Annotated in this window: 58 protein-coding genes and 3 tRNA genes (2 of these 61 only partly in view); 23 read left to right on the top strand and 38 right to left on the bottom strand. The window is 56.2% G+C overall.

Going from position 1 to position 56547, the window contains the following annotated elements:
• Positions 1-622, bottom strand: partial view of a DUF445 domain-containing protein gene (locus P349_RS13480; protein ID WP_032649940.1) — the 5' portion only. 647 nt of this gene lie to the left of the window's left edge; the window shows 622 of its 1269 coding nt (coding positions 1-622); it begins with the start codon at positions 620-622; its stop codon lies beyond the left edge, outside the window.
• A 242-nt stretch (positions 623-864) separates the two neighbouring features.
• On the opposite strand from P349_RS13480, the gene P349_RS13485 reads away from it, so the two are divergent.
• From P349_RS13485 to P349_RS13495, 3 genes are read left to right on the top strand one after another with little or no spacing between them, the layout of a single operon-like run.
• Positions 865-1227: a tlde1 domain-containing protein gene (locus P349_RS13485; RefSeq protein ID WP_021240619.1), complete on the top strand. Its 363-nt coding sequence runs from the start codon at positions 865-867 to the stop codon at positions 1225-1227.
• A complete protein-coding gene (locus P349_RS13490; protein ID WP_032649938.1) occupies positions 1227-1739 on the top strand; it encodes a hypothetical protein in 513 nt (170 codons plus the stop codon). Before P349_RS13485 ends, P349_RS13490 begins: the two co-directional genes overlap by 1 nt.
• The gene (locus P349_RS13495) at positions 1740-2231 is read left to right on the top strand and encodes an Hcp family type VI secretion system effector (protein WP_032649937.1); all 492 of its coding nucleotides are present in this window, start codon (positions 1740-1742) and stop codon (positions 2229-2231) included.
• 21 nt (positions 2232-2252) lie between these two features.
• Here P349_RS13495 and P349_RS13500 read toward each other — a convergent pair whose 3' ends face one another.
• Together P349_RS13500 and P349_RS13505 are read right to left on the bottom strand one after the other, a co-directional pair.
• Entirely contained in the window at positions 2253-2879 is a 627-nt protein-coding gene (locus tag P349_RS13500) for a LysE family translocator (protein WP_032649934.1), read from the bottom strand.
• Positions 2880-2926: 47 nt separating this feature from the next.
• Positions 2927-3670, bottom strand: coding sequence for a helix-turn-helix domain-containing protein (locus tag P349_RS13505; protein ID WP_032649933.1), 744 nt, complete (start codon positions 3668-3670; stop codon positions 2927-2929).
• A 151-nt stretch (positions 3671-3821) separates the two neighbouring features.
• Between P349_RS13505 and P349_RS13510 the strand changes: the two genes are divergently transcribed.
• Complete coding sequence (locus tag P349_RS13510; RefSeq protein ID WP_032649932.1) at positions 3822-5192, top strand: NAD-dependent succinate-semialdehyde dehydrogenase; 1371 nt, start codon at positions 3822-3824, stop codon at positions 5190-5192.
• Between the two features lie 175 nt (positions 5193-5367).
• On the opposite strand, the gene P349_RS13515 is transcribed toward P349_RS13510, so the two are convergent.
• A complete protein-coding gene (locus tag P349_RS13515) occupies positions 5368-5913 on the bottom strand; it encodes a YfaZ family outer membrane protein (RefSeq protein WP_024908300.1) in 546 nt (181 codons plus the stop codon).
• Positions 5914-6324: 411 nt separating this feature from the next.
• Between P349_RS13515 and P349_RS13520 the strand changes: the two genes are divergently transcribed.
• Positions 6325-7683: an esterase-like activity of phytase family protein gene (locus P349_RS13520; protein ID WP_032649930.1), complete on the top strand. Its 1359-nt coding sequence runs from the start codon at positions 6325-6327 to the stop codon at positions 7681-7683.
• A gap of 484 nt (positions 7684-8167) precedes the next feature.
• Here P349_RS13520 and yjiA read toward each other — a convergent pair whose 3' ends face one another.
• From yjiA to hpaG, 14 genes are all read right to left on the bottom strand, one after another.
• On the bottom strand, positions 8168-9121 hold the full coding sequence (yjiA, locus tag P349_RS13525; protein WP_032649929.1) for a GTPase: 954 nt from the start codon (positions 9119-9121) through the stop codon (positions 8168-8170).
• Between the two features lie 10 nt (positions 9122-9131).
• Positions 9132-9335: a YbdD/YjiX family protein gene (locus tag P349_RS13530; RefSeq protein WP_003856610.1), complete on the bottom strand. Its 204-nt coding sequence runs from the start codon at positions 9333-9335 to the stop codon at positions 9132-9134.
• Positions 9336-9400: 65 nt separating this feature from the next.
• Positions 9401-11554 carry a carbon starvation CstA family protein gene (locus P349_RS13535; protein WP_032649928.1) on the bottom strand — a complete coding sequence of 718 codons (2154 nt, stop codon included), beginning with the start codon at positions 11552-11554 and terminating at the stop codon, positions 9401-9403.
• Between the two features lie 191 nt (positions 11555-11745).
• Positions 11746-12663: a helix-turn-helix transcriptional regulator gene (locus tag P349_RS13540; RefSeq protein WP_032649927.1), complete on the bottom strand. Its 918-nt coding sequence runs from the start codon at positions 12661-12663 to the stop codon at positions 11746-11748.
• Between the two features lie 179 nt (positions 12664-12842).
• Positions 12843-13355 (bottom strand): 4-hydroxyphenylacetate 3-monooxygenase reductase subunit, encoded by a 513-nt coding sequence (locus P349_RS13545; RefSeq protein ID WP_032649926.1) that lies wholly within the window; start codon positions 13353-13355, stop codon positions 12843-12845.
• 17 nt (positions 13356-13372) lie between these two features.
• Positions 13373-14935 carry a 4-hydroxyphenylacetate 3-monooxygenase, oxygenase component gene (gene hpaB / locus P349_RS13550; RefSeq protein ID WP_008501307.1) on the bottom strand — a complete coding sequence of 521 codons (1563 nt, stop codon included), beginning with the start codon at positions 14933-14935 and terminating at the stop codon, positions 13373-13375.
• 196 nt (positions 14936-15131) lie between these two features.
• Positions 15132-16022: a 4-hydroxyphenylacetate catabolism regulatory protein HpaA gene (gene hpaA, locus P349_RS13555; protein WP_024908293.1), complete on the bottom strand. Its 891-nt coding sequence runs from the start codon at positions 16020-16022 to the stop codon at positions 15132-15134.
• Positions 15994-17346: a 4-hydroxyphenylacetate permease gene (gene hpaX / locus P349_RS13560; RefSeq protein ID WP_032649924.1), complete on the bottom strand. Its 1353-nt coding sequence runs from the start codon at positions 17344-17346 to the stop codon at positions 15994-15996. Before hpaX ends, hpaA begins: the two co-directional genes overlap by 29 nt.
• 21 nt (positions 17347-17367) lie before the next feature.
• Complete coding sequence (hpaI, locus tag P349_RS13565; protein WP_032649923.1) at positions 17368-18165, bottom strand: 4-hydroxy-2-oxoheptanedioate aldolase; 798 nt, start codon at positions 18163-18165, stop codon at positions 17368-17370.
• A 9-nt stretch (positions 18166-18174) separates the two neighbouring features.
• The gene (hpaH, locus tag P349_RS13570) at positions 18175-18978 is read right to left on the bottom strand and encodes a 2-oxo-hept-4-ene-1,7-dioate hydratase (protein ID WP_023305397.1); all 804 of its coding nucleotides are present in this window, start codon (positions 18976-18978) and stop codon (positions 18175-18177) included.
• A gap of 100 nt (positions 18979-19078) precedes the next feature.
• A complete protein-coding gene (locus tag P349_RS13575) occupies positions 19079-19459 on the bottom strand; it encodes a 5-carboxymethyl-2-hydroxymuconate Delta-isomerase (RefSeq protein WP_024908289.1) in 381 nt (126 codons plus the stop codon).
• Positions 19460-19468: 9 nt separating this feature from the next.
• Positions 19469-20320, bottom strand: coding sequence for a 3,4-dihydroxyphenylacetate 2,3-dioxygenase (hpaD, locus tag P349_RS13580; protein WP_032649922.1), 852 nt, complete (start codon positions 20318-20320; stop codon positions 19469-19471).
• A 2-nt stretch (positions 20321-20322) separates the two neighbouring features.
• The gene (gene hpaE, locus P349_RS13585) at positions 20323-21789 is read right to left on the bottom strand and encodes a 5-carboxymethyl-2-hydroxymuconate semialdehyde dehydrogenase (protein WP_032649920.1); all 1467 of its coding nucleotides are present in this window, start codon (positions 21787-21789) and stop codon (positions 20323-20325) included.
• The gene (gene hpaG, locus P349_RS13590; protein WP_032649918.1) at positions 21786-23063 is read right to left on the bottom strand and encodes a 4-hydroxyphenylacetate degradation bifunctional isomerase/decarboxylase; all 1278 of its coding nucleotides are present in this window, start codon (positions 23061-23063) and stop codon (positions 21786-21788) included. Before hpaG ends, hpaE begins: the two co-directional genes overlap by 4 nt.
• Positions 23064-23333: 270 nt before the next feature.
• Between hpaG and hpaR the strand changes: the two genes are divergently transcribed.
• Positions 23334-23774 (top strand): homoprotocatechuate degradation operon regulator HpaR, encoded by a 441-nt coding sequence (gene hpaR / locus P349_RS13595; RefSeq protein WP_023334396.1) that lies wholly within the window; start codon positions 23334-23336, stop codon positions 23772-23774.
• 83 nt (positions 23775-23857) lie between these two features.
• Positions 23858-25522 carry a methyl-accepting chemotaxis protein gene (tsr, locus tag P349_RS13600; protein ID WP_024908285.1) on the top strand — a complete coding sequence of 555 codons (1665 nt, stop codon included), beginning with the start codon at positions 23858-23860 and terminating at the stop codon, positions 25520-25522.
• A 138-nt stretch (positions 25523-25660) separates the two neighbouring features.
• Here the strand turns inward: tsr and P349_RS13605 are convergent, their stop codons facing one another.
• The 10 genes from P349_RS13605 to P349_RS13650 all read right to left on the bottom strand — a co-directional run bounded on the left by P349_RS13605 (position 25661) and on the right by P349_RS13650 (position 33675).
• Positions 25661-26176, bottom strand: a complete 516-nt coding sequence (locus P349_RS13605; protein ID WP_032649916.1) for a GNAT family N-acetyltransferase — start codon at positions 26174-26176, stop codon at positions 25661-25663.
• Positions 26176-28467, bottom strand: a complete 2292-nt coding sequence (gene opgB / locus P349_RS13610) for a phosphatidylglycerol--membrane-oligosaccharide glycerophosphotransferase (RefSeq protein WP_032650079.1) — start codon at positions 28465-28467, stop codon at positions 26176-26178. The genes P349_RS13605 and opgB overlap by 1 nt, the downstream gene beginning before the upstream one ends.
• A 270-nt stretch (positions 28468-28737) precedes the next feature.
• Positions 28738-29220, bottom strand: a complete 483-nt coding sequence (locus P349_RS13615) for a DUF2501 domain-containing protein (RefSeq protein WP_081758204.1) — start codon at positions 29218-29220, stop codon at positions 28738-28740.
• A gap of 83 nt (positions 29221-29303) precedes the next feature.
• A complete protein-coding gene (dnaC, locus tag P349_RS13620) occupies positions 29304-30041 on the bottom strand; it encodes a DNA replication protein DnaC (protein ID WP_032643964.1) in 738 nt (245 codons plus the stop codon).
• On the bottom strand, positions 30038-30583 hold the full coding sequence (gene dnaT / locus P349_RS13625) for a primosomal protein DnaT (protein ID WP_032649912.1): 546 nt from the start codon (positions 30581-30583) through the stop codon (positions 30038-30040). Before dnaT ends, dnaC begins: the two co-directional genes overlap by 4 nt.
• A gap of 136 nt (positions 30584-30719) precedes the next feature.
• Positions 30720-31148 carry an organic hydroperoxide resistance protein gene (locus P349_RS13630; RefSeq protein ID WP_006174091.1) on the bottom strand — a complete coding sequence of 143 codons (429 nt, stop codon included), beginning with the start codon at positions 31146-31148 and terminating at the stop codon, positions 30720-30722.
• An 83-nt stretch (positions 31149-31231) separates the two neighbouring features.
• Positions 31232-31684, bottom strand: coding sequence for a MarR family winged helix-turn-helix transcriptional regulator (locus P349_RS13635; protein WP_032650077.1), 453 nt, complete (start codon positions 31682-31684; stop codon positions 31232-31234).
• A gap of 41 nt (positions 31685-31725) precedes the next feature.
• On the bottom strand, positions 31726-32367 hold the full coding sequence (locus P349_RS13640) for a TetR family transcriptional regulator (protein ID WP_032649910.1): 642 nt from the start codon (positions 32365-32367) through the stop codon (positions 31726-31728).
• A 67-nt stretch (positions 32368-32434) separates the two neighbouring features.
• Complete coding sequence (locus P349_RS13645; protein WP_032649909.1) at positions 32435-32908, bottom strand: threonine/serine exporter; 474 nt, start codon at positions 32906-32908, stop codon at positions 32435-32437.
• Positions 32899-33675, bottom strand: a complete 777-nt coding sequence (locus tag P349_RS13650) for a threonine/serine ThrE exporter family protein (protein ID WP_032649907.1) — start codon at positions 33673-33675, stop codon at positions 32899-32901. Before P349_RS13650 ends, P349_RS13645 begins: the two co-directional genes overlap by 10 nt.
• Positions 33676-34086: 411 nt before the next feature.
• Here P349_RS13650 and P349_RS13655 point away from each other — a divergent pair, with 411 nt between their 5' ends.
• The gene (locus tag P349_RS13655; protein ID WP_024908277.1) at positions 34087-34824 is read left to right on the top strand and encodes a helix-turn-helix transcriptional regulator; all 738 of its coding nucleotides are present in this window, start codon (positions 34087-34089) and stop codon (positions 34822-34824) included.
• Positions 34821-35456: a DNA-binding transcriptional activator BglJ gene (bglJ, locus tag P349_RS13660; protein ID WP_032649905.1), complete on the top strand. Its 636-nt coding sequence runs from the start codon at positions 34821-34823 to the stop codon at positions 35454-35456. The genes P349_RS13655 and bglJ overlap by 4 nt, the downstream gene beginning before the upstream one ends.
• Before the next feature lie 38 nt (positions 35457-35494).
• Here the strand turns inward: bglJ and P349_RS13665 are convergent, their stop codons facing one another.
• Entirely contained in the window at positions 35495-35953 is a 459-nt protein-coding gene (locus P349_RS13665) for a YbaK/EbsC family protein (RefSeq protein ID WP_008502085.1), read from the bottom strand.
• A 328-nt stretch (positions 35954-36281) separates the two neighbouring features.
• On the opposite strand from P349_RS13665, the gene P349_RS13670 reads away from it, so the two are divergent.
• Positions 36282-37628 carry a PTS sugar transporter subunit IIC gene (locus P349_RS13670; protein ID WP_024908275.1) on the top strand — a complete coding sequence of 449 codons (1347 nt, stop codon included), beginning with the start codon at positions 36282-36284 and terminating at the stop codon, positions 37626-37628.
• 539 nt (positions 37629-38167) lie between these two features.
• Here the strand turns inward: P349_RS13670 and fhuF are convergent.
• Positions 38168-38956 carry a siderophore-iron reductase FhuF gene (fhuF, locus tag P349_RS13675; protein WP_032649903.1) on the bottom strand — a complete coding sequence of 263 codons (789 nt, stop codon included), beginning with the start codon at positions 38954-38956 and terminating at the stop codon, positions 38168-38170.
• A 95-nt stretch (positions 38957-39051) separates the two neighbouring features.
• On the bottom strand, positions 39052-40116 hold the full coding sequence (locus P349_RS13680; protein WP_032649902.1) for a GGDEF domain-containing protein: 1065 nt from the start codon (positions 40114-40116) through the stop codon (positions 39052-39054).
• 215 nt (positions 40117-40331) lie between these two features.
• Between P349_RS13680 and P349_RS13685 the strand changes: the two genes are divergently transcribed.
• On the top strand, positions 40332-40601 hold the full coding sequence (locus tag P349_RS13685) for a DUF1435 domain-containing protein (protein WP_032649899.1): 270 nt from the start codon (positions 40332-40334) through the stop codon (positions 40599-40601).
• Between the two features lie 38 nt (positions 40602-40639).
• Here the strand turns inward: P349_RS13685 and P349_RS13690 are convergent.
• From P349_RS13690 to rsmC, 4 genes are all read right to left on the bottom strand, one after another.
• A tRNA-Leu gene (locus P349_RS13690) sits at positions 40640-40725 on the bottom strand.
• A gap of 47 nt (positions 40726-40772) precedes the next feature.
• A tRNA-Leu gene (locus tag P349_RS13695) sits at positions 40773-40859 on the bottom strand.
• A 28-nt stretch (positions 40860-40887) separates the two neighbouring features.
• Positions 40888-40974 (bottom strand) — tRNA-Leu (locus P349_RS13700).
• Between the two features lie 171 nt (positions 40975-41145).
• Positions 41146-42174, bottom strand: coding sequence for a 16S rRNA (guanine(1207)-N(2))-methyltransferase RsmC (gene rsmC / locus P349_RS13705; protein WP_024908271.1), 1029 nt, complete (start codon positions 42172-42174; stop codon positions 41146-41148).
• Positions 42175-42276: 102 nt separating this feature from the next.
• Between rsmC and P349_RS13710 the strand changes: the two genes are divergently transcribed.
• From P349_RS13710 to P349_RS13745, 8 genes are all read left to right on the top strand, one after another.
• Positions 42277-42690 (top strand): DNA polymerase III subunit psi, encoded by a 414-nt coding sequence (locus tag P349_RS13710; protein WP_032649897.1) that lies wholly within the window; start codon positions 42277-42279, stop codon positions 42688-42690.
• A complete protein-coding gene (rimI, locus tag P349_RS13715) occupies positions 42659-43102 on the top strand; it encodes a ribosomal protein S18-alanine N-acetyltransferase (RefSeq protein ID WP_023334424.1) in 444 nt (147 codons plus the stop codon). Before P349_RS13710 ends, rimI begins: the two co-directional genes overlap by 32 nt.
• 20 nt (positions 43103-43122) lie before the next feature.
• Complete coding sequence (yjjG, locus tag P349_RS13720) at positions 43123-43800, top strand: pyrimidine 5'-nucleotidase (protein ID WP_008502077.1); 678 nt, start codon at positions 43123-43125, stop codon at positions 43798-43800.
• A gap of 91 nt (positions 43801-43891) precedes the next feature.
• A complete protein-coding gene (prfC, locus tag P349_RS13725; RefSeq protein ID WP_024908269.1) occupies positions 43892-45481 on the top strand; it encodes a peptide chain release factor 3 in 1590 nt (529 codons plus the stop codon).
• 299 nt (positions 45482-45780) lie between these two features.
• Complete coding sequence (osmY, locus tag P349_RS13730; protein WP_008502075.1) at positions 45781-46398, top strand: molecular chaperone OsmY; 618 nt, start codon at positions 45781-45783, stop codon at positions 46396-46398.
• 127 nt (positions 46399-46525) lie between these two features.
• Entirely contained in the window at positions 46526-46687 is a 162-nt protein-coding gene (locus P349_RS13735; protein ID WP_003856556.1) for a DUF1328 domain-containing protein, read from the top strand.
• A 120-nt stretch (positions 46688-46807) separates the two neighbouring features.
• Entirely contained in the window at positions 46808-47860 is a 1053-nt protein-coding gene (locus tag P349_RS13740; RefSeq protein ID WP_024908268.1) for a patatin-like phospholipase family protein, read from the top strand.
• Complete coding sequence (locus P349_RS13745; protein ID WP_024908267.1) at positions 47857-48639, top strand: TatD family hydrolase; 783 nt, start codon at positions 47857-47859, stop codon at positions 48637-48639. The genes P349_RS13740 and P349_RS13745 overlap by 4 nt, the downstream gene beginning before the upstream one ends.
• Here the strand turns inward: P349_RS13745 and P349_RS13750 are convergent.
• Together P349_RS13750 and P349_RS13755 are read right to left on the bottom strand one after the other, a co-directional pair.
• A complete protein-coding gene (locus P349_RS13750) occupies positions 48634-49494 on the bottom strand; it encodes a YjjW family glycine radical enzyme activase (RefSeq protein ID WP_032649894.1) in 861 nt (286 codons plus the stop codon). The two genes, P349_RS13745 and P349_RS13750, sit on opposite strands and share 6 nt — an antisense overlap.
• On the bottom strand, positions 49469-51016 hold the full coding sequence (locus P349_RS13755) for a YjjI family glycine radical enzyme (RefSeq protein WP_032649892.1): 1548 nt from the start codon (positions 51014-51016) through the stop codon (positions 49469-49471). Before P349_RS13755 ends, P349_RS13750 begins: the two co-directional genes overlap by 26 nt.
• 262 nt (positions 51017-51278) lie before the next feature.
• Here P349_RS13755 and deoC point away from each other — a divergent pair, with 262 nt between their 5' ends.
• From deoC to deoD, 4 genes are all read left to right on the top strand, one after another.
• On the top strand, positions 51279-52058 hold the full coding sequence (gene deoC, locus P349_RS13760) for a deoxyribose-phosphate aldolase (protein ID WP_023303054.1): 780 nt from the start codon (positions 51279-51281) through the stop codon (positions 52056-52058).
• Positions 52059-52167: 109 nt separating this feature from the next.
• Positions 52168-53490: a thymidine phosphorylase gene (gene deoA, locus P349_RS13765; RefSeq protein WP_032649891.1), complete on the top strand. Its 1323-nt coding sequence runs from the start codon at positions 52168-52170 to the stop codon at positions 53488-53490.
• Between the two features lie 53 nt (positions 53491-53543).
• A complete protein-coding gene (gene deoB, locus P349_RS13770; RefSeq protein ID WP_024908262.1) occupies positions 53544-54767 on the top strand; it encodes a phosphopentomutase in 1224 nt (407 codons plus the stop codon).
• 89 nt (positions 54768-54856) lie between these two features.
• Positions 54857-55579 (top strand): purine-nucleoside phosphorylase, encoded by a 723-nt coding sequence (gene deoD / locus P349_RS13775; protein WP_032649888.1) that lies wholly within the window; start codon positions 54857-54859, stop codon positions 55577-55579.
• Between the two features lie 61 nt (positions 55580-55640).
• Here deoD and lplA read toward each other — a convergent pair whose 3' ends face one another.
• Positions 55641-56547 carry the 3' portion of a lipoate--protein ligase LplA gene (gene lplA / locus P349_RS13780; protein WP_032649887.1) on the bottom strand. Its footprint extends 110 nt past the window's final position, so the window shows 907 of its 1017 coding nt (coding positions 111-1017); the start codon falls outside the window, past its right edge; it ends in the stop codon at positions 55641-55643.

Genomic DNA, 56547 nt, shown 5'->3' with positions numbered 1-56547 from the left:
CGGCGATAAAGTCCCGCGTGCTTTCCCGCTGAATCAGGGTAATCAGCCGGTTGATGATGGTGTCCAGCAGCACCTGATGGCGGTTGTTTTTGGTCATGCTCTCCAGCATCACGGCGCTGGTTTCAGTGAAGTCGATCTTGTCGATGGCCTTATGCACCGCGCGTTTGAGCAGGCGCTGAATGCGCCCGTCGTCGGTGAGTTCGAGAAAACCGCTCATCACCTGCATCAGATGCAGCCCGACGCGCTGGGCGTTGTCGGGCTTGCTGAACCAGGAACCAATCATCTGCGCGGGCTCATAGCGGCGGATCAACGCCACCAGCGACTGGGTATCGAGAAACTTCTCCTGCACAAACTGGCCGAGATTGTCGCCGATCCGGTCTTTATTGCGCGGGATGATCGCCGTATGGCGGGAGATAAAGGGAATCGGCACCCGGCGGAACAGCGCGACCACCGCAAACCAGTCAGCCAGCGCACCGACCATTGCCGCCTCAGCAATGGCCTTGACGCCGCGCACCCAGAAGGTTTGCGGCAGGAACAGGGTGGTGATAAACGCCGCGGCGGCAACCAGCAGCAGCGACAGCGCCAGCAGCTTGGCGCGTTTGAGTTCAGCTATTTTTTCCATGGGTTAAGGATAGAGGCAAGTGAACCAAAAGTGCAAAACTGGTGTAAGGGGAGAGACGCATTCTCGGCCTGACACACGGCTTTTATATAAAAATTATATAAATCAAAATTATCTATTATTAATTTTTCTATATTTTTTGTGCTTATTTATTTTCGGACGTAATGTTTTGTGACCGTCGTAGTCATTTTAACGCTCCTGTTAGCCATAAGATAAAGGACTATTTATGAAAGGAGGCGGTATCGATGACATGGGAGTATAAAGTTTCGACGGGGGTATTGAGCCATAATGGTGTGTTTGTCGCTAACTGCTACAGCGGTGCGGGTGAATCGAAAGATAAGCCAGAGTGTGAAAGTCAACGAAACAGAGGCCCCATTCCCAGAGGTATTTATTTTATTGCCGGGTGGAATAATCATAAAAGTGCTGAGGCCATTATTCTTGAGCCTATAGCGGGGACCAATACCTTTGGTAGGGATCATTTTCAAATTCATGGTGATAAAAAAGGTCAGCCACCAGGCTCTGCATCAGCAGGTTGTATCATTATGAATGGTCAGGACAAGCGTCATATGATTTATGATTCGGGTGATACAATACTGGTGGTGCGATAATGAAGTATATTATTGCGCTATTCTTCTTGTGCTTACCGATGGGTTTATTTGCCAAAAACCACACTCCTGAACAGATCCTGCAGATGATAAACGGCAAAGGCGCCATGTCTGTTGTAGCGGAGCTGGATTCAAATGATACGGGTGAGTCGGAATGGTGGAATCATGTCATACCAGAGATAAGTAAAGGAACTCAGGCATGGTTAGCCGTGGCGAGTGCCCTTGAACCCGGAGTGGACGCCAGTACGGCTGAAGATTTAAAGGCGGCGCTTTCTGAAGCCATCCCACATAACCCTGAAGGTGTCTTAGCAATCTTAAAAGACGATAAACCGTTACTCACTGTTGAACAAATTTGCGCGTTTGCTAATTTCCCCGAAACGGAGGCAGAAAGTAATAAGCTTTTTGTGGATTCAATCAGGGGGATGTTCAAAATAAAAAGCCCGCAGGGTAAAAGATGTCTCGCCGTTATGATCTCTACTGTTGAACACTCTGTTCCATTCGATAAGGATATGTAAATGGCCATTCCGGGATATATGTTATTAACTGACGATGCGGGTAATAACATAAAAGGCAGCGTGAAAGTTAAAGACCGTGAAAACCAGATTGAGGTTTTAGGGCTCTATCATAACGTAAGCTATAATTCTGACCTGCATAATGGCAGAGCATTGAGCAAACGCCAGCATCGTCCCTTTCTTATTGAGAAAGAAATAGATGCCTCCAGCGTTTTTCTCTATAAAGCACTCAGCACGGGCGGTACGTTCAGGAAAGCGACTATCGACCTGTATAGAATCAATGATGCCGGTCAGGAAGAAATTTATTTCACGATAACACTGGAAGCGGTGAAGGTCGTCACGGTGTTTTCATTAATGCATGACGTGAAAGAGGCTTACCATGAAAAACAGGGGCATCTTGAGCTTGTTTTGCTTCGTTATGAAAAGATTACCTGGCATTACCGTGACGGTAACGTTATTCACACGGATGACTGGGATTATCGGTTAGGGGCATAGAAAACGGCTGATAAGATTCTTTCATATCACCCGCCACAGCACCCACCCGCCAAACCCCATCAGCACCACACCCGCCGTGCGCTCAATACACCACAGCGCACGGCTGAGCTTCTGTTGAACCGACGATAGCCCCATCAGCGACACCAGAGCCAGATCCCACACCAGCACTACCATCACCATCCAGACGCCGCAGGTCGCCTGCTGAAGCAGCGTCACATCCGGTCCCAGTAGCGCCGTCATCAGGGCCAGATAGAACAGCGCGTTCTTCGGATTAAGCAGCGCCGAGCCGAGCCCCAGCAGGATCTGCTTGCGCAGCGAAGGGCAGCGCTGACGGGTTTCATTCAGCCTCAGCGCCTGCGGTTGGCTGCGTACCAGATGCGAGCCGATCCACAGCAGGTACAGCGCGCCGCAAAGTTCTATCAGCGTAAACAGCCAGGCAAACTGGCGCAGCGCGCTCCAGCCGATAATGACCAGAACAATATAGAGCGCGTTGCCCGCGGCGATGCCTAAGCACAATCCGGCGCTGCCGCGCAGTCGGTAGCGCGCGGCGTAGCCCACCAGCAGGAAGAAGTCCGGACCCGGGCTTAACAGGGCGACAAAATGCGCCAGCGCCAGGGCAAGAAAAGCAGAAGGGAAGAACAGTTCCATAGCAACCTCGGTTAACAATCTGAGGTCAGACTACGGTGATGCAAACGCTATTTATTGTCGGATATTGATCGGCCAGTGGCGTACTGGCGCGGCGTGGCGGCGGTATAGCTGACGAAGGTCTTATGAAAATGGCTCTGGTCGGCAAATCCGCTCTGGTAGCCCACGTCGGCGATGTCGTCCCCGGCACGTAGCCGCGCTTTGGCGAACTCCACGCGGGAGATGTTGAGGAAGCTGCCCGGCGTCAGGCCGGTGTCCTGCCGGAAGGTGCGGATCAACGTCTCTTTGCGCAGCGAGAATCGTTGGGCAAGTTCGTCAAGCGAAGGCGGTGCGGCCAGGTCGGCAAGAAACGCCTGCCGCACGTGCTGACTGGTTGAGCGAAGCGCATCTGCGTTTTCCAGGCGGCGGGGCAGGGCTGAAAGCAGCGTGTCCACGGAGGCAGGCGACATCGTCTCAACAATCTCAAGGTAGCGCTTAAAGAGCGTACGGTCGCGAATCACCTGGAGCGCCAGAGGAAGATCGGTGTCGATATAGAGCATATGGTAGCTGCGCGGTTGCCCGGCGACGGGGTTGCAGCTGTGCGGCGCATAGGCCGGGATCACAATGAGGTCCCCGGGGTTAAGGATGTATTCTCTGTCATGACACACGCAGCAGGTCTGGCCTTCCACAATCGCGCCGATGGAGAGCTGCGGGTGACAATGACGTTTATACGCCTGCGTGCTCTGCCACGTGCTTCGCAGCTCAAGGCCTGAGGCGCGGTGAAAAGTCTGCCGGATATGTCGGGTATCGGTCATATGAACTCCTTCAGGACGTTTTTTATACCACGTCAGCGAACCGACTGGCAGCGCTTCATTAAGAACCTTCCGGATATACCCAACTTTACGTCCATAGCCAGTCACGTTGACTACCCTTAATACCCTAAGCGGTAAAACAAGGAGATTCGACATGGCTTATCAGACAGTAAATCCTGCCACTAACCAGCTCATCAAAGAATACCCCTCGCATACCGACGCGGATATCGAAGCGGCGCTGAAGGCGGCCGATGCGCTTTACCATTCGGACTGGGCGAAAGGCGACATCAGTCAGCGTCTGCCGGTGCTGCATAAGCTTGCCGATCTGATCGACGAGCGCGTGGAGGATCTGGCGAAAATCGCCAGCCAGGAGATGGGTAAGCTCATCGAACAGAGCCGCGGCGAGGTGAAGCTGTGCGCGCAGATCGCCCGCTATTACGCTGACAACGCTAAGCAGTTCCTGGCCCCGGTGAAGTATCAATCCGAACTCGGGGAAGCGTGGGTGGAGCATCATCCCATCGGCGTGCTGATGGCCGTTGAGCCGTGGAACTTCCCGTATTACCAGCTGATGCGCGTTCTGGCACCAAACCTGGCGGCGGGTAACCCGGTCATCGCTAAGCATGCCAGCATCGTGCCGCACTGCGCCGAGACCTTTGCCCACCTGGTCCGCGAGGCGGGCGCGCCGGAAGGGGCGTGGACCAACCTGTTTATTTCGTCCGATCAGGTGGCGAAGATTATCGCTGACGATCGCGTGCAGGGCGCCGCATTAACCGGCTCCGAGAAGGCGGGCAGCGTGGTGGCCGCGCAGGCGGCGAAGCACATCAAGAAATCCACGCTGGAGCTGGGCGGTAACGACGTGTTCGTGGTGCTGGACGATGCAGACCTTGAGAAGGCCGTGAAAATTGGCGTAAATGCGCGCCTCAACAACGCCGGGCAGGTCTGCACCGCGGCGAAGCGCTTTATCCTGCATGAAAAGATTGCGGATGCTTTCCTGAGCAAATTCACCGAAGCGTTTAAGCAGGTGAAGATTGGCGATCCGCTGGACGAAAGCACCACGCTGGGGCCGCTGTCGTCGAAAGATGCGCTTGAAACACTGACCAAACAGGTTAACGAGGCGGTGAAAAGCGGCGCCACGCTGCACTATGGCGGCAAGCCGGTGCAGCGCGACGGGAGTTTCTTCGAGCCGACGATCCTGACGAACATCTCGCGCGACAACCCGGCGTACTTCGAAGAGTTCTTCGGCCCGGTGGCGCAGATATACGTGGTGAAAAACGACGACGAGGCGGTCGCGCTGGCGAACGACTCCCACTACGGCCTGGGCGGGGCGGTATTCAGCCAGGATATCGAGCGCGCGAAGAAAATGGCGTCCCGGATCGAGACCGGGATGGTGTACATCAACTGGCTTACCGATACCGCGCCAGAGTTGCCGTTCGGCGGCGTGAAGCGCTCCGGTTACGGACGCGAGCTGTCGGATCTGGGGATCAAAGAGTTTGTGAACCAGAAGCTGGTGGTGGTGCGTAAGTAAGAGGTCATAAAAAAACCTGCCAGCCGGCAGGTTTACTATGAACAATGTCATCGCCTTTCTTGCCGGGTGGCGCTGCGCTTACCCGGCCTACAATGTGCAACAATTTTAATATATTGCCCCTTTGATTGTAGGCCCGCGCAAGCGTAGCGCCGCCGGGCGAAACGCACACCCAGGCTTAGAAGGACACTCCACCGCCTACATATGCGCCGTCAATCAGCGTATGATTCGGACGACCGTCTTTGCCATCAACGCTCACGTGGCGGTAGCCCACTTTCAGGGTCACCGGCGCGATCGGCGTCCAGCTTACGCCGCCGTTGGCTTCCACGTAGTTTTTCACGCTGTTGTTCAGCCCTTCTGGCGCCACGTAGCCTTCACCGTACACGTGGATGCTGTCGGTCAGGGCTACGTTTACGCCGCCACCGATTGGGAACGCCACGCCGTTATCGCCTTTTTTCGGGCCGATGTAGATAGCTTTCGCACCTGCGTTCAGCATCACCGGGCCCACTTCCAGGTTGTAGCCTGCGCCCACGCCGCCGGTCTGGGTACCGTCATCGGTGTTTTTAAGCCAGTTGCTTTCGGCATACAGGCCGGATGAGGATTTACCCATTTCCAGATTGAGGTTGGTAAAGTTTTTACCCTGCTCAATGCTGCCGCCCATTGCCAGAGCGGAACCCGAGAGGGCGGTCAGAGCAGAAAGAAGAAGGATATTCAGTTTTTTCATGTTTTATGCCTCGTCATTAAATTCATCTGGGGGCACCTTAACAAGCGATGTTTATGACTGCAAATGTGATGAAAGTCGCTGTTTTATGCTGATATTGTTAAGTTTTTTATAGAAGTTGTTGCAATGCTGTTTGATTGCCGGGGTGTCAACGGGTGATGTTTTGGTGTTTAGGAACCGTTTAATTTTTTGACTAAACATAAACTGAACGAAGAAGGGATAGTGATTAGAGGTGAATTAATTGAGTTTCTAATAATTTCCAAAAGTATTTCAGTTGTCACACAATACAACACAACCTTACATTTCCGGGCAATGAATATACGTTCACTCGCCCATGCCGGTTGCCTTTCCATGTCATTTTTCTGACACGTTTATTCTTTACGTTGTTGGCTTCACTAACTGGATGCTAACAATATGAAAAGAAAAATTATTCCTGTGCTTATCGGTTGTGCGCTCTCTTTCTCTGGCCTGGCGGCACAGCCTACCGCTGAGCGCTATGTCGTCAGCTTCCCTGACGGCTCGCATGTGAAATACAGCGGCGCGTTTGCCGATGCGTTCCCGAACGGGCTCCCGGTAGGGATTGGCTCTGGCCTGCTGTTTACGGGCAAGCAGGGCGACGCCCTGACGTTTGCGACCGTGACCGATCGCGGCCCCAACGCCGATGCGCCAAAAATGGGTAAAAACGAAGCCAAAATATTTGTCACGCCAGATTTCGCGCCGCTGCTGATGACCATCCGCGTTCAGAACGGCAAAGCAGAGGCAACGGATGCCCGCCCGCTGCATGACGATAAAGGCGAGATTAACGGTCTGCCGCTGCAAAGCGGCGTGATTGGCTCCACCAATGAAGTGGCGTTCAGCGATACCTTAAAGACGTTGAAGGGTGACAACCGCGGGCTGGACACGGAAGGCATCACGCCGGACGGCAAAGGCGGCTACTGGCTGTGCGACGAGTATGGCCCGTTCCTGATTAACGTCGACAGCAAAGGCAAGATCCTGGCGATCCACGGGCCGCAGGCCGCGGAAGGCGAAAAATCCATCGCGGGCGGTCTGCCAAACATCATCAAATGGCGCCAGCCCAACCGGGGCTTTGAAGGCCTGACCCGAATGCCGGACGGGCGGATTATCGCCGCCGTGCAAAGCACGCTGGACATCGACGGTCAAAGCAAAAAGCAGGCGCTGTTCACCCGTCTGGTGAGCTTCGACCCGGCGACCGGCAAAACCGCGATGTACGGTTACCCTATCGACAGCGCGGCCTATGACAAAAACAGCGACGCCAAAATCGGCGACATCGTGGCGCTCGATGACCAGCACATCCTGCTGATTGAGCAGGGAAGCGATAAAAACGACGGGATGCGTAACCTGATTTACAAGGTGGATCTCAGCAAGGCGAGCGATCTTTCCGCCTTTGACAAGCCGGGCGAGTACCCGGAGTTTGATGATGAGAAAGCCCTGGCGCAGCGCGGGATTACCCTCGCGGCAAAAACGCAGGTGGTCGATTTGCGCGCGCTGGGCTGGCAGCAGGAGAAGGCCGAAGGACTGGCGCTGATCGACAGCAAAACGCTTGCGGTGGCGAACGATAACGACTTTGGTGTGAAGGTGGCGATGCAAAAACCGGTCGAGGGCAAGAAGCTCAAGGATTATCGGGTGAATGCGGAAGGCAAGCTGACGCTGGATGATAAGCCGGTGGAAACCACGCTCAGCGTGAAGCCGCTGAAGAAGCCGGAGTCGGACAGCGAGCTGTGGATTGTGACGCTGCCGGAGGCGGTGAAATAAGTTTTCTACTTACCCTCTCCCCACAGACTGAGGAATCTCCAGTAATTTTTTTTACTGAAAGCGACGAGAGTAGTTACAAAAAAATGACGGGCTTATAGCGACGACCTGGTCCGGCTGTAAATCGCTGAGGCGTTTCCTGCAGGCCGGGGCGAGGCGCAGGGATGCGCCGAGAGGGCGGGCTTTACAGGGATGTTACCTCCGCCCGTCCCCGATAAGCCGGAAGGAATAAGCCGAAGGTACCGCGCAGCGGCGATTTACCGCCGGGAGCCTGGGTTGCCAGGGTGGTGGCGACTGAGCCACCCTGGCACGTTCACAGGTCAAGCCGTTACAGAGTAGCAAGGAACATAAAGTGAACGGAATGACCACCACAGCCGTATGTTCCCCCTCACCCCATCCCTCTCCCTCAAGGGAGAGGGGGTCGTCCGTGCAGGCAATATTTTGCGGGGATCCCTAAGCCCCACAGAGGAGAGGGGATGCATGGCGGCTATTTCTTCAGACCCGCAAACGCCGCCCGAATCTCCTCCTCCGGCAGCTGTATACCTATAAACACCATCACGCTGCGCGGTACTTCATCGCCCCACGGTCTGTCCCAGTCGGCGCTGTACAGGCGCTGAACGCCCTGGAACAGCAGGCGGTTGGGTTCGCCGTCAATCCACAGCATCCCTTTGTAGCGCAGAAGCTTGTCGGCAAACGACAGCAGCAGGTTCTCCATCACGCGCGAAACCTCGCTGATGTCCACCGGGTAGTCCAGTTCCACCACAATCGACGCCACGTCGTTTTGCTTGTCTCCCATAAAGTGGAAGCGCGGTTTCGCGGTGACGTTCTCTTCCAGCATAAAGCCGTTGGTGTTGAACAGCTGAGACAGGTCGATATCACCGTGCGTCACCGTGTAAATTGGCGCGCGGGAGTTGATGCGCGTCAGGCGCTCGCAAAGCTTAACGCTTTCGCCCGCCACGTCGGTTTTGGTCAGCAGGATGCGGTCGGCGTAGCCCACCTGAGACTGGGCGATGGTGAACTGGTTCATCTGCTCGTCGGCGTGGACCGCATCAACCAGCGCAATCACGCCGTCCAGCAGATAGCGCTGGCAGAGGATTTCGTGAGAGAAAAAGGTCTGAATAATCGGGCCGGGGTCGGCCATGCCGGTGCACTCGATCACCAGGCGGTCAAAGTCGATTTCACCGCGATCGCGGCTGTCGAGCAGGTCCAGCAGGGCGTCTTCTAATTCGTTAGAGCGGGTGCAGCAGATGCAGCCGTTGGTCAGGGTTTTGATCTGCGTGGCGCGATCGCCAATCAGCTGGTCATCTACGGAGACTTCGCCAAATTCGTTTTCGATGACGGCGATTTTAAAGCCGTGCTGTTCATTCAGGATGTGGCGCAGCAGGGTGGTTTTACCGGCGCCGAGGAAACCGGTCAGCAGGGTAACGGCAATCGGGGTCATGGTCTCTCCTTTAGCAGCAGCGGACGCCGCCTTCTCCACTTCCGCCGTAGCGCGCTTCCTGCCGCTCGCGGAAGAATTCGGTGTAGGTCATGTACGGCTTATCCGGATGGTTGGTCTTCATATGCTCAACGTAGTTGTCATAGTCCGGAATGCCAATCAGCATTTTCGCCGCCTGACCGAGGTATTTTTTTGCTTCGCCTAAGTTACCAAACATAACGGGTCCTGATAAGAAAAAGCCCGGTGGCGCGCAGCGATCCGGGCCTACAGTTACATGCTGGATTAATGGTGTGAAGAGGTCTTCACGCCGCCTTCCGGCACCGGCACGTACGGGGTTTCTTTATCCGTACGGCCTTCAGCGTTACGCACTTTCAACCAGGTTTTGATGCCGTAGAAGATAATGCTGTACACCACCACCAGGAACAGAATGCTCAGACCCGCGTTGGTGTAGTTGTTCACCACGATATGGTTCATGTTGGCAATCTGCTGGGCAGTCAGGTCTGCGCCGCCTGCGGCAATCTTCTCTTTGTACTGGTTAGCCATGAAGAAGAAGCCTTCCAGCTGCGGGTTGGCGCTGAACAGCTTCAGGCCAAGCGCCCAGGTGGTGCAGAGCAGCAGCCACAGCGCAGGAACAACCGTTACCCAGATGTATTTGGTGCGCTTCATCTTCACCAGGACCACGGTGCCGAGCACCAACGCCACGGCAGCCAGCATCTGGTTAGAGATACCGAACAGCGGCCACAGGCTCTTCACGCCGCCCAGTGGGTCGACAACGCCCTGATACAGCAGGTAGCCCCACAGGCCGACGCAGCCCGCCGTACCCAGAATGCCCGCTACCAGAGAGTCGGTTTTCTTCAGGAACGGCACGAAGTTACCGAGCAAATCCTGCAGCATGAAGCGACCCGCACGGGTACCGGCGTCCAGCGCGGTCAGGATGAACAGCGCTTCGAACAGAATACCGAAGTGGTACCAGAAGCCCATGTCCGCCCACGGCAGCACTTTGTGGAACACGTGTGCGATACCGACAGCCAGTGTAGGAGCGCCACCTGCGCGGTTCAGCACGGACGGTTCGCCGATGTCCTTCGCGGTCTGCATGATCTGCTCAGGCGAAATCACGAAGCCCCAGGAGCTGACGGTCGCCGCCGCGTGTGCGCTGGCGTCTTTCAGCTGCGCCATAATCAGCGCCGCGTTGTCACCGCCCATCTCGTGCAGGTTTGGCATGGTGATGCCGAGACCCGCCGGCGGGGTGTTCATCGCGAAGTACAGACCCGGTTCGATGATGGACGCTGCAACCAGCGCCATGATCGCCACGAAGGACTCCATCAGCATCGCGCCGTAGCCGATCAGACGCGCGTCTTTCTCGTTCGCCAGCAGCTTAGGCGTAGTACCGGAGGAGATCAGGGCGTGGAAGCCGGAGACCGCACCGCAGGCAATGGTGATGAACAGGAACGGGAACAGGGCGCCTTTCCACAGCGGGCCGGTACCGTCGATGTACTGCGTTACTGCCGGCATTTTCAGATCCGGGTTAATCACCAGAATGCCGATCGCCAGACCGACGATAACGCCGATTTTCAGGAAGGTCGCCAGGTAGTCGCGCGGGGCCAGAATCAGCCAGACCGGCAGCAGCGCGGAGATAAACGCATAGCCAATCAGCGCGAAGGTGATGGTGGTGTCCTTGAAGGTCAGCGCCGGGCCCCAGTACGGGTCGTGCGCAATCACGCCGCCGAAGTAGATGGAGGCGACCAGCAGCACGATACCGATCACCGACACCTCACCTACGCGTCCCGGTCTCAGGAAGCGCATGTAGATACCCATGAACAGCGCAATCGGCACGGTTGAGCAGACGGTGAAGACACCCCACGGGCTTTCGGCCAGCGCTTTCACCACGATCAAGGCCAGCACCGCGAGGATGATGATCATAATCAGGAAGCAGCCGAACAGGGCGATAGTCCCCGGCACGCGGCCCATCTCTTCTTTGACCATCTCACCCAGAGAGGCGCCGTTACGGCGAGAAGAGATAAACAACACCATAAAGTCCTGCACCGCACCCGCCAGCACCACGCCAGCGAGCAGCCACAGGGTACCCGGCAGGTAGCCCATCTGCGCGGCCAGCACCGGGCCCACCAGCGGGCCTGCACCGGCGATCGCGGCAAAGTGGTGACCAAACAGCACGTAGCGGTTGGTTGGCACGTAGTTCAGGCCGTCATTGTTAATGACCGCCGGAGTGGCACGCGTCGGGTCGAGCTTCATGACCTTCTGCGCGATGTACAAGCTGTAGTAGCGATAAGCAACAAGATAGACGGAAACCGACGCGACCACGATCCACAGGGCGCTTACGTGTTCGCCCCGGCGTAATGCGACAACCGCCAGACAAAAAGCGCCGAGGATCCCGAGTAAGGCCCAGGGCACGTGCTTCAGTAGTTTTTTAGTATCCATAGTAAGACCTGGTTTTTTATGTAAAGAAAAAAGGGTCAGGGTTCGTTGTGAGGAGGTATTGATTAATGCTGGAGCGATCGTGCCAGATCCGCGCGCGTGTAAAGGACGGTAAATGAATGAGTGGTTGAAAGTGACAGGTGAGCGGTCAAAGGGGGCGACGAGCGGTTCCGGCTCGCCGCCAGGGGGCGAAATTATGTGATTGAGATCACTTGATTATTCGGGTTGCGCTCCACCGCCAGATAGTGCTCCAGCGTTCCGAGCAGTTTTTCCTTCAGCCAGTTCGGCTCCAGAATCTGAATATGAGGCAGCCAGTAGAACAGCAGCGGCAGGATCTGGTTCTCGTGGGCCGCCTGGCAGCGCAGCGTGACGCCGCCCTGTTGCTCCGCCAGCAGCTCTTGTTCTGGCAGAAGATCGCGACGCAGGAAGTAATGTGAAATATTATCTTTGATGAATATTTTCACCGCGAAAGTATTTTCAGAGACCCAAGGGTCGAGGCTTTTTTCCAGCAGCGCAAGGACATTTTCTTCCGGGGTGAAGGTCGTTTTCTGAATATCAAACCAGCTAATCTGACTCAATGAGAAGGATTTCAGGCGGCTATTTTCGGTGGCTTGTAAATACCATATATTTTTTTTGTTAATGAGTTTATAGGGATTAATCAGACGGGTTTTCCCCTTATAAACAATCTGACAAACATTATGGTTTTTAATCGATCTCTCGATTTTCGTTAAATGACGTTGAATATCACGTTGTACCGTATGTTCGGCTTCATTCGCAAGAATAAGAATATGGTTTTCGTCAACGCGCGTTTCAAGATTCTGCCAGAATTCCGTATTTCTTTCAGGGAAAAAGCTATCAGCATTCAGGAAGTTAGCAAGAGTGTGATGTAAGCCTTGTCCACCGGGCGATTGTGCCGAATGGATCAGTCGATATAGCCCGTTACCGGTATGTTCAACAATGGGAGAGAGGGCATTTAAATCCCGGTAGACGGTACGCTCGGTAATTTTAAATTTCTCCATTAGCGCACTGCGGTTTACCACACCGTTTAAATGTAGCTCAAGGAGAATATCGACCAGACGTTCAGCCGAGCGGCTCCGCGTCGTTTTAGCCATAAGGTCATCCTGTATATTTAGGTATGCGCTGAATGATGCGGGTGCACTGACACAGAATGTCAGTATTCAGGCACAGAAAATTTCTCTTATGGTTATATAACGGCGTGATTTAGCGGAAACCTTAGGAGTTTTTGTAGAAAGCGGCGCTGGCCGGAAAAAAAAGGCCAGCGCGAGGGGGATTACAAGGCGGCTTCCGCCTCCAGCATAACCGGGTGGAAACGGCGCCTGAAGTAGATCAGGCCGTGTCCTTCGTCACTCAGGATGATGTTTTTAATTTCAACAAGGTAGACAAGATGCGTGCCGATGGTTTGCACCTGGCTAATCTCGCCTTCAAGGCTGGCCAGCGCGCCCTTGAGCACCGGCTGCGCCAGCGGGCCTTTTTGCCAGCAGGAGAGGGCAAAGCGCTCCTCCATCGTCATTCCGGTCATCCCGGCGAAATGGCGAGCCATGATCTCCTGCTCGTGGTTCAGCACGTTAACGCACAGCCTGCCGTTACCCTGAAATACCGGATTCATGGCGCTGTTGGCGTTGATGCACACCATCACTGATGGCGGGGTGTCGGTCACCGAGCAGACGGCGGTAGCGGTGATGCCGCAGCGTCCGGCCTCACCCTCGGTGGTGATCACATTGACCGCCGCCGACAGGCTACTCATTGCGTCGCGAAAACGCAGGCGTTGTTCATCTGAATGCATTGCAACCTCCCGCTGCGCTATTTCAGCAGCTTGTCGAGCATGTTGATATCGCTGTTGTTGTGCAGGTGCGGCACCGTCCAGCCGTGCTGGTCGTATTCGGACATGCAGCGGTCGACCATCGCCATCATCTTGTCCATGTTGCCGGAGCTCTGCGCCTGGCGCAGACACTGCAGGCGGATCTCATCCTGGCTGCCGGAGTAGTTAATTTCGTACAGCTCGTGACGACCGCCAAACTCGCTGCCGATGGCGTCCCACATCAGCTTCAAAATCTTGATGCGTTCGACGTGATCCATGCCGTTGGAGCCGCGCACATATTTCGCCAGATACTGGTCGATCTGCGGGTTGTTCAGATCCCGGGCGCTGGACGGCAGGTAGATCAGCCCGGAGGTGACGTTACGCTCGATGATGTTCTTGATCTTGGCGTAGGCCATCGGCGCCATCACGCGGTAGGTCTGCAGCGCGGCGTGATCCGGCAGATACGCACCGTTGACCCACGGGGTGGCTTCGGAACACATGGAGTCGCTCAGCGCCCAGAACATGTTGCGCCAGGCCACCACTTCGCCGAGATCCGCCTGCACGCCGCGGAACTCCAGGGTGCCGGTGCACTCCAGGGATTTCTTCAGCAGGGCGGTGATGAAGTCGAGCTTCACCGCCAGGCGCACGCAGGCCTGCAGCGGGTACATGCGGGCGAAACCGCCTTCCATCGTCCAGCGACGGCAGCGGTCGAAATCGCGGTAGATCAGCACGTTTTCCCACGGGATCAGCACATGATCCATCACCAGGATCGCGTCGTTCTCGTCGAAGCGGCTGGAGAGCGGATAGTCGTACGGGGATCCGGTTGCGCCTGCCACCATCTCGTAGGAGGCGCGGGAGATCAGCTTCACGCCCTCGGCATCCATCGGCGCGACGAACATCAGCGCGAAGTCCGGGTTTTCGCCCATCACCTGCGCGGAACCGAAGCCGATCATGTTGTAGTGGGTCAGCGCCGAGTTGGTCGCCACCACTTTCGCACCGCTGACGATAATCCCGGCGTCGGTCTCCTTCTCCAGCTTGATGTAGACGTCTTTTACCTCGTCCGCTGGCTTGTGGCGGTCGATCGGCGGGTTAACGATGGCGTGGTTGAAGTACAGGCCGGTTTCCTGAATACGGGTGTACCAGTTCCGGGCGTTCTGCTCGAACTGGCCGTAGAAGGCCGGGTTGGCGCCCAGCGCGCAGCCGAACGCGGCTTTGTAGTCCGGCGTGCGGCCCATCCAGCCGTAGCTCAGGCGCGACCACTCGGCGATGGCGTCGCGCTGCTGGCGCAGGTCGTCGGCGCTTTTCGCCACGCGGAAGAATTTATGGGTGTAGCCGCCGCTGCCGGTGTCGGTGCCCCAGCAGAGCGTGTCCTGCATGTCCGGCTTGTGCAGCGCGTCGTACATCTGCGCGATGGAGGCCGCCGCATTGCGAAACGCCGGATGGGTGGTGACGTCTTTGACGCGCTCGCCGTAGATATAAATCTCACGACCGTCCTGCAGGCTTTTTAAATACTCTTCGCCGGTTAACGGGCGTTTGGCATCAGCGCGGAACTCTTCAGGCTTCATAGGGGACCTCGTATCGGAATAGGGTTGTTAAATTTATGTTTTGTTTTTGTTGTTTAATTGAAGCCTGAGAGGGACGTAACGTGAAGGGACGATTGGGACAACGGCGGGTACTTTTCGGGCGGGATTGGGTTTTGTGATCTGTGCGGCTTTTCGGCGGGTGGCGCTGCGCTTACCCGCCCTACGAACCGTGATGCGTTCAGGAAACCGGTACTTTCTGCGCCCGATACGCGCTCGGCGAGCACCCCACTAAGCGGTTAAAAAAGCGGGCGAAATAGGCCGGATCTTTGAACCCCAACTGCCAGGCAATCTCGCTGACGGTGCTGTCGGAGAAGAGCAGCAAGCGCCTGGCCTCCCGCAGCTGGCGGTCGAAGATCAGGCGTTTTGGCGGGCGGTTGGCGAAGCGGCGACAGATATCGGTCAGGCGAGATTCGGTCAGGTGCAGCTCGCTGGCGTATTCCGGCACCGTCCAGTGCTGGTGGTAGTGGGTGTCGATCAGTTGGGTAAAGCGCTGGAACAGCTTCAGCTCGCCGCGCATGCCGCCTGAGGCGTGGTCGTCGAGCTTCGCGTTGCGCAGCAGCAGGGTAAACACCGCCTGCGCCAGCAGGACCAGGGTATGCTCGCGCCCGGGCAGCTGCTCCGTGGATTCCCGGGCAATCAGCTGCCAGTAGTGCTTCAGCGCCGCCAGCTCGTCCGGCCTGTCGGAAAGCGAAAGGCAGATCCCCGGCAGGCCGAACGCCTCCCGCGTGCCGGGGTAAAGCACCTCCAGCAGCGGCCAGATCAGATCCTCGCGCACCGTCAGCACGTGCCCGTCGCTGTCGGATTCGGTGATAAACGCGTGCGGCACCGACGGTGGCGTGAGGACGAACAGCGGGGCCTGCACCGAATAGCGGTGATCGTCGAGCTGGAGCTCAATCTGCCCGGTATCGAGAAAGTGCATCTGAAAATACTGGTCGTGACGATGCGCCTGCATGTCGCGGCCAAAAAAGGCCGCCATGCGGGCGAACGACTGGTAGTGCACATCGTCGGTGCCCAGACTTTCATCGTACTCCTTGCTGATATCAATGTTGGCGATAGGGCTCTGGCACATGAGCGTTCCTCTGTTGATCCCGCTGCGTCATCGGAATGCGCGTCAGCACCAGCGCGCCGACCACCAGCAGCCCGGCCACGAACCACAGCCCGGAGCTGAAGCTGCCGGTCGCGTCGCGCAGGATCCCAATCAGCAATGGGCTGACGGCGGATCCGACGTTGCCGATGGCGTTGATCACCGCCAGCGCCACCGCGCGGGACTGCAGGCTAATAACCCGATCCGGCGTGGTCCAGAATATCGCCATGGCGGTAAACGATCCGGTTGAGGCCATGATGATGCCAAGCAGCTGGATCAGGCTGTGATCGGTGGCCGAGGCCAGCATCCATCCCGCCGCCGCGAACAGGTACGGCAGGATGGTGTGCTTTTTTCGCTCTTTCAGCCTGTCGGAGCGGCGGCTCCACCAGATCATCCCGAGGATGGTGCAAAACTGCGGGATTGCCGCCAGCAGGCCGATGACGATATTGCTGCTCCCCGTGTTGAAGCTTTGCAGGATCTGCGGCGTCCAGATGTTGATCGCGCTCAGCGTGTTGGTCAGGCAGAAGTAGGCCAGCGTGTAGAGCAGCACCGCCGGGGTCAGCACTTCGCGCAGGGTAGAGCGTGCCGAGGCAGGCTGCGTTACGGCCAGCTCCTGCTCGCGGGCGATCATCGTTTTGAGCGCCTGTTTTTCGTCGTCATCCAGCCAGGTGGCCTGGTCCGGCGTGTCGTTGAGGTAAAACCAGGTCACCACGCCGAGCACCACCGACGGTAGCCCCTCCAGCAGGAACAGCCACTGCCAGCCCTTGAGGTTCCACAGCCCGTCCATCGCCAGAATGTAGCCGGAGAGGATCGAACCGAGCATCATGGTCACCGGCATGGCAATCATAAACAGCGCGTTGGCGCGGGCGCGGTGATACGCCGGGAACCACCAGGTGAGATAGACCAGGATCCCCGGCAGGAAACCGGCTTCGGCAATGCCTACCAGCATGCGCAGGACGTAGAGCGTTTCAGGGCTGGTGGCGAACATGGTGCAGGTGGAGGCAATACCCCACACCACCATGATCCCGGCGATCCAGCGTCGCGCGCCGATCTTCGCCAGCATGATGTTACTCGGGATGCCGCACAGCACGTAGGTGACGTAAAACAGCGTCGCGGCCAGACCAAACATGGTTGACGTGAGGCCCAGATCTTTACCCATCGTCAGCCCGGCGAAGCCGATGTTGATGCGATCGAGGAACGAGAAGACAAACAGGATAAAGAGAAAGACGATCAGACGCCGGAACAGCTTGTGAATGGCGCGATGTTCAACAGCTTTATTATCATGGGCTTGCAGGGTAGAGGTCGTCATGGTGCGCTCCAGATCTTACGTTTAGTAGACGGATTTATTGTTATTAACTGACGTAACCGGTTGTTCGATAAAACGTGCCGCCAGCGCTTCCGCGCCGCGGGCGAGCAGGGTGGTGTCGACGCCGACGGCGACAAACAGCGCGCCGAGTTCGAGGTAGCGTTTAGCCATCTGCTCGTTCGCCATCAGGATGCCGGGGGCTTTACCGGCGGCGCGTATCTGCGCGATCGCCTGCTCGATGGCGGCCTGCACCTCCGGGTGCTGCGGATTGCCGGCAAAGCCCATGTCGGCGCTCAGATCCGCCGGGCCGATAAACACGCCGTCGACGCCTTCCACGTCCAGGATCTGCGGCAGGTTTTTCAGGGCCTCGCGGGTTTCAATCTGCACCAGCACGCACATGGCGTCGTTGGCCTGCTTCAGGTAGTCCGGGATGCGGTTCCAGCGCGACGCCCGCGCCAGGGCGCTGCCGACGCCGCGAATGCCCGCAGGCGGGTAGCGGGTGGCACGTACCGCCAGCCGCGCTTCGTCGGCGTTTTGCACCATCGGCACCAGCAGGGTTTGCGCACCCACGTCCAGCAGCTGTTTGATTTGCACCGGGTCGTTCCACGACGGGCGGACCACCGGCTGGCTGGGATAAGGGGCGATAGCCTGCAGCTGGGTCAAGACAGTCTGCACGCTGTTCGGCGCGTGCTCGCCGTCGATCAGCAGCCAGTCGAAGCCAGCCCCCGCCAGCAGCTCGGCGCTGTAGCTGCTGGTCAGCCCCAGCCATAACCCAATTTGCGGACGGCCTGCTTTCAGCGCCGCTTTAAATGCGTTTTGCATCGTGCTCTCCTAGACAAAGCGGCAGCTGATGGAGCCCATGTTGCCGTAGTCGACGTGGAAGGTGTCGCCTCTGCTGGCGGGCACCGGGCGGGTAAACGAGCCGCCGAGGATAATCTGGCCAGGCTCAAGCTGCACGTCGTACGGCGCAAGCTTGTTGGCCAGCCACGCCACGCCGTTGGCCGGGTGGTTCAGGACGCCTGCGGCCACGCCGGTCTCTTCGATGACGCCGTTGCGGTAGAGCAGGGCGGAGATCCAGCGCAGGTCCAGCTCGTCGGGCTTAATCGGACGGCCGCCGAGGATCACGCCCGCGTTGGCGGCGTTATCGGAGATGGTGTCGAAGACCTTGCGCGGACGCTGGGTCTCCGGGTCGACGTTGTGGCAGCGGGCGTCGATCAGCTCCAGCGCGGGGATGACGTAATCCGTGGCGTTATAGACGTCGAAGATTGTGCAGTTCGGGCCGCGCAGCGGTTTTGCCAGAACGAACGCCAGCTCCACTTCAATGCGCGGAACGATGAAGCGATCGACGGGAATGTCGCTGCCGTCATGGAAGAACATGTCGTCCAGCAGCGCGCCGTAGTCCGGCTCGCTGATTTGCGAGCTGGCCTGCATCGCTTTGGAGGTGAGGCCGATCTTGTGGCCCTTCAGCACGCGGCCTTCGGCGATCTTCAGGCTCACCCATTCGCGCTGGACGGCGTAGGCGTCTTCAATCGTGATCTCCGGGTACTCAAGGGAGATCGCGCGGATCTGCTCCCGGGATTGTTCCGCCTGATGCAGACGGTGGGCGATCAGGGTATGGGTATGTTTGTCGAGCATGGCGATATCCTGTTGTTGCCGGGTGGCGCTGCGCTTACCCGGCCTACGTTCGGGGCCGTTGTAGGCCCGGTAAGCGAAGCGCCACCGGGCAAGCAGACGGCTACTTAAACAACGCGTGCACGTTGTTTTGTTTGTAATTGAGCGTCGGGTGCAGTTCGTCGAGCTCAAACGACAGCGCCAGATAGCGGCTCGCCATCAGTTCCGCAAAGTGCGCTTTGATCAGCCCAAATAGCATCTCCCCCACGGCCTCCCGGCTCTCCAGACTGCGCCCCGCGCCAATCTTCAGCGTCATATGGACAAAGGCGTAATCATGCTTGCCGTCGGCCATCTGCCAGGTGTCCAGCCAGTGGGCGCGGCTGCGGATACCGCCGAGCGGGAAGATGCCCGTGGCGGCGAGCGCCTCGTTCACTTTGGCGAACAGCCCCGGCAGGTCGGCCTGCTGGCGGATGTTGTCGGTACATTCAGCAATAAAGTGCGGCATGGTGGCTCCTTACGCGGGCAGGGGGAAAACGGCGTTGACCTGGCCGGTGCCGGAGCTGGCGAACAGCTCGGTGAGAAACTCCACCTTGCCGTCGTATTTGTCCCAGCCGAGCATGCCCAGCAGCATCACCGTGTCGTGCATGTTGCCCTCGCCGTAGCAGTAGTCGGCGTACTCCGGCAGCATGCTGCAGAATTCTTTGAACTGACCCTCGCGCCACAGCTTCACCACGCGCTCGTCCATCTGGCGGTCGAACTCGCGGGTATAGCTGTTCATCCCTTCTTCCGCGCGCTGGTCGTCGATAAAGCGGTGCGACAGCGAGCCGCTGGCGAGGACCGCCACGGTGCCGTCGTATTTTTCGATAGCGCTGACGATGGCTTCGCCCAGCCTGCGGCTGTCGGCGAAGTCGTGAACCGTGCAGAACGCCGAGATGGAGATCACTTTGAAGTGCTTATCCGCGTTCATGTAGCGCATCGGCACCAGCGTGCCGTACTCCAGCTTGAGGCTCGGGATGTTGTGCGCTTTGGCACGCACGCCGAGCTTCACCGCTTCGTCGGCGATAAGCTGGCCGAGTGCCGGGTTGCCGTCGTAGTCGTAGGTCATGTCGCGGATAAAGTGCGGCAGCTCGTTACTGGTGTAGACGCCTGAAAAATGGTCCGCGCAGTTGATGTGGTAGGCGCTATTCACCAGCCAGTGGGTATCGAACACGATGATGGTGTCCACGCCCAGCTCCCGGCAGCGCTTACTGATCTCTTTATGCCCGTCGATGGCCGACTGGCGGCAGCCGTGGTTTTTGCCCGGCAGCTCGGAAAGGTACATCGACGGCACGTGGGTGATTTTTGCCGCTAACGCTAATTTACCCATTTTCAGATCCCCCACTTTGGAATCGGATGGTCGCCCATGGAGATGCAGACGTTCTTCATCTCCGCGAACACCTCGAAGCTGTACTCGCCCCCCTCGCGGCCGGTGCCGGAGGCCTTCACGCCGCCAAACGGCTGGCGAAGGTCGCGCACGTTCTGGGTGTTGACGAACACCATGCCTGCTTCGATATTGCGCGCCAGGCGCAGCACCTTGCTGACGTCCTGGGTCCAGATGTACGACGCCAGGCCGTACTCCACGTCGTTGGCCAGGCGCAGCCCTTCCGCTTCGTCCTTGAACGGCAGCAGGCAGGCCACCGGCCCGAAGATCTCCTCCTGCGCCACGCGCATGCGGTTATCAACATCCGCCAGCACGGTCGGGCGCAGGAAGTTGCCGCCTTTCAGGTATGCAGGCAGGTCGGTCGGTTTGTCCGGGCCGCCCGCCAGCAGGGTTGCGCCTTCCTCGATGCCGAGGCGGATATAGCCGGAGACTTTCTCCCAGTGCTGCTGGCTAATCAGCGCGCCAATCTGGGTATTTGGATCGGTCGGGTCGCCCACGCGCAGGCGGTTGGCGCGCTCGGCAAAGCGCTTGACGAATTCCGGGTAGATGCTCTGCTGGATAAAGATGCGCGAGCCCGCGGTGCAGCGCTCGCCGTTTATGGAGAAGATGGTGAACAGGGCGGCGTCCAGCGCGCGCTCGATGTCGGCATCCTCAAAAATCAGTACCGGGGATTTGCCGCCCAGCTCCATGGAGTATTTCTTCAGCCCGGCATTTTTCATGATGTTGCGCCCGGTGGCGGTACCGCCGGTGAAGGAGACCGCGCGCACGTCGTGATGACGCACCAGCGCGTCGCCTGCCGTCGCGCCGTAGCCCTGCACCACGTTCAGCACGCCCGCCGGAATCCCCGCTTCGAGGGCCAGCTCGCCCAGACGGTCGGCGGTCAGCGGGGAGAGTTCGGACATCTTCAGCACGGCGGTATTACCTAAGGCCAGACAGGGCGCGACCTTCCAGGTGGCGGTCATAAACGGCACGTTCCACGGCGACACCAGCGCGCAGACGCCCACCGGCTGCACCAGGGTGTAGTTGAGCATCTTGTCGTCAACCGGGTAGGTCTTGCCGTTCATTTGCTGGCACACCTCGGCGAAAAATTCGAAGTTGTGCGAGGCGCGCGGGATCAGCACGTTTTTGGTCTGGTGGATCGGCAGCCCGGTATCGGCGGTTTCCATGGCGGCAATCTCGGGCACGTTCTGGTCGATCAGGTCACCCAGACGACGCATCAGGCGCGCGCGCTCCTTCATCGGCAGGTTGGCCCACTTCGGGAACGCCTCTTTGGCGGCGGCAACGGCCTGGTGAATTTCAGCTTCACCGCCGGAGGCAACTTCTGCCAGGAGCTCGCCGGAGGCCGGGTTAGTAGTGTGGAAGTAGTCGCTGCCCGCGACGTTTTTACCGTTGATCCAATGGTTTATCTTTTTCATTTTGCCGTCTCCTCACTCACAATTCGGTTCACCAGGCGTCCAACGCCTTCCACTTCCACCACCACCTCATCGCCCGGCACCACGTCGGAGAGCCCCTTCGGCGTGCCGGTGGCAATCATGTCGCCCGGCTGCAGGGTCATAAAGTCGCTCAGGTACGCGATCAGGTACGGGATGCTGAAGATCAGATCCGCCGTGGTGCCTTCCTGACGCAGCTCGCCGTTAACGAAGGTGCGCAGGGCGAGGTTGTGCGGGTCGGGAATGGCTGCTTTTGGCACGATGTTTGGGGAAATGGGGGTCAGCCCGTCGCGGCTTTTCACCCGCAGGTTCGGGCGGTAGTAGTTTTCCAGGTAGTCGCGGATGGCGTAGTCGTTGCAGACCGTGTAGCCCGCAACATAGTCCATCGCATCGGCTTCACTGACCTTACGCGCGGTTTTGCCGATGACCACCACCAGCTCCGCTTCGTAATGCATGTATTCGATATTGTTCGGACGCACCGACGTCTGGTTGTCACCGTTGAAGGTGTTCGGCGCTTTGATAAAGACCAGCGGTTCGGTGGGCGGCTTGAAGTCCAGCTCGCTGGCGTGATCGGCATAGTTCAGACCGAGGGCAAACAGCGTGGCGTGCGGCGGCGTGCGGTGTGTGTTAGCGACGTCGCGTTCATCCACCACCGGGTTTTCCAGCGGCGGAAAGCCTTCCGCCAGAATACGCACGCGATCGCCCGGGCGGATCTCAACGCGGCTGTGAGGGGTACCGAGCAGGATCGCATCGCCGGGATTGAGGGTGGCGAACTCGCTCAGGGCGCTCAGCAGTTCGGCAGAGTTACGCTGAAGATCGGCGGTGTTCCAGTGGTCCGCTTCGCGGCCGTTGATCTCGGTGATGATGGTCAGGTTATCTACGTTATCAACGGCGACAAGTTCGCCGAGCGGGCAGAATCCGTCACGACATTTGGCCTTGATGGCCGGGCGATAGAAGCTCTCTTCCGGCAGGCTCACCTCGTTGGCCAGCGCATACCCCGCGATGTGCTCCGCAGCGTCCTCCACGCGTACCTTGCTGGCGGTTTTACCGATCACCAGCGCCACCGTCGCGCCGCTGAGCACCTTTTCCCCCTGCGGGAACGGAATGGGTTCGCCCGCACGAATCACGGTGTTATGGGGTTTGATAAACCACACGGCTGTTTTCGGCGGCGTGTTGTAGGGGGCTTTTTCAAATGCCTCACGCCAGGCTTCACGCTGGCTTTGATGGTTGAGGGCGACGGCAAAAACGGTACCTTTCATTCACATACTCCTCAGGCCGGATGTCCTGTTTGGATTTCATTAATATGTTAATGATCTGGTTTTATGCTTTTGCTGCTCATTTCGCAATCAGAAGTGAAAAATTTGTGATATGAATAACAATAAATTTACATATTGAGTTTTATGTGCATTAAAATCAGTGAGTTAACAAAATCGATGGGTTTCTGTTAGACTTTTTGATGGAAAACGTGTTGTTTATAAAAACATCTTTTAGTGATTGTTTACTTGTTAATGATGTGAAGGGAAGAGGCTATGCATGATTCATTAACCATCGCGCTGCTGCAGGCGCGGGAAGCAGCGATGTCCTACTTCCGCCCGATCGTGAAGCGCCATAATCTGACCGAGCAGCAGTGGCGCATTGTGCGCGTGCTGGCTGAACATCCGTCGATGGATTTTCACGATCTGGCGTTTCGCACCTGCATCCTGCGCCCGAGCCTGACCGGTATTCTGACGCGCATGGAACGTGACGGCCTGGTGCTGCGCCTAAAGCCGGTGAACGACCAGCGCAAGCTGTACGTGTCGCTGACCAAAGAGGGGAATGCGCTGTATGAACACGCTCAGGCGCAGGTCGAAGAGGCGTATCAGCAGATTGAGGCGGAATATACGCCGGAGAAGATGAAACAGCTGACGGCGCTGCTGGAAGAGTTTATTGAACTCGGAAACCGGCATAACGCAGCGCGGGAAGAAGAGTAAAAACCCCAAATTCCAGGATGATTTTCGTAAAGTTTTCCCTTTCCAGGCCGAAAATTCTGTATCTGCCTGAGGAAAGAGAAAACATGTTAAACCGTATCAAGATTGTCACCAGCTTAATGCTGGTTTTAGCGATATTTGGCCTTTTACAACTCACATCCGGTGGTCTTTTCTTTAATGCTCTGAAGAATGACAAAGAGAATTTCACCGTCCTGCAAACCATTCGCCAGCAACAGTCCACGCTGAACGCCAGCTGGGTGGCATTGCTGCAAACCCGTAACACCCTGAACCGCGCGGGTATCCGCTACATGATGGATCAGAGCAATATCGGCAGCGGCGCGACCGTTAACGATTTGATGCAAATCGCGTCTACGTCTCTGAAACAGGCGGAAAAAAACTGGGCTGCCTACGAAGCCCTGCCGCGCGATCCGCGTCAAAGCGATGCGGATGCCATGGAGATCAAGCGTAACTATGATATTTACCACGGTGCGCTGGCGGAGCTGATCCAGCTGCTGGGCGCGGGCAAAATCAACGCCTTCTTCGACCAGCCGACCCAGAGCTATCAGGACGGTTTTGAGAAGCAGTACGTGAGCTACCTGCAGCAGAACGACAAGCTGTACCAGATGGCGGTCGAAGACAGCAACAGCTCCTTCAGCCAGGCTATCTGGGTGCTGATTAGCGTCCTGATTGCCGTGCTGGTGGTGATCGTGGCCGTCTGGCTCAACATCAAGCAGACGCTGATCTCCCCGCTGAATCGTCTGATCGACAACATTCGCCATATCGCCAGCGGCGACCTGGTGAAGCGTATTGAGGTTCAGGGCACCAACGAAATGGGTGAACTGGCCGACTCGCTGCGTCATATGCAGGGTGAGCTGGTGCGTACCGTCGGCGACGTGCGTAACGGCGCGAACGCGATCTACAGCGGCGCGAGTGAAATCGCGATGGGCAATAACGACCTCTCCTCCCGAACTGAGCAGCAGGCCGCTTCCCTGGAAGAGACCGCTGCCAGCATGGAGCAGCTGACGGCGACCGTTAAGCAGAACGCCGAGAACGCCCGTCAGGCGAGCCATCTTGCCCTGAGCGCCTCCGAAACCGCGCAGAAAGGCGGCAAAGTGGTGGATAACGTGGTGCAGACCATGCGCGATATCGCGGGCAGTTCGCAGAAAATTGCCGACATTATCAGCGTGATCGACGGCATTGCCTTCCAGACCAACATCCTGGCACTGAACGCGGCGGTAGAAGCGGCGCGTGCGGGCGAGCAGGGCCGTGGCTTTGCGGTGGTGGCCGGTGAAGTGCGTAACCTGGCCCAGCGCAGCGCCCAGGCGGCTCGTGAAATCAAGAGCCTGATTGAAGACTCCGTGGGTCGCGTGGAAGTGGGTTCAACGCTTGTAGAAAGCGCCGGTGAAACCATGGGGGAGATCGTGAACGCGGTGACCCGCGTAACGGACATCATGGGTGAAATCGCCTCTGCGTCTGACGAGCAGAGCCGCGGTATCGACCAGGTGGGTCTGGCGGTAGCTGAGATGGATCGCGTGACCCAGCAGAACGCCTCGCTGGTGGAAGAGTCTGCCGCAGCGGCAGCCGCACTGGAAGAGCAGGCGAGCCGTCTGACTCAGGCCGTGGCGGTGTTCCGCATTCAGCAGGAGCAGATGAAAGCGCGCGAATTCGCTGCGGCTAAAGCGGTTTCCACGCCGGTGATGGCGCGTAAAACCGCGACGGTCGATTCAGGCGATAACTGGGAAACGTTCTAACTCTGCGCGTTGCGCCGGGTGGCGGCTGCGCCTTACCCGGCCTACGGATCGTGGTTTTTGCCGGGTGGCGGCTACGCCTTACCCGGCCTACGATTCAGGGTTTTGTAGGCCCGGTAAGCGCAGCGCCACCGGGCGATATTACAGAGGCAGGCGCATAGCGCAGCGCGTTTCATACGCGAAACCGTGCGCTGTCTCTTCTTCCCTTTTCTGACGCAGTTCAGGCGTCAGCGTCGTCATTTTTTCAAACCCCAGCCGCGCATAGAACGGCGCGTTCCACGGTACGTCCCGGAACGTCGTCAACGTCAGCGACGCCAGCCCCAGCGTGCGGGCATGGTCAGCCGCACAGGCGATAAGCTGCCGGCCAATCCCTTTTCCCTGCCAGTTCAGATCGACCGAAAGCTCCACGATAAACAGCGACGAAGAGTGCGCTTCGGTGAGGATAAACCCCACGGGGCGGTCGTTCACCCGCGCCAGCCAGCTTAGCCCACGTTCGACATACTCAAGGTGCTGCTCAGCAGAAATGACTTCACCGTCGGCAAGCCAGGCGAGCTCCGGGACTTCACGAAAGCGCTCGCCCGCTGCGCGTTCAATGGCGAGCAGGGCGGTAACGTCGCCGGGGCGCGTGGGTCGAAGGGTGATGTTAAGGTCGACCATTAGCCTGCTCGACTCACAATTTTAATTTCGACCATGCCAATTCCGAGCTCGCGCGGTGAATGGCCAAGAATATTCCCTTCATTGGTGGACTGCGGATCCGGCGGGACGATCACCAGGGTATTGCTGCGCGAAGGATTCTCAAAATGCAGCGTATGCGTGCTCACGTCGTTCCCGAGCGTCAGCGTCTGCTCCCGATCGCCCACGCGCACCGGTACGGGCTTGTTAGCGTTAGGGCCATACGCTCTGGCGGTGATCACCAGGTCGAATTGTTCCGGCAGCGGATGGGTGTACTCAATTTTCACCTCATTGCCCAGCTGCGCGTTTGACCAGCGTCCCCAGGACTCCGGCCGCGAGATGCCGCTAAACTGCTTCACTTCTTCCGGCGCGCCGGCCACGTTAAAGATAAAGCTGTCCGCTTTGTAGCGAATATCGTTGTCGCTGATTTTCAGCATGTCGATGTTGTGCTGATAGCGCGCCGTATCAATTACCGTATCTTTAAACGCGGTTTTGCCTTTCCACTGGGCTTTATCCACGTGCTGCACGATTTGCTCCCCGCCAAGCTGACCCTGAGAGACGCACCAGTCGGTAGAGAGCGCCAGCGGCTGCGACCAGAGCTGGCCCATCTTGTAACATCTGTCGACCCAGACGAAATTATCGCGTGGCGCAAAATCGGCCAGCTGATAGCGCAGCGGCGCGGAATATTCGCTTTCCGGCAGCGGCTCAACGCGTCCCTCCGACACGCGCACCAGCAGCGGCAGACGGAAGTTGCTGCCCGAGAAGGCAATCGTGTTTTTATCCCGATCGACGGTGAAGTCCTTCATCTCTTTCGGGAAGTTCCACAGGCGGATGATGTCGGGCTTCCAGGCGAGGATTTTTTCCTTCATGTTGAGGAACACTTCCGACAGGGATTGCCCCGACAGCGTGCTGCGGCCCAGGCCAATAAAGTTGTCGCCGCCCAGGATGTCCAGCACGGTGGCGCCGTTATCCATGGAGTTGCGTTTGGTGGCAATCTCCTCCTGCTGCGGCTGGTCGCCGCGCAGGACGAAGAACAGATTGCTGCGATCCTGCTTGTTGAGCTGATCCCAGGCGCTGTTTTTCATCGCCAGATGGTCAGACGAAACGACGATGACGGTGTTTTTAAACCAGGGCGAGGCTTTGATTTTCTCGACCAGCGCGGCAATGTGCTCCTGACTGCAGGTGACGGCGCTGAAAGACTTGTTGTTTTTGCCATCAACGTTATAGCTTTTGCGTTTACAGCTGCGCGAGACGAACCCGTCAGGATGGTGAGTGTCTACCGTCAGCGCAAAGAGAGAGAAACGCTTGCCCGCGCGGGACAGTTCCTCGAATTTCTTCCAGGTTTCGTCGAGTACCGTATCGTCATAGAAGCCCCAGTCGTTGCGGTAGTTTGGGTCGGCAACCGTCGTTTTTAACTCTTCTGAGCCATACAGGTGATCAAAACCGTGGGATTTCAGGAACACATCTTTTCCGGCGAAGCGCAGGTTTGCCCCCTGCACAAAATAGTTTTCGTAACCGGAGTTTTTCAGGATATCGCCGAGGCAAATATTCTGTGGGAAGAAGGTCGACATGGAGGCTGAGGCGTTACCTTCAAAAGGCGCGAACAGCGGGATACCGCACTGGGAGGCAACCATCCCGGCAATCGTGTAATCCGTACCGGGCAACTGCATGGTGTGGCTGAAATCGAGACCTTCATTTTTCAGCGCACCCAGATCTGGCGTCAGGTCCGGGAAGGCATCGTTATCAAAGTACGTGCGCTCCAGACTTTCTCCGTAGATATAGACCAGATTGAGCGTCGGGTTGGCGATCGTTTTCGACGGCTCTTTGTAGTAAGCCGTGAAATCCGGATCGCCGTCGCGCGACTGGGATTTCACCAGTTCGGTGATCTGATGGAACGCCGGACTGGCGTCGACGGAGGCCAGCGCCAGGAATAACGCCAGCAGGCTGTAGCCATGATGGTGTGGATGATGGCGACGTCGACGCAGCACCCAGGCCAGCGCGCCAAAAATGGTGACCAGCGCGACGACAAGGCCGAGCCCCGGAAGAATGTACTTGCTGACACCCGCGCCCGTCAGGCTATTTGTCAGCGTGTAGAGCACCGCATCGTTAATGCCGTCACCGGTAAAGTAATCACTGGCGTATAAGGTAATGTTTAAAATAATAAAAATGCCGAGCACAACCAGCGTGGCGATAAACCACCAGGTGTGACGGCCGGCTTTGCAGGCGTAAACGCCGACAGAAGCCAGAAAAAGGATAAGAGACATGAATTCAGACAACAGCATATCCTCGTGACGCCAGATGCTTCGCTGGCTAACTGTTTATTTTTTGGGTCATACAATGTAATTGCGATGTCGTTAAGCTGCAATTTTAGTGTCACGAAAGTGTGCTGTTGTTAGGATTTGGTTTAGAAAATCGTTTTTATGAAGGTGTGCACATCCTGACAAACGGACGCTGAGACGGTGGCAGGTGGGAAAAACGCTCATTTAGCGCCGCGCTGCAAGACTATCGCATTAAACGCGGCGTGTTGTGGCAGAAAATGGGGTGGATCAGGAGATGAAATTAACGCCTTGTTTCAGCACCAGATCGCAGGCTTTGGTTTTCACCTGTTTGGCCAGAGAGGAGTTGCCGAGGGTGCTCAGGTTAAGCTGCTGACCGTTCTGCGCGTTAAGCAGGCCCTGAATGCCGTCCATATAGTTGGTGTCAGCTTTCTGCTCCTGGGTATCCAGACCCAGTTTACCCAGCACCTGATTTTTCACGTTTTGCGCGTCGGTCACGGAGGCCAGCTTTTGCTTCGCACAATATTCCAGAATCCCCGCCGCGTTGTTCATCGTGCCCGCGCTCAGGCTCTGGGCGCTATTGCCCAGCAGGCTGGTGAGGGAAGAGGCGGAGAGTCCGCCCTGCGTGCTGCTGCTCTCTTTGGTCAGCTCGTTTGCTGCGCTTGACAGGGACTCCTGCCAGGACGCCGCCTGCGCTGCACCGGTCACCAGCAGCGCGCCTAAAAAGGTGCTGACAATAATCTGTTTTTTCATCATGGCTCTCTCAAAAAGGTCCGTTTTGGGCCGAAGGGGTTCCAGTATATACCTGCGACCTGTCGGCGATTCCTGGAACTGTCTTAATACTCTTTGCCGGTGACGCGGCTGCGGTAACTTTCCCAGTCGAAGATGACATACAGGCTGTTACCCAGCTTCATGCGGTCCATGACGCGTTCCCCCAGCAGGCGGGTCATCTCGTCAATATTGTGGTTCGTCAGCATGCCGGTGGGGCGCTTGGACGAGGAGCGGCGATCGACAATCTGGTTGATGATCACTTTTTCATAGCGCGATTCCGTCTGAACGCCAATCTCGTCGATGACCAGCAGGTCGACATTACTCAGATCGTTAAGCAGCTGTTCTTCGCTGGTTTCGCGGTTGCTGAAGGTGTCTTTCATCGCAGACATGATATCGGCCACGGTGATGATAAGAACCGATTTACCGCGCAGAAGCAGCTCGTTGCAGATGGCGGCAGCAAGGTGGTTTTTTCCAGTGCCCGGCTTGCCGCTAAAGATGAAGCTGGCGATATTGCCGTCGAATTCATCCACGTACTGCCGTGCGGCGGCCAGCGCGTTCATCTGCCCGGTGGTCTCGATTTTATAGTTATCGAACGAGCAGTTCTGGTGCAGGGGACGGATACCGGAACGGTTAAAGGTGCGCTGCATTTTCATCGCCCGGTTTTCCCTGGCGAGCGCGGCGGCGCGGATTTCACCTTGCTCTTTTTGCCATGCCAGCAGCTCTTCACCGGTGGTGAAAGCGGGCTTCACGTTGGCAGGCATCATTTTTTGCAGACGTTTCATCAGGTCGCCGACGTTCTTCATTTCGCACCTCGGAATCCGCTGGGGATCTGTTTATCCGGTTCTGAAAACGCATTGATATCACGTTTTGGCTGGCCGTTGTTGCCGGCGCGAGTAATCTGGAGATGACGCGCGAGCTTTTGCTGCCACTGAATGTGGGTGAACACTTTCCCTTCCGCCTGCCACCAGGCGGTAAACGCGGCGAGCTCTTCCGCTGTGGCGGGTTGGGTTAACGCAATGCCCCACAGCGCGGCCTGTCGCTGGAAATCCGCATCCGGTTGCCAGCCCGCATAGAGGGCAAATTTGCCCATCGGAACGGTCATGGGAACGTTAACCGGTTCATCAAAGAACTGGCTATCCAGCGTGACATCGCTCGCCGGGCGTGACACTTGTGCTTCGATCTCAAGAAGCTGTGCCAGACGTTCCGGTGTGATTGCGTAAAACGCCGGCGCGTTGTCGGCAAAAACCGCAACCGTGCCGCCTTCGGCGTGAGTCAACACGCCGCGTGGGTCGCGCATAAAGGCATCAATGCCAGCAATGCTGGTGGTCAGAAGTCTGGAGGACATAACGCTTACTCTACTGATTACTACGGGCGTGATATGGACTTATGGTAGCACAGAGAGGGGAAAGGAAAGGAGGGGTAAAGTGCGGGCTGATGCCCTCACCCTGACCCTCTCCCATAGGGAGAGGGAACAGAAGGGATTACGCGATGATGTTCAGCGTCACGTCAATGTTGCCGCGGGTCGCGTTAGAGTACGGGCAAACAATGTGCGCCGCATCGACCAGCTTTTTGGCTTCCGCAGGATCCATACCTTCAACGTGGATGTTCAGTTTTGCTTCAATACCAAAACCGGTTGGCAGTGGGCCAATGCCGACTTCGCCTTCAATAAAGGCCTCTTTTGGCAGGGTGAATTTGTCGCGCGCTGCCACAAACTTCATCGCGCCCAGGAAACAGGCAGAGTAGCCGGCAGCAAACAGCTGCTCAGGGTTCGTCACGTCTCCCCCCATGCCGCCCATCTCTTTTGGCACACCCAGTTTGACGTCCAGTACGCCGTCGGAAGAGGTGGCTCGGCCGTCACGGCCTCCGGTGGCTTTGGCTTTGGCGGTATAAACGACTTTTTCTAAAGACATGGCAGGTTCCTCATCTTGTTTAATGTGTGCTATTAAATAGCGTGCGATATATATGGGTAAATAATCACGCGTAAAGTATAGCTTTACGCGCGGTGTAGCTGTTGTCGCAAAAGTTCGAGCTGCTGTTTGAGCGCCAGCAGGGTGTCGGTATCACACTGCGCTGCGCAACCCACCGCATGGGGGATACCCAATGCCTGCTGCTGCAGTTCACGTCCCGCTTCACTCAGGGTGACGGCGACCTGGCGTTCATCTTTACGTGAACGGTGGCGGTTGATGAGCCCGGAGCTTTCAAGCCGCTTCAACAGCGGCGTCAGGGTCGCAGAGTCCAGAAACAGCCGTTCACCGATGTCCGACACCGTCATATCATCCTGCTCCCACAGCACCAGCATCACCAGATATTGCGGGTAGGTCAGGTTCAGCGGTGCCAGCAGCTGCCGGTACAGCTTGTTAAGCGCCAGGTTTGCCGAATAGAGGGCAAAGCAGAGCTGGTTATCCAGCTTGAGCGCAGCGGTTGCGTCGTTCGTTTTCGCGTTCATGAGATGAATATAGGTAGTGTGCGATTTAATTGCAAGCAATTTTATGGGCAAGTATAGCGGAGCGCCACCTGAACGGCCATTTTGCGGTAGTGCTGGCGCTGAGCCTGCTCGTTTGCGCCTTCTTCAAACAACAGCGTAAAGGTGTAGCTGTTGGCAACGTAGTGAAAGCTGAAGCTGCTTATCAGACGATGAAGATCGCGGGCGTCTACCGTCTCACTGAAGAGCTGTTTTTCTTTGCCCCGGCGCAGGATCTCCTCCAGCAGGTCGAGCGCGCTGCGGTTGACCTGGCGGAGATAGCTCGACTGCTGCATAAAGCGGCCGCGCTGCATGTTTTCCATGCAGATAATCCGGATGTAGTCAGGGTGGTCGGCATGATAATCAAAGGTGGCTTCAACCAGATTGACCAGCGCTTCGACCGGGGGCATTCCCGTCAGGCTTAGCGCTTTTTCACTGGCGCGAATCTGGGTGTAAACATGTTCCAGAACCAGGAGATAGAGGTTCTCTTTATTCTTGAAATGGTAAACCACCATGCGTTTGGTGGTGCCCGCTTTCTCTGCGATCTGCTCCATCCGTGCACCGTTCAATCCATACTCGGCAAAAAGCGCGATGGCGCTCTGAAAGATTTTCTCTTTCAGGCTGGATTCTTCACTGTGCTCGGGGTGTTCGCTGCCAGGGTTAGCCACATCCTTTCCTTATTTTCACCAAACGGACCAGAAGGATTATCTCCACGGCAGCGAAATAACACAAATATCAAACGCGTGGGCGTTTGCGGTACAGCCACAGTCCGGGGATCGACAGCCCGATGGAGAGCGCGCCGACGATGGATGACGCCTTAAGAAAGTTGCTCAGGAGGAGGATCATCTGAGGCTCGGTATAACCGAAATGACTGATTTTCACTGCGGAAATCATCGCCGTATACGCAGATATGCCTGGGAACATCGGGATCACCGCGGCAACAGTGAACACTTTGGGATGCGCCAGATACCAGCGCGACCACTGGATGCCGATACTGCCGACCAGCATGGAAGCGATGAACGTTGACCATTCGATGTTAAAACCCGCCGTCATCATCACCATTCGCGAGCCATGGCCAATCGCACCCAGCAGCGCGCACCACGGCAGCGCGCGTTGCGGTACGTTAAATACCATCGCGAAGCCGACGGCAGGGATGGCGGCCAGAAGCATGTCCTGTGCCAGCGTCAGCAGAAAATCTATCACGCCCATCCGCGTAACCCCCAGAGAGTCATGGCCATGACCACGCCGATGCAGGTCGCCAGCGTCAGCAGGCTGGCGATAGCCCAGCGTGCCAGACCGGTATTGATATGCCCTTTAAACATGTCGGCGACGGCGTTGATCAGCGGAAAGCCCGGGACCAGCAGAAGCACGCTGGCGGCCATGGCAACGGTTGGGGTGTTGGCAAACTGCGGCAGGCGCAGAAGCAGGCCGGAAACCGTGGTGGCGACAAACGCGGTAATGCAGAAGTTAATTTGCGGGTGCAGCTGCCGGTGCGTCAGCAACTGGCGAACATACATGGCGATACTGCTGGCAAAAAAGGTGACGATCGCGCCGTCCCAGCCGCCTTTATTGAGCTTACAAAAGCAGGCGCAAGAGAGCCCTACCATTAACACGACGAGCCAGCGCGGATAACGTAATGGCTTGATCTGGTTGAACCGTTTTTCAATTTCATGAAGATCGAGAAGCTTGTGTTCAGCAAGGATCACGATGTGCTGCACTTCGGTCACGACGTGCATGTTAATACCGCGGTCATGGTTTTTGCGGGTGGAGGTCAGGCACTGACCGTCTTTGATCGTGGTCAGCACAATGGCGTTGGATGAGATCGCGCTTTCAACGCTATCCATACCCAGCGCCACTCCCAGCCGGGTGGAGAGCTCCTCAACCAGCGCGCTTTCCGCGCCGTGCTGGAGCAGAAAAAGGCCGCACTTTATACATAGCCGCGTGATAGCACGCTGCGTTGACCGATCTGCCTGCATGTATTGTCCTGAAAAAGATGGATAGGTTGCCGGTTAGCCCGTAGTGAGTACTTTTAGCACAAAGTGCAGTCCCTCTTGCTGTGGGCCAGATCAAGGTTTATGCAAACAGTTTCAGCCCGTATCACGAAAGGGGAGTTGGGTTAAATTATCAATGCGGTGAATTATAAATATAAAAATATAGAATATTTGTATTTAGTTATTCTAATTTTATATTGTCGTTATTTTAATGGCTCCGCAATTAAATTTATTTGCGCTTTATGAGATATTACCGTTGTTTTAGGCATTTCTTATACTAAGAACATATCTCATCTTCTGCTTGTATTAATCAGTTTTACACTCAGGGACGAAAATACTCATACATTGGTGCGTTTTAACGTTACTCATCAAATGAAGAATGGACACGGAGGGTCTATGTTGTCATTGCATGGTAAGTATGGCGTTGTCATTAGCCGGATGCCCGTGATGCAAAACGGGTTAGGGGGCGTGATGGCACGCCATTTCCCGGATTTTGAATTGACCTATTGTCGCTCATTGCAGGAGTTAACACTGCTCCAGCTACGCCGCGCAGATGTCATTATTGCCGATATTTCAGGTGAATATAGAAATCCTCGGGGAACCCTCGAAGAGTATTACGGTTTATTGAACCAATACCGGGACATTCACTGGATCTTTTTAGTCTCGCGGCCGCTTTACCCTATTGCGGTTGAGTTGCTTATGCGCCCGGAAAGCACGTTGCTGTCTGATATGGAGCCCATTGAAGGCGTGGTTAACGCGATTCGGGCAGGTAGCGAGCGGGCAGAGCGGATAAGCCAGACGTTATTAACCCCGGAGCCTCAAAGTACGGAGGATGAAGACGAACACGTTATCGCACTCACGCACTCCGAACGCAAGGTACTGCGTCTGTTAGGTAAAGGATGGGGGATTAACCAAATCGCCACATTGCTGAAGAAGAGCAATAAAACCATCAGTGCGCAGAAAAACAGTGCGATGCGGCGGCTATCTTTACGTAGTAATGCCGATATGTACGCCTGGATCAACAGTACGCAGGGAATGAGAGAGCTGAATTTGATGTCAGCCTATGGAGAGTTTGAGGAATGGAAAAAACCGATTCAACACGACATATCGCCATCGTCGAAAATTGCACGATGAGTGCTGTTGGGCTACAGCATTTATTTGCGATGCCCGGCCTGAATCACTATCAGCTGCATCTGTTTAGCGAATTTGACAGCTTCAAGAAAGCACTTCAGCACGTCAATTTTTTCTCGCTGATCTATTCACTTTCCGATGCACGAGAGGAGCGCCGTAACTGTCTGGCGCACCTGCGGGAGCTCGCGTTTACGCATGGTCATATCCAGCGCATTATCCTGGTCGCTGATGAGACGGAAGCACGGTTAGTTAGCCATCTTTCACCGTCACGCCTTCACGGTGTGGTCAGTAAATCGCTGACGCTTGAGCACCTGCAGCAGGAACTTATGGTGTTGTTGAGTGAAACGCTGCGCATCAATGACAATATGATGAATCACTGGTACCGGAGCCAAAACAGAATGTTAAGCCCAACGGAACGGGCAATATTGCGTTATATGTCTTGCGGCTATTCTATTCCTCAAATCGCGGCACAGCTTGAACGCAATATTAAGACCATCCGGGCGCATAAGTTTAATGCGATGGTGAAGCTGGGGGTGAGCTCTGACGTCGGGTTGCTCGATGCGGCGGATATTATTACTCACCTTCCGGCAAGAGAACCGCGAAGTTCGGCACTCAGCAAGCCGACCTTTTTATAGCCAGCCCGGTGCGCGCCAGACAGGCTCTGGCGCATCAATCAGATGCAAACGTCAACCCACTTTGCGGAAGTCAGCTCTGCCATTCTGTCAGGTGAAATACGCACGGCACTATGAATTGCGCCTGCGGCGGGCAGGACTTCGGCGTACTGCTTTAATGAGATATCGCAGTAAACCGCGAGCGGATTTTCCAGCCCGAACGGGCACACGCCGCCAACGGGATGACCGGTGATGGTCACCACTTCATCACTGCTGAGCATGCGCGCTTTCGCACCAAACGTGTCTTTCAGCTTTTTGTTATCCAGGCGCGCATCGCCTTTCGCCACCACCAGAATCACCTCATTTTTCACCTTGAGTGACAAGGTCTTGGCGATTTGTCCCGGTTCAACACGATGGGCGGCAGCAGCCAACGCAACGGTAGCGGTACTCTGGCTAAGTTCAATTACGTCTATATCCGGCGCGTTGTCGGCAAAAAACTGCTGTACAGACTGCAAACTCATTGTTTCCTCCTGACAAATATCCTGCGTAATCTGTCATAAGAATTTATGCTCTGTAAATATCTCTTAAGTAACAAATATCCCGAACGGCTGATTTCTGGATCCTCTTCACATTCGCGGAAACCGGTTACAGTAACCGGTTGCAGAGCGTGATGCGTCGATTAATACTGAGTACGTAACGTCCCCTGTATCCAATAATAAGAGCCAAATATGAAACCATTTCGTCTGAGCAGTACCACTGGTACACAAGCCAGCAAGGTTGTGAAGCTGATTTATGGAACAACGTGCGGCGCGAAAGTGCCCGTAACAAACGTCTGACAGGAGATCTGCCATGTCTGCCAACCATGCTGCGTTTAACCTGATATTCCGTTTCGTTGAAAATTACGTGAGCCCGATTGCCGGGCGGATCTCTTCCCAGCGTCATGTCATGGCTATTCGTGATGGGTTTATCTCCGCGATGCCATTTATGATTGTGGGTTCATTTTTGTTAGTGTTCGCTTACCCACCTTTTTCGCCTGATACCACGTGGGGTTTCGCCCGCGCCTGGCTGGATATGGCGAAGCAGTTTGAAGGCCAAATCCTGACGCCGTTTGATATGACGATGGGCATTATGTCCATTTATATCTGTGCGGCCATTGCCTATAACCTTGGCAAACACTATGTCAAATCGCACCAGTTAGACCCGTTCATGTGCGCCATGCTGTCGCTGATGGCGTTTCTGCTGGTCGCGGCACCGAAAACCAAAGGCACGCTTCCTGTCGACAGTCTGGGGGGAACGGGGATTTTTACCGCGATTCTGGTGGCGATCTACTGCGTTGAGATGATGCGTTTCCTCAAGGCGCATAACATCGGTATTCGCCTGCCAGACCAGGTTCCTCCGATGATCAAAAACTCTTTTGATCTGCTGATCCCGGTGCTGGTGGTGGTGTTAACGCTCTATCCTCTGAGCCTGGTCATTCAGTCTCAGTTTGGCATGCTGATCCCGCAGGCCATTATGTCGGTCTTTAAACCGCTGGTTTCCGCGGCGGATTCACTGCCTGCGATCCTGCTGGCGGTGTTGATTGGTCATCTGCTGTGGTTCGCCGGGATCCACGGCGCCGCCATCGTCTCCGGAATGCTGCAGATGTTCTGGCTGACTAACCTGGGCGCTAACCAGACCGCACTGGCCGCCAGCCAGCCTCTACCGCATATCTTCATGGAGGCGTTCTGGACGTTCTTTATCGTGATTGGCGGATCGGGCGCGACGATGGGGCTGGTGATTTGCTATCTGCGTAGCCGTTCAGCGCATTTACGCTCTATCGGGCGTTTGAGCGTGGTGCCCAGCTTCTTTAACATCAACGAACCTGTCATTTTCGGTACACCAATCGTGATGAACCCGGTGTTCTTTATTCCGTTCCTGCTGGCACCGATGGTTAACGCCGTGCTGGCGTGGGCGGCGATGACGTTTGATTTGATTGGCCGCGTCATCTCGGTCGTTCCCTGGACGGCACCGGCGCCGATAGGGGCAGCATGGGCTCTGGGCTGGGACTTCCGCGCGGCTATTCTGGTTGTGGTTCTGGCCTGCGTATCGGCGATCATCTACTTCCCGTTCTTCAAAGTGTATGAGAAGCAGCTGCTGGAGCAGGAAGCGGAAGAAGCGCAGCGTAATGCGGAAGAGGACAATCAGCAGGTGGCTTAGGTAAAAGCAAAACGGCAACGCAGGTTGCCGTTTTTAGTGTTTGTTCCCTCTCCCCGTGGGCTGAGGAATCCCCACAAAATAATGCCTGCACGGACGACCCCCTCTCCCTTGAGGGAGAGGGCTGGGGTGAGGGGGAACATACGGCTGTGGTGGTCATTCCGTTCACTTTATGTTTCTTGCTACTCTGTAAGGACATGACCGGTGAACGTGCCATGGCGGCTCAATCGCCGCCGCCCTGGCGACCCGGGCTCCCGGCGGTAAATCGCCGCTTCGCGGTACCCTCAGCTTATTCCTTCAGGCTATCGGGTCGGGCATGAGCCTGCATCCCTGCAGGCCACGCCCTCTCGGCGCATCCCTGCGCCTCGCCCCGGCCTTACGGAAACGCTTCGGCGATTTACAGCCGGACCAGGGCGTCGCTGTAAGCTATTAATTTTTTTTGAAGCAACCTTCATCGCTTCAGGTAAAAAAAATTACTGGGGATTCCTCGGTCCTGTGGGAGAGGGTCAGGGTGAGGGCATCAGGCCGGGCAATTCACTGCTCTACTTCAGCGTGCAATCCCCGCATTGCTTAACGTCCGGCAGGCGATAGCGCTGGCAGCAGGTGCGACGAACCAGAAGCCCATCACGGAGAACGACGGTTCGGAACAACGGGTTGTCACGGCCATCGGAAAGCTGTTTTGCAAAGAAACAGGACTGACGTAGGGCGTCAACGTTCTCATCACCGAGAAGCGGCTTCATTTCCGTTAAATACCAATGGATTAAATAGCCCGTATTGCTCCAGATAAGCTTCCCGTTAATCTCTCCCGTCGCTTCCAGCGCTTCCACCACCGGGATCAGGGCCTGAGTGATAAGCTGCTCCATACGTTCCTGAGCAGTCAGGCGTTCCGCGCTCTGGTCTTCATGTAGATCAATCCAGAAGCAGGCAGCACGTCCGGTTTCGTGAAACTCGACGTGGAAATTATCCGGCGAGAGTTCCAGCATGCTCTTCTGTGTTAAGAGCGCCAGCATGAGGGGAGGCACCATCAGCCCGATATACCACTGTGCCCAGAGTGAGAGCAGGGGTTTATTTTCCCGCGTAAGGGTGGGCTGATTGCGATAGATATGGTCGGAATAGGTGGCCAGCAGCGATTGCAGTTTTGCCGGTTGGCGCCACTCTGAGAGCGTCATGGCGTGGTTCGGGGGTGCTTCATCAAGCCGGATAAAGTCCAGCAGGTGGGCGCGCGTTTCTGCAATCTTGTCCCGTATGGCATCCGCAAGCGAAGCATTCCCGCTGGTGAGGGGCGCTCGCCAGAGGAGGGGTTCGACGATGTGTGCGGTATGCGTGGCCATAGTATAGATAGAAATCTAAATGATAATGATTGCCAATCCTAACTATTGCTCATACCAATGGCAAGACTTTTGTCCTGGTGACATCGCCGTGATGTTTACGCCGTCTGAATCTCTTCACTCAACAGAATGTTGTTGCGCCCCATATGCTTTGCTTCGTAGAGGGCTTTATCCGCTTTTTCCAGCGCGCCTTCCACGTCTTCATCCTCGAAAATGGCAATACCAATGCTGATGGTAACGTTTGTCGCGACGCTTTCGTTAAACAGATGCGGGATTTTCAAATCGTAGACTTTCTGACGGATCCGCTCGGCCGTCTGGCGAGCATGTTCGAGTGAGATGTTGGTCAGCAGCACCATAAATTCTTCCCCACCAAAACGCGCCACAATATCGCGAGAACGCACGGCATCGCGGATTGCCGCAGAGACGCGCTTCAGCGCCTGGTCGCCCATCATATGGCCGTAATGGTCGTTATAGGCTTTGAAGTGGTCGATATCCATCAGCAGGACAAAGTGCTCGCCGTTCTCTACCGTGGGCAAATTCTCCAGACGGCTTTGCAGACCGCGACGATTATAGAGCCCGGTAAGCGGGTCCATCATGCTGAGATCGGTAAGGGTTTCTCGTTCCTCCAGAAGGCGAGAAAGGAGCTCCTGAGCAAAACGGTCGTTGCGTCTTTGCAAAATGTTATGAATAGCAATTGCCACCACAGGAAGTGCGAAAGAATAGGTCATTCGCAGCCATATATCGTGATCGCTTAACCACAGGCAGACAATAAAGGTGGGCAATGAATGCAGCGTAAAGGCTTTGATATTACTGGCGAACGCCAGCGTGCCGATAAAAAGCACCGTTAAAAGGGCGATTAACAAATACGTCGCATGATCGTGGGTAATTAAGGCGAATTTGGAGACAATTTGCCAGGCCCACAAAATACCGAAGATCCCTGAAACGACAGGAATATTTATCTTCCGCGCGCGCTTTCTCCAGTGCCAGACGAACAGGCCGGTACTGATGGAGAATATAGCAATCAGAGGGGCGGAAAACAGTCGTACAGAATTGAGCGGGTTTGTTACCGAGAACACTGCCGATGTTGCGTTCAGAAATAAAAATAAACGTAACGATAATTGATATTTTCTGTGAACCAAAGACCGCCAGGATTGTGATGTCATAGTCGTGTATTTTTATTAAAATTTAATTAAAACAAATAAATAGATGTCGTTTCACAATTAAATATGCAAAAAGCTCAAAGAGTAATTATCAGAAAATCTTTAGACGTTGTTAACAGGTGCGCAATTTATCACCTTAGGCAATTCCTGTCATTACGGGAAAGGTAAAGGTCGATGGATTTTGATTCATTCAGCTGACAAATGATAATTCCTGTCATATGATATTGGTTATCATTATCGTTGTGAGAGGGCAGATCATGTTGAACAGGGCGCTGGGAAGTTGTTGGGGGGTATTGCTACCGGGAGCCATTCTCGGCGGTTTGACGTTTGCCGATCTCTCTCTCGATACCTGGAAAGCCATCATTGTATCAGGACTGTTAGTCACGTCAGGCATGATCTGGCATAAGCAACTACGTCACTTTGTTTTACTGCCATCCTGCGTAGCACTGGTCAGTGGAATTCTGGTGATACTGATGAGTTTGAAATAACAGGGAAAAGAAGATATTCAGAGGGGTTGTAAGATAATTGGTGCGAGGGGGGGGACTCGAACCCCCACATCCTAAGGACACTAACACCTGAAGCTAGCGCGTCTACCAATTCCGCCACCTTCGCACAGTCATCTTACTATTTACATCATTACTATGTTGATATCGCCTCGTTGGTGCGAGGGGGGGGACTCGAACCCCCACATCCGTAAGGACACTAACACCTGAAGCTAGCGCGTCTACCAATTCCGCCACCTTCGCCCAGTGCGAGCAATATCATCGTGATTTATGGTGCGAGGGGGGGGACTCGAACCCCCACATCCGTAAGGACACTAACACCTGAAGCTAGCGCGTCTACCAATTCCGCCACCTTCGCATACCATCGATACTGTAAAAGTATCGTAACCACGGAGGCGCATTCTAGATGTTTTCAGCTTTACGTCAACTGAAAAGTGCTCACCTTTTATTGATTGCTGCAAAAATGGCCGGAACTGAGACGCCTGCTTGCCGGATAGTGATTGCGCTTATCCGGCCTGCAGGATTGAGATTACTTTTTGGCCTGGCGTGTCATCACGGTACGATAGACCTTAAAGCGGCCGGTCTGCGCGATCACTTCGTGGAAGCCAAAGGTTTCGTCCAGCACTTTCGGGTACGCCAGGAAGGCGTTCGCAACGATACGCAACTCGCCGCCGCTGTTAAGGTGACGGGTTGCGCCACGGATCAGCGTTTGTGCCGCTTCAAGGCTGGTTTCCATACCGTCGTGGAACGGCGGGTTGGAGATGATCATGTCGAAGCGACCGGTGACGTCAGAGAAGACGTTGCTGGCAATCACCTCGCCTTCAATGCCGTTTGCGGCAAGCGTTGCGCGGCTGGCTTCAACCGCCGGGGCGCTCACGTCACACAGGGTTAAGCGCACCTTTGGCGAATGGCTGGCGAGCACGGTAGAGAGCACGCCCGCGCCGCAGCCCACGTCCAGCACTTTGCCTTTGGTGTGCGGCGTCAGAGTGGAGAGCAGCAGCTTGCTGCCCGTATCCAGCGCGTCACGGCTGAACACGCCCGGCAGGGTTTTGATGGTCAAGCCGTCAAGCTGGTATTCGTCCCAGTAAGCCTGCGCATCAAACGTTGTCTGTTTTTCCAGTCGTCCGTGGTACAGACCACAGCGGCGGGCGCTGTCGACTTTATTCAGCGGCGCGTAGTCTTCCAGCATCTGTTCAGCGCTACGCACGCCGCTGCGGTTCTCTCCTACCACGAAAATATCGCAGCCGACCGGAAGCAGGGAGAGCAGGTTCATCAGCTGGAACTGGGCTTCCGGTTTATTCTTCGGCCAGTAGTAAATCAGCGTATCGCAGTCGGCGATATCGCTCTGCTCCGCCACCAGGCTAAAGCGCGCGCGCTCGCCCATCTGACGGCTCAGCACCTGCCAGTGGTGGTAATATTGGGTGTGGGCACGGCTTTCAGCACAGTCGAAACGCGCGGGCAGGTCATCCTGCATATCTCCGGCAAACAGAATACGGCTTTCTTCGAAATCATCACTGTGACGCAGCAAGACTTCACTTGCCGGGGTAAATGCAGACATGAATTGTTCCTCAATAAACTCAGGCGGGGATTATAGTAGGTAGATGGCGCACTTTCGACACATTTGCTATATTTGCGCGCCTGAGAGACAGGAGTTTTCCCTATGACATCCCGACGAGACTGGCAGTTGCAGCAGCTGGGCATCACCCAGTGGGCTTTGCGTCGCCCGACGGCGTTTCAGGGCGAAATCGCTATCTCCATCCCGGCGCACGTTCGGCTGGTGATGGTGGCGGAAGAACTGCCTGCCCTGAATGAACCCCTGATCGATGATGTCCTTCGCAGCCTGAAGCTGACGGCCGACCAGGTTTTACCGCTGACGCCAGAGCGTGTCGCGATGCTGCCTCCTGATAGCCGCTGTAACAGCTGGCGTATCGGAGAGACAAACGAGATCCCCCTCCAGGGGAGCCAGATCTGCTCGCCAGCGCTGGACGAACTGAAAGCCAACCCAAAAGCGCGCAGCGCGCTATGGCAACAAATCTGCGAATATGAACACGATTTCTTCCCTCACGACGCCTGACCTGACCACAGCGTTTGCGATTGAAACACGCGCCCACGCGTTTCCGTGGAGCGAAAAAACCTTCGCCAGCAATCAGGGCGAACGGTATCTGAACTACCGCCTGGACGTTGACGGCACCATGGCCGCTTTCGCGATCACGCAGGTTGTTCTTGATGAGGCGACGCTGTTTAATATCGCGGTTGATCCCGCGTTTCAGCGCCGTGGGCTGGGAAGAGAACTGCTTGAGCACCTCATCCGTGAGCTCGAAACCCGTGACGTTTTCACCCTGTGGCTGGAGGTGCGCGCGTCGAATGTCGCCGCCATCGCGCTCTATGAAAGCTTAGGCTTTAACGAGGCGACAATCCGCCGTAACTACTACCCCACCGCAGAGGGACGTGAAGACGCCATCATAATGGCTCTGCCGATTGGATAATAAAAAATAAGGTTGTAACGATGAAATGGGACTGGATTTTCTTTGATGCCGACGAAACGCTGTTTACGTTCGATTCGTTCGGCGGCCTGCAGCGGATGTTTCTCGACTATAGCGTGACCTTCACCGCTGAAGATTTTCAGGACTATCAGGCGGTAAACAAGCCGCTGTGGGTGGATTACCAGAACGGTGCCATCACCGCGTTACAGCTTCAGCACCAGCGCTTTGACGTCTGGGCGGAACGTTTAAAGGTCAGTCCGGGGACGCTGAACGAGGCGTTTCTGAACGCGATGGCGGATATCTGCGCGCCACTGCCGGGCGCGGTTTCCCTGCTGAACGCGTTGAAAGGCAAGGTGAAACTGGGGATCATCACCAACGGTTTTACCGCCCTGCAGCAGATCCGCCTCGAGCGCACCGGCCTGCGCGATCATTTCGACGCGCTGGTGATCTCGGAAGAGGTGGGTGTACCTAAACCGGATCCGCGAATTTTCGATTATGCGCTGGCGCAGGCCGGTAATCCCGACCGCGATCGCGTCCTGATGGTGGGGGATACGGCAGAGTCAGATATTCTGGGCGGCATGAAGGCCGGTTTGTCGACCGTCTGGCTCAACGCGCATGGCCGCGTTAAGCCTGAAGGCATCGAGCCGACCTGGACCGTGACGTCGTTGAACGAACTGGAGCAACTCCTGTGTAAACAATGATTGCCTGCCCCCCGTTGATGGGTAAAATAGCCGCAATTTTGTATTCCATGATGCGTGGCGTGCTGCCGCGCTTATAAAAGAAGATTTAATTATGACGTTGTCTCCTTATCTGCAAGAGGTGGCCAAGCGCCGCACTTTTGCCATTATCTCGCACCCGGATGCCGGTAAAACGACCATCACTGAGAAGGTGTTACTGTTCGGACAGGCGATCCAGACTGCGGGTACCGTTAAAGGCCGTGGCTCCAGCCAGCATGCAAAATCTGACTGGATGGAGATGGAAAAGCAGCGTGGTATTTCGATTACCACCTCCGTGATGCAGTTCCCGTATCACGACTGCCTGGTGAACCTGCTGGACACCCCGGGGCACGAAGACTTCTCCGAAGATACCTACCGTACCCTGACGGCGGTGGACTGCTGTCTGATGGTGATCGACGCCGCGAAAGGTGTCGAAGACAGGACCCGTAAGCTGATGGAAGTCACCCGTCTGCGCGATACGCCGATCCTCACCTTTATGAACAAACTCGACCGTGACATCCGCGATCCGATGGAAGTGATGGATGAAGTGGAAAACGAGCTGAAGATCGCCTGTGCGCCAATCACCTGGCCAATCGGCTGCGGTAAGCTGTTCAAAGGGGTTTATCACCTCTATAAAGACGAAACTTACCTGTATCAGACAGGTAAAGGCCACACCATTCAGGAAGTGCGCATCGTGAAAGGTCTGGACAACCCGGATCTGGACGCGGCGGTTGGCGAAGAGCTGGCCGCGCAGCTGCGCGACGAGCTGGAGCTGGTGAAGGGCGCGTCTCACGAGTTCGACAAAGAGCTGTTCCTGAGCGGTGAAATCACTCCGGTCTTCTTCGGTACCGCACTGGGTAACTTCGGCGTTGACCACATGCTGGACGGTCTGGTGGAGTGGGCGCCGCGTCCGATGCCGCGTAAAACCGATACCCGTGAAGTGGAAGCGCAGGAAGAGAAATTTACCGGCTTCGTGTTCAAAATTCAGGCCAACATGGATCCGAAACACCGCGACCGCGTGGCCTTTATGCGCGTGGTGTCCGGTAAGTATGAAAAGGGCATGAAGCTGCGCCAGGTGCGTACCGGGAAAGATGTGGTGATCTCCGACGCCCTGACCTTTATGGCGGGTGACCGTTCGCACGTTGAAGAAGCCTATCCGGGTGACATCATCGGTCTGCACAACCATGGCACTATTCAGATCGGCGATACCTTCACCCAAGGCGAAATGATGAAGTTCACCGGCATTCCGAACTTCGCGCCGGAGCTGTTCCGTCGTATCCGTCTGCGCGATCCGCTGAAGCAGAAACAGCTGCTGAAAGGCCTGGTGCAGCTCTCCGAGGAGGGCGCCGTGCAGGTCTTCCGCCCAATCGCGAACAACGATCTGATCGTTGGTGCGGTCGGCGTGCTGCAGTTTGACGTGGTTGTCGCGCGTCTGAAGAGCGAATACAACGTGGAAGCGATTTACGAGTCGGTGAACGTCGCGACCGCGCGCTGGGTCGAGTGTTCTGACGTGAAGAAATTCGAAGAGTTTAAGCGTAAGAATGAAGTTCAGCTGGCGCTGGATGGTGGCGATAACCTGACCTATATCGCGCCAACCATGGTGAACCTGAACCTGACGCAGGAACGTTATCCTGACGTTCAGTTCCGTAAAACCCGCGAGCACTAATCCCCTCTCAGAGCACGGCTGCCGCCGTGCTCTTCTTTAATTCCTGTCTTATTAATCCCTTGCGGAATGTTCTTAATTCAACGCAATTTCACTCTATTCGCGCGTTTTTTACCCAATTCTGAAAGCGGCTCTGTGAGAGTGATCTATATTTAACTCAGTGTTTAACACCGGGCGTGGATAAATTAACTGTTCAATGCATGACTTTAGGTTATCCATTTTGCCCGTGTGTTTATTCGCAATATATATCACTACTAAGGAAGTGCGTAGCCCGAATAACGGGTCAACACAGGAATAGATCGATGAATATGACAAGACTGAAGATTTCTAAAACTCTGCTGGCTGTAACCTTGGGTAGCGTTCTGGTGAGCGGCTCCGCCCTCGCGGAAAGCAGCACCATGGATAAAGCACAATCCACGGCCGATAGCGCAGGGCAAAAAATCGATAGCTCTATGAATAAAGTCGGCAACTTCATGGATGACAGCTCAATCACAGCAAAAGTGAAAGCCGCACTGGTGGATGATGAAGCCATTAAGAGCACCGATATTTCCGTTAAGACCGACAAGAAAGTGGTCACGCTGAGCGGCTTTGTTGAAAGTCAGGCGCAGGCAGAACAGGCGGTGAAAGTCGCGAAAGGCGTCGAAGGTGTTGCCTCCGTTAGCGATAAGCTGCACGTCCGTGACGGCAAAAACGCGTCGGTGAAAGGTTACGCCGGTGATGCCGCCACCACCAGCGAAATCAAAGCTAAACTTTTAGCAGATGACATCGTGCCGTCCCGTAAGGTGAAAGTAGAAACCACCGATGGTGTGGTCCAGCTTTCCGGTACGGTAGATTCGCAGGCGCAAAGTGAACGTGCCGAGTCCATTGCGAAAGCGATTGATGGTGTGAAAAGCGTTAAAAACGATCTGAAAACGAAGTAAATCTGGACCATTCGCCCGCCTGGCTAACACCTGCGGGCGATATAAGAACGACTCTGGAAAAACGCCGGTGAGTGACCTGAGCGCTCACGTTTAGCGGCCGACATTAACTATGGTAAAGGAGAAGCTTATGTTTCGTTGGGGCATTATATTTCTGGTTATCGCGTTAATTGCCGCCGCATTGGGCTTTGGTGGACTGGCAGGTACAGCGGCATGGGCAGCTAAAATTGTCTTCGTTGTGGGTATTATTCTGTTCCTGGTTAGCCTGTTTACGGGTCGTAGACGTCCGTAGCAAACGCAATATTCCTTCAACAAAAAAAAGCCAGTCGCAGTGACTGGCTTTTTCTTATTTGCGTAACAGGTCGGGTGCGTTACTGTGGTGTTATAAAATAATCAAAACAGGAAAGCAGAGGTGGGGCAACGAATTCCCGTTACGCTCGGCAATATTGCGCCGCTGACGTTAAAACCGTTTCGCGCAGGTCAACTCGCGCTGGTCTGCGAAGGTGGAGGACAGCGCGGCATTTTCACCGCCGGCGTGCTGGACGAATTTATGCGCGCGCAGTTCAACCCGTTTGACCTTTACTTCGGTACCTCTGCCGGGGCGCAGAACCTTTCTGCCTATGTTTGTAACCAGCCCGGCTATGCGCGAAAGGTCATCATGCGCTACACCACGGCGAAAGAGTTTTTTAATCCGGTGCGCTTTGTGCGCGGCGGTAACCTGATCGATCTCGACTGGCTGCTGGAGTCGACCTCCAGCCAGATGCCGCTGGCCATGGATACTGCGGCCCGTCTGTTTGATAGCGGCAAAGAATTCTGGATGTGCGCCAGCCGGGGGGATGACTATTCGCCGGGCTATTTTTCGCCTCAGAAGGAGAACTGGCTGGACATCATCCGCGCCTCCAGCGCGATCCCCGGTTTTTATCGTACCGGTGCGCTGCTGGACGGCATTAGCTATCTGGACGGGGGGATCAGTGACGCGGTACCGGTGCAGGAAGCCGCCCGTCGCGGGGCGAAAACCATTGTGGTGATCCGTACCGTACCGTCGCAAATGTATTACACGCCGCAGTGGTTTAAACGGATGGAGCGCTGGTTGGGCGACAGCAGCCTGCAGCCGCTGGTGAACATCGCGAAGCAGCATGAAACCACCTACGGCGCGATGCAGCGCTTCATTGAAAAACCGCCGGGTAAGCTGCGTATTTTTGAAATCTATCCGCCTAAGCCGCTGCTGAGCATGGCCCTGGGCAGCCGCGTCCCTGCGCTGCGCATGGATTACAAAACGGGACGGCTGTGCGGGCGCTACTTCCTGGCAACGGTAGGGAAAATGCTGGCGGAGCAGCCACCGCTTCATCGCCATAAACGCATTATTACGCCGCCTGCGATTGTCGCCAACGATGCCCTGACGATGCCGCTGGTGGACATCCCGCAGGCGAATGACGCTTTACTGGATAACGAGGATCTGGCGTGACGCACCGCTTTGTCGATACCCACTGCCACTTTGATTTCCCGCCGTTTACTGGGGAGGAAGCGCAAAGCATTGCGAAAGCGGCTGACGCAGGCGTTCAGGCCATCATTGTGCCGTCAGTGGAAGCGGCGTACTTTTCCCGCGTGCTGGATCTTTCTGCACGACACCCCGCGCTCTATGCGGCGCTCGGCCTGCATCCGATCGTGATTGAGCGGCATCGTGATGAGCACATAGAGAGACTTGATGAGATAGTGCAGACCGCAGGCGACAAGCTTGTCGCCATCGGGGAGATCGGCCTCGATCTTTATCGCGAGAACCCGCAGTTTGAGCGCCAGCAGACGATCCTCGACGCGCAGCTCAGGCTGGCGAAGCGTCACGATTTGCCGGTGATCCTCCATTCAAGACGCACGCACGATAAGCTGGCAATGCACCTGAAGCGCATCGATCTGCCGCGCAGGGGCGTCGTGCACGGTTTCTCCGGCAGCCTGCAGCAGGCGCAGCGTTTTATTGAGCTGGGCTATAAAATCGGCGTCGGTGGCACCATCACCTATCCGCGCGCCAGTAAAACCCGGGACGTGATGGCACAGCTGCCGCTGTCGGCGCTTCTGCTGGAAACCGACGCGCCGGATATGCCGCTGAATGGTTTTCAGGGTCAGCCGAATCGCCCGGAACAGGCGGCGCGCGTGTTTGCCACCCTGTGTGAACTGCGAAAAGAGCCTGAAGAGGTGATTGCCGATGCGCTACTGGAAAATACGCGGTCGGTATTTGGTATCACGCTATAGGTAAAGCGCCGGGCGGATCACCGTTATCTTCTGTTTTTCCAGCGCCAGTGCCAGCGGTTCAACGTCCTCGGGCGTGGCGCTGCGCCATGACGCTGCCTCACCGTACACGCCATGCCCATGAAACGCGTTAATACGCACCGGAATATTCCCCAGCCCGTGGATAAACGTTGTCAGCGGTTTCAGATGTTCCAGATAATCACATTGCTCTGGGATCACCAGGAGCCTCAATTCAGTCAGCCGTTGATGCTGTGCCAGCCAGCGAATACTCTGTTTAATCTGCGGGTTTTCGCGCCCGGTCAGAAAACGGTGATGCTCATTGTCCCACGCCTTCAGATCCAGCATCGCGCCATCAAGCACCGGCAGCAGCTTTTGCCAGCCGGTTTCGCTTAATAGACCGTTGCTGTCGACCAGACAGGTGAGGCGGCGCAGGGTGGGATCGGCTTTGATCGCAGTGAACAGGGCGATCAAAAACGGTAATTGCGTTGTGGCTTCACCGCCGCTCACGGTGATCCCTTCGATAAACGGTGCGGATATGCGGATCTGAGCGAGGATCTCTTCCACGCTGAAGCGGTGCGCCATAGGCGTTGCCTGCTGCTGGCACAGGTGCAGACAGGTGTCGCACTGCTGGCAGTCGCTCTCCTGCCACCAGACGCGCCCGGCCTGAATGGTCAGCGCATCGTGCGGACAGTGGGGCACACAGTCCCCGCAGTCGTTGCAGCGGCCAATCGTCCACGGGTTGTGGCAGGTTTTACAGCGCAGGTTGCAGCCCTGCAGGAAGAGGGCAAGGCGGCTGCCCGGCCCGTCCACGCAGGAAAAAGGAATGACCTGACTAACTAAAGCGCATCTGCTGTTCATGGCTAATCACGCGCGGCTGACGTTCCAGAATGCGGGTATTGCGTGCGGCTTCTTCCCCCAGCCACGTGGTGTTCGTTCTCGACCCTGCTTCCCGGTATTTCTCCAGATCCGATAGCCGCACCATATACCCGGTGACGCGCACCAGATCGTTACCCGCCACGTTGGCGGTAAACTCGCGCATACCCGCCCTGAACGCGCCCAGGCACAGCTGAACCACCGCCTGCGGGTTGCGTTTTACCGTCTCATCCAGCGTCAGGATATCGCTTATCCCGGAAGAGTAGTGCTTGTGATGGGGAGCTACCGCCAGCAGGTGGCTGATGGGATCCGGCTCGTCGCCGTAGGGCAGGCGCGCGCCCGGCGTGGTGCCGGAGTCGGAGCTGATCCCCGACTGCGCGTGAAGCATCGCGCGCTGCTTCCATCCGTGCTTCACCGGCGTGTTTTCGACAAACACCGCAAGCTGTTCGCTGATGCGATAGCCCAGCGCGTTGGCCTGCTCATCTTTGCCGTAACGTCCCGCGATGCCAGCTTTCTCACAGAGCACGTTTACCGCTTCCGCCAGTCCGTACATGCCAAACATCGGCACAAACCGATCGGCATCAATCAGCCCCTCTTTTACCAGGAAGCTATTCTCAAAGAAGCCAGATTGCTCGTACAGGAAACCACAGCGTGCATCGATGATGGCCATTTGCTGCTGGCAATAGTGCGGGAGCGTGCGGGTGAAGAAGTCTTCAATGGACGTGCTGCATTCAGCAATGGCTTTGAGGTTAAGGCGCACCAGGGTGCTGCCACCGCCAGCCAGAGGCAGGGAGTTGTAACAGCTCACCACGCCATAACGACCTTTTGTGAAAATTTTATCATTCACCGGGCCATTAGAAATGTGCGGTTTACTGCATTCACATATGTTTTTTGCTACCTCAAGCAGCAAATCGTCCGGGGTGATCTCTGGATCATAAATAAAGGTCAGGTTCGGCGCGACCTGCTTCAGCTCTGCATCGGCACGCAGAATGGCACGGGTGATGGGCGTATCTTCCGGCCCGATATTGGCATGCATAAAGGCATCCGGCAGCGTACGGTCAAGATAGCGCCAGAAACGTTTTATTCGGCTATTGATTTCTTCTTGTGTTAGAATTCTAACATATGGTTGCAGCAGCGCATCAAGCTGGCCGAGATAGACCGGCATCGATGTGACGGACGGAACATGGTGATAAAGGATGGTTAGCAGCGAGAGGGCATCGTCGAGATCTTTTGCCCCTTCCAGCTCCAGCCATTCTGAACCGTTAGCCAGAAATTTTGCGTAATCCGGCAGAACGTAACGGGGTTTGTAAGGCGCATGGCCTTCGAACATGTCGCAGATAAACCCCTCGTCCAGCGCGGCGCGCGCAGCTTCAGGAAGTGCCGGATACGGCAGGTTGTTTTCCGCTTCCAGCGCCAGAAAATGACGTTTTTGTTCCGCGGATAACACCGGGCTTGTCACAATCTGCTGGCAACGTTGCTGCAGGGCGTCGGGGCTGGAGTGGGGCATATTCGCTTCCTTGAATGTTCTGCGGATGATGAACGGATTGTAGAAAGCCTGCCTGTTGGCGCTTTTGATCCCACAGGGGGTATTGCTGCTTTAGTCGGCAATTTGCGCACTAAAGTTTGAAGAAGATCTCATTACAGTAATGCAAATTTGTACGCAGTTTTCATTAACTGTGATGAATGTCGAAGTGTGGATGCGGGTGGATGTTAGAATACTCACAGACCCGCAAGGTAAAATTTATACGGCACTGCCGTTGGAGATTGTTATGACCGATTTAACTGCAAGCAGCCTGCGCGCGTTGAAACTGATGGACCTGACTACCCTGAACGATGACGACACCAATGAGAAAGTCATCGCCCTGTGCCATCAGGCGAAAACGCCAGTGGGTAACACCGCAGCCGTTTGTATCTACCCGCGCTTTATCCCGATTGCCCGTAAGACGCTGAAAGAGCAGGGCACTCCGGACGTGCGCATTGCAACCGTGACTAACTTCCCGCACGGCAACGACGATATCGACATTGCGCTGGCAGAAACCCGCGCGGCGATTGCTTACGGTGCAGACGAAGTTGACGTGGTGTTCCCGTACCGCGCGCTGATCGCCGGCAACGAGCAGGTCGGTTTTGACCTGGTGAAGGCCTGTAAAGACGCGTGTGCGGCGGCAAACGTGCTGCTTAAAGTGATCATCGAAACCGGCGAGCTGAAAGAAGAGGCGCTGATTCGTAAGGCATCTGAAATCTCCATCAAAGCCGGTGCGGATTTCATTAAAACCTCTACCGGTAAAGTGCCGGTTAACGCCACCCCGGAAAGCGCGCGCATCATGATGGAAGTGATCCGCGACATGGGCGTGTCCAAAACCGTTGGTTTCAAACCTGCGGGCGGCGTGCGTACCGCCGAAGACGCGCAGCAGTTCCTGGCGATTGCTGACGAACTGTTCGGCGCCGACTGGGCCGATTCCCGTCACTACCGTTTCGGTGCGTCCAGCCTGCTGGCTAGCCTGCTGAAGGCGCTGGGTCACGGCGACGGTAAGAGCGCAAGCAGCTACTGATTGCCAGACAACGCCGGATGACGCTTCGCTTATCCGGCCTACAGGATCGTAGGGCGGGTAAGCGTAGCGCCACCCGCCACAACTCCCCCGATTCCGCATGGAGGTTACCGTGTTTCTCGCACAAGAAATTATTCGTAAAAAACGTGATGGTCATGCATTAAGCGACGAAGAGATCCGCTTCTTCATTAACGGCATTCGTGATAACACCGTCTCAGAAGGGCAGATTGCGGCTCTGGCGATGACCATTTTCTTCCACGATATGTCGATGCCTGAGCGCGTGTCGCTGACCATGGCGATGCGAGATTCAGGAACCGTTCTGGACTGGAAAAGCCTCAACCTTAACGGCCCGATTGTGGATAAACACTCCACCGGCGGCGTGGGCGACGTAACGTCTCTGATGCTCGGCCCAATGGTGGCAGCCTGTGGCGGTTACATCCCGATGATCTCCGGACGCGGCCTGGGCCACACTGGCGGTACGCTCGACAAACTGGAAGCCATTCCGGGCTTCGATATCTTCCCGGATGACAACCGCTTCCGCGACATTATTAAAGACGTTGGTGTGGCGATTATCGGCCAGACCAGCTCTCTTGCTCCGGCAGACAAGCGTTTCTACGCGACCCGCGATATCACCGCGACCGTTGACTCCATCCCGCTGATCACCGCCTCTATCCTGGCGAAGAAGCTGGCAGAAGGGTTGGACGCGCTGGTGATGGACGTGAAGGTAGGCAGCGGCGCGTTTATGCCAACCTATGAACTCTCTGAGGCGCTGGCCGAAGCGATCGTTGGCGTCTCCAACGGCGCGGGCGTGCGCACCACCGCACTGCTCACCGATATGAACCAGGTGCTGGCTTCCAGCGCCGGTAACGCCGTCGAAGTGCGTGAGGCGGTACAGTTCCTCACCGGCGAATACCGTAACCCGCGCCTGTTCGACGTCACCATGGCGCTGTGCGTTGAGATGTTAATCTCCGGCAAGCTCGCCAAAGACGACGCCGACGCCCGCGCGAAGCTGCAGGCGGTGCTGGACAACGGCAAAGCGGCGGAGATCTTCGGCCGCATGGTCGCGGCGCAGAAAGGCCCGACCGACTTCGTCGAAAACTACGCGAAATACCTGCCAACCGCGACGCTCAGCAAAGCGGTGTATGCCGATAGCGAAGGGTTTGTTTCTGCGATGGACACCCGTGCCCTCGGCATGGCGGTGGTCTCGATGGGCGGCGGCCGTCGTCAGGCGTCAGACACCATTGATTACAGCGTCGGCTTTACCGATATGGCCCGTCTGGGCGACAGCGTTGACGGCCAACGTCCGCTGGCGGTGATCCACGCCAAAGACGAAGCCAGCTGGCAGGAAGCGGCGAAAGCGGTGAAAGCGGCCATCGCGCTTGACGATAAAGCACCGGAAAGCACACCGACTGTCTATCGCCGTATCACCGAATAGCGGTATACTGATCTGATCGATATTTTTTGAAGCACTACGTACGGAGAACAATTATGAAACGTGCATTTATTATGGTGCTGGACTCATTCGGCATCGGCGCAACCGAAGATGCAGAACGTTTTGGTGACGTGGGTTCCGATACCATGGGTCACATCGCGGAAGCCTGTGCGAAAGGCGAAGCGGACAACGGTCGTAAAGGCCCTCTGACTCTACCCAACCTGACCCGTCTTGGTCTGGTAAAAGCGCATGAAGGCTCTACCGGTAAAATCGCAGCCGGTATGGACGGCAACGCGGAAGTCGTGGGCGCCTACGGCTGGGCGCACGAACTCTCATCCGGTAAAGACACCCCGTCTGGCCACTGGGAAATCGCCGGTGTGCCGGTGCTGTTCGACTGGGGCTACTTCTCCGATCACGAGAACAGCTTCCCGCAGGAGCTGCTCGATAAGCTGGTGAAGCGTGCCAACCTGCCGGGCTACCTCGGTAACTGCCACTCTTCCGGTACCGTGATTCTGGACCAGCTCGGCGAAGAGCATATGAAAACCGGCAAGCCGATTTTCTACACCTCTGCTGACTCCGTGTTCCAGATTGCCTGCCACGAAGAGACGTTTGGCCTGGATAAACTCTACGAGCTGTGCGAAATCGCCCGCGAAGAGCTGACCGAAGGCGGCTACAACATTGGCCGCGTGATCGCGCGTCCGTTTATCGGCGACAAAGCGGGTAACTTCCAGCGTACCGGTAACCGTCACGACCTGGCCGTTGAGCCACCGGCGCCAACCGTGCTGCAGAAGCTGGTCGATGAGAAAGACGGTCACGTGGTGTCCGTGGGTAAAATCGCGGACATCTACGCCAACTGCGGCATCACCAAAAAAGTGAAAGCCACCGGTCTGGATGCGCTGTTCGATGCCACCATCAAAGAGATGAAAGAAGCGGGCGACAAGACCATTGTCTTCACCAACTTCGTGGACTTCGACTCCTCCTGGGGTCACCGTCGCGACGTCGCGGGTTATGCTGCGGGTCTTGAACTGTTCGACCGCCGTCTGCCGGAACTGATGGAGCTGGTGGGTGAAGATGACATTCTGATCCTGACCGCGGACCACGGCTGTGACCCAACCTGGACCGGTACCGACCACACCCGTGAGCACATTCCGGTGCTGGTGTACGGCCCGAAAGTGAAGCCGGGCTCGCTCGGTCACCGTGAAACCTTCGCGGACATCGGCCAGACTATCGCGAAATACTTTGGTACGTCTGACATGGAATATGGCAAGGCCATGTTCTGAATCATGTAGGGTGCGGTCTGATGCCCTCACCCCGGCCCTCTCCCACAGGGAGAGGGTGAAAAGAATAAACAATGTAAAAGGAACTGAAGATGGCAACTCCTCACATTAATGCAGAAATGGGTGATTTCGCTGACGTCGTATTGATGCCGGGCGACCCGCTGCGCGCGAAGCACATTGCAGAAACTTTCCTGGAAGACGTGCGTGAAGTGAACAACGTTCGCGGCATGCTGGGCTTCACCGGTACCTATAAAGGCCGCAAAATCTCTGTCATGGGCCACGGTATGGGTATCCCATCCTGCTCTATCTACACCAAAGAGCTGATCACCGACTTCGGCGTGAAGAAAATCATCCGCGTTGGCTCCTGCGGCGCGGTGCGTATGGACGTTAAGCTGCGCGACATCGTTATTGGTATGGGCGCCTGCACCGATTCCAAAGTTAACCGCATGCGTTTCAAAGACCATGACTTCGCGGCAATTGCAGACTTCGGCATGGTACGTGACGCGGTTGACGCGGCAAAAGCGCTGGGCGTTGACGCGCGCGTGGGTAACCTCTTCTCTGCTGACCTGTTCTATGCACCGGACGGCGGTGAGATGTTCGACGTGATGGAAAAATACGGCATCCTGGGCGTGGAAATGGAAGCGGCGGGTATCTACGGCGTTGCGGCGGAGTTTGGTGCGAAAGCGCTGACCATCTGCACCGTGTCCGACCATATCCGTACCCACGAGCAGACCACCGCCGCTGAGCGTCAGACGACCTTCAACGACATGATCAAAATCGCGCTGGAATCCGTTCTGCTGGGCGATAAAGAGTAATCCTGTCTCTTCCCTCCCTCTCCCTGTGGGAGAGGGCCGGGGTGAGGGCACCAAACCGCACTTAACGCACGGCCTGCGCAATCCATGCTGACAAATCCCTTAACTCTTTTTCCTGCTCCGGGAAATCTCCAATCAACGCGTCGCATTCCTGCTGCAGCATATCCGCCCGGTACAAACAGCCTTGCAAACGTGCCGCCAGCGCCTCTAACGGTGCCGGATTCAGGCTATCGGTAAACACCTGCGTGCGGGTGATATGGCCTTTCTCCACGTCAAAGTGCAGCTCCACGCCGCCCCAGGTAAAGCGCTCATCCAGCAGATGGGAAAACGCAGGAGCTTGGCCGAAGTTCCACTCCCAGCTGCTCTGGCGGGCGAAGGTTTCCGCAAAGTTGGGCAGGTCCGGGGTTTTGTCAGGGGAGATCACTTCGGCTTCCACGCGCTCGTCGTAATGTTCAAAGAACGCGTCACGGATCGCATCGCAAATCTGCTCGTGCGTAATCCCCGGCAGCAGCTCCACCAGATTCGCCACGCGCCCGCGCACGGAGGTAATTCCCTTAGCCTGGAGCTTTTTCTTGTCCGGATTCAGGTAGTTCGCCAGACGGCTCAGATCGGCATTCAGCAACAGGGTGCCGTGGTGGAACCCGCGATCCATCGTTTCGCGGTAGGCGGAGCCGGAGACCTTCCGGTCGCCCTCCGGGGTTTTGACCACCAGATCGTTACGTCCGGAAGCTTCAGCCTTCACGCCGAGTGAATTCAGCGCATTGAGGACAATGGAAGTAGAGATGGTTTTGTCGTACTCCGGTTTTCCTGCCATAAAGGTAAAGCAGGTATTGCCCAGATCGTGGAACACCGCGCCGCCGCCGCTGCTCCGGCGCGCCAGGCGGACGTTGTCCTCTTCCATACGCCGGGTGTTGCACTCTTTCCATGGGTTTTGCGCACGACCAATGACCACCGTATCGGCGTTACGCCAG

This window comes from Enterobacter sp. DC4 (assembly GCF_000568095.1).
Classification (GTDB): Bacteria; Pseudomonadota; Gammaproteobacteria; order Enterobacterales; family Enterobacteriaceae; genus Enterobacter; species Enterobacter pseudoroggenkampii.
Note: the sequence above shows the minus strand (reverse complement) of the source record. Positions and strands in the feature narration are given on the sequence as shown.

Coding starts and splice junctions, on each gene's coding strand:
- P349_RS13485 (WP_021240619.1), top strand. CDS start 865: ATGACATGGGAGTATAAAGTTTCGACGGGGGTATTGAGCCATAATGGT.
- P349_RS13490 (WP_032649938.1), top strand. CDS start 1,227: ATGAAGTATATTATTGCGCTATTCTTCTTGTGCTTACCGATGGGTTTA.
- P349_RS13495 (WP_032649937.1), top strand. CDS start 1,740: ATGGCCATTCCGGGATATATGTTATTAACTGACGATGCGGGTAATAAC.
- P349_RS13500 (WP_032649934.1), bottom strand. CDS start 2,879: ATGGAACTGTTCTTCCCTTCTGCTTTTCTTGCCCTGGCGCTGGCGCAT.
- P349_RS13505 (WP_032649933.1), bottom strand. CDS start 3,670: ATGACCGATACCCGACATATCCGGCAGACTTTTCACCGCGCCTCAGGC.
- P349_RS13510 (WP_032649932.1), top strand. CDS start 3,822: ATGGCTTATCAGACAGTAAATCCTGCCACTAACCAGCTCATCAAAGAA.
- P349_RS13515 (WP_024908300.1), bottom strand. CDS start 5,913: ATGAAAAAACTGAATATCCTTCTTCTTTCTGCTCTGACCGCCCTCTCG.
- P349_RS13520 (WP_032649930.1), top strand. CDS start 6,325: ATGAAAAGAAAAATTATTCCTGTGCTTATCGGTTGTGCGCTCTCTTTC.
- yjiA (WP_032649929.1), bottom strand. CDS start 9,121: ATGACCCCGATTGCCGTTACCCTGCTGACCGGTTTCCTCGGCGCCGGT.
- P349_RS13530 (WP_003856610.1), bottom strand. CDS start 9,335: ATGTTTGGTAACTTAGGCGAAGCAAAAAAATACCTCGGTCAGGCGGCG.
- P349_RS13535 (WP_032649928.1), bottom strand. CDS start 11,554: ATGGATACTAAAAAACTACTGAAGCACGTGCCCTGGGCCTTACTCGGG.
- P349_RS13540 (WP_032649927.1), bottom strand. CDS start 12,663: ATGGCTAAAACGACGCGGAGCCGCTCGGCTGAACGTCTGGTCGATATT.
- P349_RS13545 (WP_032649926.1), bottom strand. CDS start 13,355: ATGCATTCAGATGAACAACGCCTGCGTTTTCGCGACGCAATGAGTAGC.
- hpaB (WP_008501307.1), bottom strand. CDS start 14,935: ATGAAGCCTGAAGAGTTCCGCGCTGATGCCAAACGCCCGTTAACCGGC.
- hpaA (WP_024908293.1), bottom strand. CDS start 16,022: ATGTGCCAGAGCCCTATCGCCAACATTGATATCAGCAAGGAGTACGAT.
- hpaX (WP_032649924.1), bottom strand. CDS start 17,346: ATGACGACCTCTACCCTGCAAGCCCATGATAATAAAGCTGTTGAACAT.
- hpaI (WP_032649923.1), bottom strand. CDS start 18,165: ATGCAAAACGCATTTAAAGCGGCGCTGAAAGCAGGCCGTCCGCAAATT.
- hpaH (WP_023305397.1), bottom strand. CDS start 18,978: ATGCTCGACAAACATACCCATACCCTGATCGCCCACCGTCTGCATCAG.
- P349_RS13575 (WP_024908289.1), bottom strand. CDS start 19,459: ATGCCGCACTTTATTGCTGAATGTACCGACAACATCCGCCAGCAGGCC.
- hpaD (WP_032649922.1), bottom strand. CDS start 20,320: ATGGGTAAATTAGCGTTAGCGGCAAAAATCACCCACGTGCCGTCGATG.
- hpaE (WP_032649920.1), bottom strand. CDS start 21,789: ATGAAAAAGATAAACCATTGGATCAACGGTAAAAACGTCGCGGGCAGC.
- hpaG (WP_032649918.1), bottom strand. CDS start 23,063: ATGAAAGGTACCGTTTTTGCCGTCGCCCTCAACCATCAAAGCCAGCGT.
- hpaR (WP_023334396.1), top strand. CDS start 23,334: ATGCATGATTCATTAACCATCGCGCTGCTGCAGGCGCGGGAAGCAGCG.
- tsr (WP_024908285.1), top strand. CDS start 23,858: ATGTTAAACCGTATCAAGATTGTCACCAGCTTAATGCTGGTTTTAGCG.
- P349_RS13605 (WP_032649916.1), bottom strand. CDS start 26,176: ATGGTCGACCTTAACATCACCCTTCGACCCACGCGCCCCGGCGACGTT.
- P349_RS13615 (WP_081758204.1), bottom strand. CDS start 29,220: ATGAAAAAACAGATTATTGTCAGCACCTTTTTAGGCGCGCTGCTGGTG.
- dnaC (WP_032643964.1), bottom strand. CDS start 30,041: ATGAAGAACGTCGGCGACCTGATGAAACGTCTGCAAAAAATGATGCCT.
- dnaT (WP_032649912.1), bottom strand. CDS start 30,583: ATGTCCTCCAGACTTCTGACCACCAGCATTGCTGGCATTGATGCCTTT.
- P349_RS13630 (WP_006174091.1), bottom strand. CDS start 31,148: ATGTCTTTAGAAAAAGTCGTTTATACCGCCAAAGCCAAAGCCACCGGA.
- P349_RS13635 (WP_032650077.1), bottom strand. CDS start 31,684: ATGAACGCGAAAACGAACGACGCAACCGCTGCGCTCAAGCTGGATAAC.
- P349_RS13645 (WP_032649909.1), bottom strand. CDS start 32,908: ATGGGCGTGATAGATTTTCTGCTGACGCTGGCACAGGACATGCTTCTG.
- P349_RS13650 (WP_032649907.1), bottom strand. CDS start 33,675: ATGCAGGCAGATCGGTCAACGCAGCGTGCTATCACGCGGCTATGTATA.
- P349_RS13655 (WP_024908277.1), top strand. CDS start 34,087: ATGTTGTCATTGCATGGTAAGTATGGCGTTGTCATTAGCCGGATGCCC.
- bglJ (WP_032649905.1), top strand. CDS start 34,821: ATGAGTGCTGTTGGGCTACAGCATTTATTTGCGATGCCCGGCCTGAAT.
- P349_RS13665 (WP_008502085.1), bottom strand. CDS start 35,953: ATGAGTTTGCAGTCTGTACAGCAGTTTTTTGCCGACAACGCGCCGGAT.
- P349_RS13670 (WP_024908275.1), top strand. CDS start 36,282: ATGTCTGCCAACCATGCTGCGTTTAACCTGATATTCCGTTTCGTTGAA.
- fhuF (WP_032649903.1), bottom strand. CDS start 38,956: ATGGCCACGCATACCGCACACATCGTCGAACCCCTCCTCTGGCGAGCG.
- P349_RS13680 (WP_032649902.1), bottom strand. CDS start 40,116: ATGACATCACAATCCTGGCGGTCTTTGGTTCACAGAAAATATCAATTA.
- P349_RS13685 (WP_032649899.1), top strand. CDS start 40,332: ATGATATTGGTTATCATTATCGTTGTGAGAGGGCAGATCATGTTGAAC.
- rsmC (WP_024908271.1), bottom strand. CDS start 42,174: ATGTCTGCATTTACCCCGGCAAGTGAAGTCTTGCTGCGTCACAGTGAT.
- P349_RS13710 (WP_032649897.1), top strand. CDS start 42,277: ATGACATCCCGACGAGACTGGCAGTTGCAGCAGCTGGGCATCACCCAG.
- rimI (WP_023334424.1), top strand. CDS start 42,659: ATGAACACGATTTCTTCCCTCACGACGCCTGACCTGACCACAGCGTTT.
- yjjG (WP_008502077.1), top strand. CDS start 43,123: ATGAAATGGGACTGGATTTTCTTTGATGCCGACGAAACGCTGTTTACG.
- prfC (WP_024908269.1), top strand. CDS start 43,892: ATGACGTTGTCTCCTTATCTGCAAGAGGTGGCCAAGCGCCGCACTTTT.
- osmY (WP_008502075.1), top strand. CDS start 45,781: ATGAATATGACAAGACTGAAGATTTCTAAAACTCTGCTGGCTGTAACC.
- P349_RS13735 (WP_003856556.1), top strand. CDS start 46,526: ATGTTTCGTTGGGGCATTATATTTCTGGTTATCGCGTTAATTGCCGCC.
- P349_RS13750 (WP_032649894.1), bottom strand. CDS start 49,494: ATGAACAGCAGATGCGCTTTAGTTAGTCAGGTCATTCCTTTTTCCTGC.
- P349_RS13755 (WP_032649892.1), bottom strand. CDS start 51,016: ATGCCCCACTCCAGCCCCGACGCCCTGCAGCAACGTTGCCAGCAGATT.
- deoC (WP_023303054.1), top strand. CDS start 51,279: ATGACCGATTTAACTGCAAGCAGCCTGCGCGCGTTGAAACTGATGGAC.
- deoB (WP_024908262.1), top strand. CDS start 53,544: ATGAAACGTGCATTTATTATGGTGCTGGACTCATTCGGCATCGGCGCA.
- deoD (WP_032649888.1), top strand. CDS start 54,857: ATGGCAACTCCTCACATTAATGCAGAAATGGGTGATTTCGCTGACGTC.